The sequence below is a fragment of the Nonomuraea sp. NPDC050643 genome (assembly GCF_040654715.1).
GTDB lineage: Bacteria > Actinomycetota > Actinomycetes > Streptosporangiales > Streptosporangiaceae > Nonomuraea.
Window position 1 is genome coordinate 1 of the sequence record NZ_JBFAIM010000045.1, and the last position, 56,344, is coordinate 56,344.

57 protein-coding genes (1 of these 57 cut by a window edge) are annotated in these 56,344 nt (G+C 69.8%); 33 read left to right on the plus strand and 24 right to left on the minus strand.

All coding sequences use genetic code 11. The features are described from left to right. The 9 genes from AB0I15_RS42435 to AB0I15_RS42475 all read left to right on the plus strand — a co-directional run. The coding region (locus tag AB0I15_RS42435; RefSeq protein ID WP_358109312.1) for a thiamine pyrophosphate-dependent enzyme at nt 1–654 on the plus strand (654 nt) is incomplete at its 5' end. Beyond that, entirely contained in the window at nt 651–1,220 is a 570-nt protein-coding gene (locus tag AB0I15_RS42440) for an adenylyltransferase/cytidyltransferase family protein (RefSeq protein WP_358109315.1), read from the plus strand. The genes AB0I15_RS42435 and AB0I15_RS42440, both read left to right, overlap by 4 nt. Next, nucleotides 1,171–2,442, plus strand: a complete 1,272-nt coding sequence (locus AB0I15_RS42445; RefSeq protein WP_358109317.1) for a CMP-5'-phosphonoformate--3-phosphoglycerate phosphonoformyl transferase — start codon at nt 1,171–1,173, stop codon at nt 2,440–2,442. Before AB0I15_RS42440 ends, AB0I15_RS42445 begins: the two co-directional genes overlap by 50 nt. Next, entirely contained in the window at nt 2,439–3,662 is a 1,224-nt protein-coding gene (locus tag AB0I15_RS42450; RefSeq protein WP_358109319.1) for a hypothetical protein, read from the plus strand. The genes AB0I15_RS42445 and AB0I15_RS42450 overlap by 4 nt, the downstream gene beginning before the upstream one ends. Continuing rightward, nucleotides 3,632–4,525 (plus strand): carboxyvinyl-carboxyphosphonate phosphorylmutase, encoded by an 894-nt coding sequence (gene bcpA / locus AB0I15_RS42455; protein WP_358109320.1) that lies wholly within the window; start codon nt 3,632–3,634, stop codon nt 4,523–4,525. Before AB0I15_RS42450 ends, bcpA begins: the two co-directional genes overlap by 31 nt. Next, nucleotides 4,515–5,903: an aldehyde dehydrogenase family protein gene (locus AB0I15_RS42460; RefSeq protein ID WP_358109322.1), complete on the plus strand. Its 1,389-nt coding sequence runs from the start codon at nt 4,515–4,517 to the stop codon at nt 5,901–5,903. The genes bcpA and AB0I15_RS42460 overlap by 11 nt, the downstream gene beginning before the upstream one ends. A 110-nt stretch (nt 5,904–6,013) precedes the next feature. Continuing rightward, complete coding sequence (locus AB0I15_RS42465; protein WP_358109324.1) at nt 6,014–7,234, plus strand: MFS transporter; 1,221 nt, start codon at nt 6,014–6,016, stop codon at nt 7,232–7,234. 5 nt (nt 7,235–7,239) lie between these two features. Then, nucleotides 7,240–7,458 carry a DUF1778 domain-containing protein gene (locus AB0I15_RS42470; RefSeq protein WP_358109326.1) on the plus strand — a complete coding sequence of 73 codons (219 nt, stop codon included), beginning with the start codon at nt 7,240–7,242 and terminating at the stop codon, nt 7,456–7,458. A gap of 27 nt (nt 7,459–7,485) precedes the next feature. Beyond that, on the plus strand, nt 7,486–7,935 hold the full coding sequence (locus tag AB0I15_RS42475; protein ID WP_358109328.1) for a hypothetical protein: 450 nt from the start codon (nt 7,486–7,488) through the stop codon (nt 7,933–7,935). Nucleotides 7,936–7,954: 19 nt separating this feature from the next. Here the strand turns inward: AB0I15_RS42475 and AB0I15_RS42480 are convergent, their stop codons facing one another. Beyond that, entirely contained in the window at nt 7,955–9,325 is a 1,371-nt protein-coding gene (locus tag AB0I15_RS42480) for a Gfo/Idh/MocA family oxidoreductase (RefSeq protein WP_358109330.1), read from the minus strand. Nucleotides 9,326–9,676: 351 nt separating this feature from the next. Between AB0I15_RS42480 and AB0I15_RS42485 the strand changes: the two genes are divergently transcribed. Further along, nucleotides 9,677–9,856, plus strand: coding sequence for a hypothetical protein (locus AB0I15_RS42485; RefSeq protein ID WP_358109333.1), 180 nt, complete (start codon nt 9,677–9,679; stop codon nt 9,854–9,856). 152 nt (nt 9,857–10,008) lie between these two features. Here AB0I15_RS42485 and AB0I15_RS42490 read toward each other — a convergent pair whose 3' ends face one another. The 7 genes from AB0I15_RS42490 to AB0I15_RS42520 form a co-directional block, all read right to left on the minus strand. Next, nucleotides 10,009–11,409 (minus strand): glucose-6-phosphate dehydrogenase, encoded by a 1,401-nt coding sequence (locus tag AB0I15_RS42490; protein WP_358109335.1) that lies wholly within the window; start codon nt 11,407–11,409, stop codon nt 10,009–10,011. 310 nt (nt 11,410–11,719) lie between these two features. Beyond that, the gene (locus tag AB0I15_RS42495; RefSeq protein ID WP_358109337.1) at nt 11,720–12,529 is read right to left on the minus strand and encodes a family 1 encapsulin nanocompartment shell protein; all 810 of its coding nucleotides are present in this window, start codon (nt 12,527–12,529) and stop codon (nt 11,720–11,722) included. 5 nt (nt 12,530–12,534) lie between these two features. Beyond that, complete coding sequence (locus AB0I15_RS42500) at nt 12,535–13,572, minus strand: Dyp-type peroxidase (RefSeq protein ID WP_358109339.1); 1,038 nt, start codon at nt 13,570–13,572, stop codon at nt 12,535–12,537. Between the two features lie 71 nt (nt 13,573–13,643). Continuing rightward, nucleotides 13,644–14,363: a hypothetical protein gene (locus tag AB0I15_RS42505; protein WP_358109341.1), complete on the minus strand. Its 720-nt coding sequence runs from the start codon at nt 14,361–14,363 to the stop codon at nt 13,644–13,646. A gap of 136 nt (nt 14,364–14,499) precedes the next feature. Beyond that, entirely contained in the window at nt 14,500–16,500 is a 2,001-nt protein-coding gene (locus tag AB0I15_RS42510) for an FHA domain-containing protein (RefSeq protein ID WP_358109344.1), read from the minus strand. 222 nt (nt 16,501–16,722) lie between these two features. Further along, the gene (locus tag AB0I15_RS42515) at nt 16,723–17,472 is read right to left on the minus strand and encodes an SDR family oxidoreductase (RefSeq protein ID WP_358109347.1); all 750 of its coding nucleotides are present in this window, start codon (nt 17,470–17,472) and stop codon (nt 16,723–16,725) included. 132 nt (nt 17,473–17,604) lie between these two features. Continuing rightward, a complete protein-coding gene (locus AB0I15_RS42520; protein WP_358109350.1) occupies nt 17,605–18,246 on the minus strand; it encodes a DsbA family protein in 642 nt (213 codons plus the stop codon). Between the two features lie 118 nt (nt 18,247–18,364). Between AB0I15_RS42520 and AB0I15_RS42525 the strand changes: the two genes are divergently transcribed. Continuing rightward, nucleotides 18,365–19,174 carry a TetR/AcrR family transcriptional regulator gene (locus AB0I15_RS42525; RefSeq protein ID WP_358109353.1) on the plus strand — a complete coding sequence of 270 codons (810 nt, stop codon included), beginning with the start codon at nt 18,365–18,367 and terminating at the stop codon, nt 19,172–19,174. Nucleotides 19,175–19,190: 16 nt separating this feature from the next. After that, nucleotides 19,191–19,397, plus strand: coding sequence for a hypothetical protein (locus AB0I15_RS42530; protein WP_358109355.1), 207 nt, complete (start codon nt 19,191–19,193; stop codon nt 19,395–19,397). A 150-nt stretch (nt 19,398–19,547) separates the two neighbouring features. Here AB0I15_RS42530 and AB0I15_RS42535 read toward each other — a convergent pair whose 3' ends face one another. Next, entirely contained in the window at nt 19,548–19,841 is a 294-nt protein-coding gene (locus tag AB0I15_RS42535) for a hypothetical protein (RefSeq protein WP_358109357.1), read from the minus strand. Between the two features lie 283 nt (nt 19,842–20,124). Between AB0I15_RS42535 and AB0I15_RS42540 the strand changes: the two genes are divergently transcribed. Beyond that, nucleotides 20,125–20,298: a CsbD family protein gene (locus AB0I15_RS42540; protein ID WP_358109360.1), complete on the plus strand. Its 174-nt coding sequence runs from the start codon at nt 20,125–20,127 to the stop codon at nt 20,296–20,298. Between the two features lie 151 nt (nt 20,299–20,449). On the opposite strand, the gene AB0I15_RS42545 is transcribed toward AB0I15_RS42540, so the two are convergent. Continuing rightward, nucleotides 20,450–21,007 (minus strand): TetR/AcrR family transcriptional regulator, encoded by a 558-nt coding sequence (locus AB0I15_RS42545; protein WP_358109364.1) that lies wholly within the window; start codon nt 21,005–21,007, stop codon nt 20,450–20,452. A gap of 52 nt (nt 21,008–21,059) precedes the next feature. On the opposite strand from AB0I15_RS42545, the gene AB0I15_RS42550 reads away from it, so the two are divergent. Both AB0I15_RS42550 and AB0I15_RS42555 read left to right on the plus strand, forming a co-directional pair. After that, entirely contained in the window at nt 21,060–22,337 is a 1,278-nt protein-coding gene (locus tag AB0I15_RS42550; RefSeq protein ID WP_358109367.1) for a hypothetical protein, read from the plus strand. A gap of 118 nt (nt 22,338–22,455) precedes the next feature. Next, complete coding sequence (locus tag AB0I15_RS42555; protein ID WP_358109370.1) at nt 22,456–23,427, plus strand: LysR substrate-binding domain-containing protein; 972 nt, start codon at nt 22,456–22,458, stop codon at nt 23,425–23,427. A gap of 86 nt (nt 23,428–23,513) precedes the next feature. Here AB0I15_RS42555 and AB0I15_RS42560 read toward each other — a convergent pair whose 3' ends face one another. The 3 genes from AB0I15_RS42560 to AB0I15_RS42570 form a co-directional block, all read right to left on the minus strand. Continuing rightward, on the minus strand, nt 23,514–23,813 hold the full coding sequence (locus AB0I15_RS42560) for an STAS domain-containing protein (RefSeq protein WP_358109373.1): 300 nt from the start codon (nt 23,811–23,813) through the stop codon (nt 23,514–23,516). 119 nt (nt 23,814–23,932) lie between these two features. After that, nucleotides 23,933–24,517, minus strand: a complete 585-nt coding sequence (locus AB0I15_RS42565) for a DUF5994 family protein (protein WP_358109375.1) — start codon at nt 24,515–24,517, stop codon at nt 23,933–23,935. A gap of 120 nt (nt 24,518–24,637) precedes the next feature. Next, entirely contained in the window at nt 24,638–24,847 is a 210-nt protein-coding gene (locus AB0I15_RS42570) for a hypothetical protein (RefSeq protein WP_358109378.1), read from the minus strand. A 343-nt stretch (nt 24,848–25,190) separates the two neighbouring features. Here AB0I15_RS42570 and AB0I15_RS42575 point away from each other — a divergent pair, with 343 nt between their 5' ends. Further along, nucleotides 25,191–26,033 carry an alpha/beta fold hydrolase gene (locus AB0I15_RS42575; protein ID WP_358109381.1) on the plus strand — a complete coding sequence of 281 codons (843 nt, stop codon included), beginning with the start codon at nt 25,191–25,193 and terminating at the stop codon, nt 26,031–26,033. Between the two features lie 186 nt (nt 26,034–26,219). Here the strand turns inward: AB0I15_RS42575 and AB0I15_RS42580 are convergent, their stop codons facing one another. From AB0I15_RS42580 to AB0I15_RS42595, 4 genes are all read right to left on the minus strand, one after another. Next, nucleotides 26,220–27,038: a GAF and ANTAR domain-containing protein gene (locus AB0I15_RS42580; RefSeq protein ID WP_358109383.1), complete on the minus strand. Its 819-nt coding sequence runs from the start codon at nt 27,036–27,038 to the stop codon at nt 26,220–26,222. A gap of 130 nt (nt 27,039–27,168) precedes the next feature. Continuing rightward, nucleotides 27,169–27,459 (minus strand): STAS domain-containing protein, encoded by a 291-nt coding sequence (locus AB0I15_RS42585; RefSeq protein ID WP_358109385.1) that lies wholly within the window; start codon nt 27,457–27,459, stop codon nt 27,169–27,171. 322 nt (nt 27,460–27,781) lie between these two features. Then, entirely contained in the window at nt 27,782–28,021 is a 240-nt protein-coding gene (locus tag AB0I15_RS42590) for a hypothetical protein (protein WP_358109388.1), read from the minus strand. A gap of 131 nt (nt 28,022–28,152) precedes the next feature. Beyond that, nucleotides 28,153–29,178: a serine/threonine-protein kinase gene (locus tag AB0I15_RS42595; protein WP_358109391.1), complete on the minus strand. Its 1,026-nt coding sequence runs from the start codon at nt 29,176–29,178 to the stop codon at nt 28,153–28,155. Between the two features lie 455 nt (nt 29,179–29,633). On the opposite strand from AB0I15_RS42595, the gene AB0I15_RS42600 reads away from it, so the two are divergent. Beyond that, nucleotides 29,634–30,032: a hypothetical protein gene (locus AB0I15_RS42600; RefSeq protein ID WP_358109393.1), complete on the plus strand. Its 399-nt coding sequence runs from the start codon at nt 29,634–29,636 to the stop codon at nt 30,030–30,032. A 96-nt stretch (nt 30,033–30,128) separates the two neighbouring features. Here AB0I15_RS42600 and AB0I15_RS42605 read toward each other — a convergent pair whose 3' ends face one another. Together AB0I15_RS42605 and AB0I15_RS42610 are read right to left on the minus strand one after the other, a co-directional pair. Beyond that, nucleotides 30,129–32,156, minus strand: a complete 2,028-nt coding sequence (locus tag AB0I15_RS42605) for an alpha/beta fold hydrolase (RefSeq protein ID WP_358109395.1) — start codon at nt 32,154–32,156, stop codon at nt 30,129–30,131. Between the two features lie 321 nt (nt 32,157–32,477). Continuing rightward, nucleotides 32,478–33,176 carry a hypothetical protein gene (locus AB0I15_RS42610; RefSeq protein ID WP_358109398.1) on the minus strand — a complete coding sequence of 233 codons (699 nt, stop codon included), beginning with the start codon at nt 33,174–33,176 and terminating at the stop codon, nt 32,478–32,480. Nucleotides 33,177–33,595: 419 nt separating this feature from the next. Between AB0I15_RS42610 and AB0I15_RS42615 the strand changes: the two genes are divergently transcribed. The 6 genes from AB0I15_RS42615 (at nt 33,596) to AB0I15_RS42640 (ending at nt 40,263) form a co-directional block, all read left to right on the plus strand. Beyond that, nucleotides 33,596–33,856: a hypothetical protein gene (locus AB0I15_RS42615; RefSeq protein ID WP_358109400.1), complete on the plus strand. Its 261-nt coding sequence runs from the start codon at nt 33,596–33,598 to the stop codon at nt 33,854–33,856. Nucleotides 33,857–33,930: 74 nt separating this feature from the next. Then, a complete protein-coding gene (locus tag AB0I15_RS42620; RefSeq protein WP_358109402.1) occupies nt 33,931–35,184 on the plus strand; it encodes a PP2C family protein-serine/threonine phosphatase in 1,254 nt (417 codons plus the stop codon). Between the two features lie 295 nt (nt 35,185–35,479). After that, nucleotides 35,480–36,493, plus strand: a complete 1,014-nt coding sequence (locus tag AB0I15_RS42625) for a glycosyltransferase family 4 protein (RefSeq protein ID WP_358109405.1) — start codon at nt 35,480–35,482, stop codon at nt 36,491–36,493. 325 nt (nt 36,494–36,818) lie between these two features. After that, nucleotides 36,819–37,790 (plus strand): glycosyltransferase, encoded by a 972-nt coding sequence (locus AB0I15_RS42630; RefSeq protein WP_358109408.1) that lies wholly within the window; start codon nt 36,819–36,821, stop codon nt 37,788–37,790. Continuing rightward, nucleotides 37,787–38,791 carry a glycosyltransferase gene (locus AB0I15_RS42635; RefSeq protein ID WP_358109410.1) on the plus strand — a complete coding sequence of 335 codons (1,005 nt, stop codon included), beginning with the start codon at nt 37,787–37,789 and terminating at the stop codon, nt 38,789–38,791. Before AB0I15_RS42630 ends, AB0I15_RS42635 begins: the two co-directional genes overlap by 4 nt. Before the next feature lie 56 nt (nt 38,792–38,847). Beyond that, nucleotides 38,848–40,263 (plus strand): glycoside hydrolase family 130 protein, encoded by a 1,416-nt coding sequence (locus AB0I15_RS42640; RefSeq protein ID WP_358109413.1) that lies wholly within the window; start codon nt 38,848–38,850, stop codon nt 40,261–40,263. Here the strand turns inward: AB0I15_RS42640 and AB0I15_RS42645 are convergent. Further along, entirely contained in the window at nt 40,235–40,810 is a 576-nt protein-coding gene (locus tag AB0I15_RS42645) for a DUF5994 family protein (protein ID WP_358109416.1), read from the minus strand. The two genes, AB0I15_RS42640 and AB0I15_RS42645, sit on opposite strands and share 29 nt — an antisense overlap. Nucleotides 40,811–41,224: 414 nt before the next feature. Here AB0I15_RS42645 and AB0I15_RS42650 point away from each other — a divergent pair, with 414 nt between their 5' ends. From AB0I15_RS42650 to AB0I15_RS42685, 8 genes are all read left to right on the plus strand, one after another. Next, complete coding sequence (locus AB0I15_RS42650) at nt 41,225–42,076, plus strand: universal stress protein (protein WP_358109419.1); 852 nt, start codon at nt 41,225–41,227, stop codon at nt 42,074–42,076. Nucleotides 42,077–42,473: 397 nt separating this feature from the next. Continuing rightward, on the plus strand, nt 42,474–42,767 hold the full coding sequence (locus tag AB0I15_RS42655; RefSeq protein WP_358109422.1) for a GlsB/YeaQ/YmgE family stress response membrane protein: 294 nt from the start codon (nt 42,474–42,476) through the stop codon (nt 42,765–42,767). A 67-nt stretch (nt 42,768–42,834) separates the two neighbouring features. Beyond that, nucleotides 42,835–43,137, plus strand: coding sequence for a hypothetical protein (locus tag AB0I15_RS42660; RefSeq protein WP_358109425.1), 303 nt, complete (start codon nt 42,835–42,837; stop codon nt 43,135–43,137). 172 nt (nt 43,138–43,309) lie between these two features. Further along, nucleotides 43,310–43,909, plus strand: a complete 600-nt coding sequence (locus AB0I15_RS42665; protein WP_358109428.1) for a hypothetical protein — start codon at nt 43,310–43,312, stop codon at nt 43,907–43,909. A gap of 6 nt (nt 43,910–43,915) precedes the next feature. Beyond that, the gene (locus tag AB0I15_RS42670; protein ID WP_358109431.1) at nt 43,916–44,404 is read left to right on the plus strand and encodes a hypothetical protein; all 489 of its coding nucleotides are present in this window, start codon (nt 43,916–43,918) and stop codon (nt 44,402–44,404) included. 44 nt (nt 44,405–44,448) lie between these two features. Then, nucleotides 44,449–45,228 carry a SigB/SigF/SigG family RNA polymerase sigma factor gene (locus tag AB0I15_RS42675; protein WP_358109434.1) on the plus strand — a complete coding sequence of 260 codons (780 nt, stop codon included), beginning with the start codon at nt 44,449–44,451 and terminating at the stop codon, nt 45,226–45,228. A 281-nt stretch (nt 45,229–45,509) separates the two neighbouring features. Continuing rightward, nucleotides 45,510–45,944, plus strand: a complete 435-nt coding sequence (locus AB0I15_RS42680) for an STAS domain-containing protein (RefSeq protein ID WP_358109437.1) — start codon at nt 45,510–45,512, stop codon at nt 45,942–45,944. 477 nt (nt 45,945–46,421) lie between these two features. Next, nucleotides 46,422–46,904, plus strand: coding sequence for a hypothetical protein (locus AB0I15_RS42685; protein ID WP_358109440.1), 483 nt, complete (start codon nt 46,422–46,424; stop codon nt 46,902–46,904). Here the strand turns inward: AB0I15_RS42685 and AB0I15_RS42690 are convergent. Continuing rightward, entirely contained in the window at nt 46,894–49,731 is a 2,838-nt protein-coding gene (locus tag AB0I15_RS42690) for a hypothetical protein (RefSeq protein WP_358109443.1), read from the minus strand. The genes AB0I15_RS42685 and AB0I15_RS42690 overlap by 11 nt on opposite strands. A gap of 293 nt (nt 49,732–50,024) precedes the next feature. Between AB0I15_RS42690 and AB0I15_RS42695 the strand changes: the two genes are divergently transcribed. Both AB0I15_RS42695 and AB0I15_RS42700 read left to right on the plus strand, forming a co-directional pair. Continuing rightward, nucleotides 50,025–51,884, plus strand: a complete 1,860-nt coding sequence (locus AB0I15_RS42695) for a glycoside hydrolase family 76 protein (protein WP_358109446.1) — start codon at nt 50,025–50,027, stop codon at nt 51,882–51,884. A gap of 79 nt (nt 51,885–51,963) precedes the next feature. Beyond that, nucleotides 51,964–52,974 (plus strand): pentapeptide repeat-containing protein, encoded by a 1,011-nt coding sequence (locus AB0I15_RS42700; protein WP_358109449.1) that lies wholly within the window; start codon nt 51,964–51,966, stop codon nt 52,972–52,974. A 425-nt stretch (nt 52,975–53,399) separates the two neighbouring features. On the opposite strand, the gene AB0I15_RS42705 is transcribed toward AB0I15_RS42700, so the two are convergent. The 3 genes from AB0I15_RS42705 to AB0I15_RS42715 all read right to left on the minus strand — a co-directional run. Continuing rightward, nucleotides 53,400–54,251 carry an NAD(P)H-binding protein gene (locus AB0I15_RS42705; protein ID WP_358109452.1) on the minus strand — a complete coding sequence of 284 codons (852 nt, stop codon included), beginning with the start codon at nt 54,249–54,251 and terminating at the stop codon, nt 53,400–53,402. A 108-nt stretch (nt 54,252–54,359) separates the two neighbouring features. Continuing rightward, a complete protein-coding gene (locus tag AB0I15_RS42710; protein ID WP_358109455.1) occupies nt 54,360–54,920 on the minus strand; it encodes a hypothetical protein in 561 nt (186 codons plus the stop codon). A gap of 726 nt (nt 54,921–55,646) precedes the next feature. Then, a protein-coding gene (locus AB0I15_RS42715) for a DUF2306 domain-containing protein (RefSeq protein WP_358109595.1) crosses the window boundary here: on the minus strand, nt 55,647–56,344 show its 3' portion. It continues 22 nt past the right edge of the window; 698 of the gene's 720 nt are visible here — the last part of the coding sequence; its start codon lies off the right edge, out of view; it ends in the stop codon at nt 55,647–55,649.

Consider the following 56,344-nt stretch of genomic DNA (forward strand, 5'->3'; position numbering starts at 1 on the left):
CCGCTCCACGACAACCCCCCCCCCGCACCCGCGGTCCGGGCCGGGGCGCGGCCCGGCCGCCAGGCGGGGCGGGGCGGCGCGCCGCCTGCCCGGGCCGACGCGCTGGAGCGGCTGCTCGACGCGCTGCCCGGCACGGCGGCCGTCGTGTCGACCACCGGCAAGAGCAGCCGTGAGCTCTACACCATCGCCGACCGGCCCCAGCACTTCTACATGGTCGGCGCGATGGGATCGGCCGCCGCCGTCGGGCTCGGCGTGGCCAGGCACACCTTCCGGCCCGTGGTGGTGGTGGACGGGGACGGCGCGGCGCTGATGCGGCTGGGCACGATGGCCGCGGTCGGCGCGCACGCCTCGCCGAACCTCACCCACGTCCTGCTGGACAACGGCGTGCACGATTCCACCGGAGGCCAGCGCAGCCTGGCCTCGCAGGTGGACTTTCCCGCCGTGGCCGCCGCCTGCGGGTACGCCCGCGTGCACCGATGCGACGACCTGGCCGGATTCGAGGACGCGCTCAAGGCGGCGCTGGCGGAGCCCGGTCCGGCCTTCGTCCACCTGCGGGTCCGCCCGGGCTCGATGGCGCGGCTCGGGAGGCCGCGCGTCCACCCTTCGGAGGTGGCGCGACGCTTCAGGGACTTCGTGACGGGAACGCGCCCATGAGCGAAGTCGGCGTCATCCACGGACGCTTCCAGCCGCTGCATCTCGGCCACCTGGAATACCTGCTGGCCGGGGCGGAACGCTGCGACATCCTGGTCGTCGGCATCACCAACCCCGACCCCACGCTCACCGCGTTCGAGGACACCGATCCGGAGCGCGGCACCGCCGAGAGCAATCCCTGCACCTACTACGAGCGCTATCTGATGGTGGAGGGAGCGCTGGCCGAGGCCGGCGTGGCCGGAGAGCGGATCCGCATCGTGCCGTTCCCGCACAGCTTCCCGGAACGGCTGTCCTACTACGCGCCGTCGGAGGCCGTCTACTTCCTCACCGTCTACGACGAGTGGGGCGACACCAAGGTGGCCAGGTTCACCGCGCTCGGGCTGACGACCGACGTCATGTGGCGGCGTACCAGCAAGCCCATCAGCGGTGGCCGCGTCAGGCGGGCCATCGCCGCAGGAACCGACTGGCGGCCGCTCGTCCCCGCCGCCGTCGCCGCCGTGATCGAGGAGAGGGGGATCGATGAGCGGATCAGGCAAGCTCTATCTGATGGCGCTGTGCGGGGGAGCTGACCGGCCCATCCGGGCGCTGGGCGGCCGCACGCCGTTCCAGGCCGCCCCCACCCCGAACCTGGACCGGCTCGCCGCCGACGGTCGCACCGGCCTGCTGGAGGTCATCGCCCCGGGCATTCCGCCCGAGTCCGATTCGGGGGCGATGGCGCTGCTCGGCTACGACCCCGCCGTCCACTACACCGGCCGGGGCCCGCTGGAGGGATTCGGTAACCGCTACTGGGATCCCGAGGGCCACTCGGTGGCGTTCCGGATCAACTTCGCCAGCCTCGACACCGCCACGGGACGCCTGGACCGGCGCACCTCCCGCGACCTGTCCGATGAGGAGATGCACGAGCTGGTGGCCGAGATCCTCGACCGGGTCCGGCTGGAGCCCGGCATCGAGGTACGGCTCACCGGCTGGGGCCGCCACCGGGGCATCCTGGCCTTCACCAGCAAGACCAGGCACCTGTCCGGCGAGGTGTCCAACACCGATCCCGGTTTCGTCAAGCAGGGCCCGTTCGGCGTGCCGGCGCCCGAGCACGACAACCGGCCCCTGCCCGCCAGGCCGCTGACCGACGATCCGGGCGCCGCGCTGGTCGCCTCCCTGGTCAACTCCTTCGTCGAGCAGAGCGCCAAGGTGCTGGAGGCCAGCGCGGTCAACGCGCGCCGGCTCGCCGCCGGCCGCCGGGCGGCCAACCTCCTGCTGGTGCGCGACGGCGGGCACCTCCTGCCCGACCTCCCGCCCGCGCCCGCCCGGATCTCGATGTACGGACAGGTGCCCGCCGAACGCGGGTTCGCCAGGCTCATCGGCGCCGCCTTCACCACGGCCAAGGTCGCCGCCGGGCAGAGCGAGGCCGCCTTCTACGCCGACCTGCTGCCGAGCCTGCTCGCCGATCCCGCCGAGGTGGTGTTCGCGCACATCAAGGGGCCCGACGAGCCGGGCCACGACAACCAGCCTCCCGAGAAGGTACGCGCCATCGCCGACATCGACGCCCATCTCATCGGACCGCTGCGCGACGTGCTCGGCCCCGCCGACACCCTCGCCGTCACCTGCGACCACGCCACGCCCTGCGAGGTGGGCATCCACACCGACGACCGCGTGCCCATAGCCGTGGCGGGCCCCGGCATCAGGCCCGACGGGGTCGTCCGCTTCGACGAGGCCGCCCTGGCCCACGGCAGCCTGCCGATCTCCCGGGCCAGCGACCTGATGCCGTGGCTGGCCAAGGTGCGGGAGCGGTCGTGACGCGGATCACCGACGTGGCGTTGCGCGGCATCCTGGACTCGCGCGGTCACCCCACCCTGGAAGCGGACGTGTGGCTGGGGGAGGTACGGGGCAGAGGCTCCTGCCCGGTGGCCATCGCGCCCGGCAGGCTGGAGCGCCGCCGCCGGCTGCGCACCGGAGCGCTCGGCGCGCTGCGCGACAGCGAGACCGGACTCCTGCTGCGGAGCGAGCTGATCGGCCTGGAGAAGGGCCAGGAGGACCTGGACGCCAGGCTGCACGAGCTGGACGACCGGCACGGAGCGGGCGCCGACGTCACCCTCGCGGTGTCGCTGGCCCATGCCCGCGCCGCGGCCACCGTCGCGGGCGAGCCGTTCCACGCGTGGCTGGCCGGCCGCGCCGGACTCACCCCCGGCCTGCCGAGACTGCTGGTCAACGCCTTCTCCGGCGGCATCCACGGCACGACGGCGCCGGACTCCTTCCAGCAGGTCATGGTGATCCCGCACACCGGCTCCCCCCTGGACGACATGCGGACCGCGCTCGACGTGTACGCCGCGCTGGAGCGCACGATGTCGTCGGACGCCGGCGGCCCGCCGCCGATCTCCGCCTCCAGCGGGTTCCTCCCCGGTGCCCGCGACCTGGCCTGGCAGCTCGGCACGCTCCGGCAGGCGTGCACGGGCACGGAGACCACGCTCGGCGTGGACGTGGCCGCCGAGCATCTGCGGTCCGGGCGCGGCTACCGGTTCGAGGGCCGCGAGCTCGGCTCGGCGGACTTCGCCGCGCTGCTGCTGGAGCTGGCCCGCGCGCACGGGATCGAGTACGTCGAGGACCCCTTCGACCCCGCCGACACCGAGGCGTGGGAGGCGTTCCTGCCCGCCGCCAGGCAGGCCGGGGCGGTCGTGGTCGGCGACGACCTGTTCGCTTCCGACGCCGCCCGGGTCCGCCCCGGCCTGGCCGACGCCGTCCTGCTCAAGCCGAGCCAGGCCGGGACCGTCACCGCCACCCTGGCGGCCGCCCGCGCCGCCCGCGAACTCGGCCTGCGCCTGGCCGTCTCACATCGCTCGGGCGAGACGGAGGACACCGCCATGTGCGACCTCGCGGTGGCGGTCGGCGCCGAGTGGATCAAGATCGGCGGCCCGCGCAGGGGCGATCGCATCGCCAAGTACAACCAGCTCATCCGGCTCACCGAGACAGTCACACACGAAGGAGCAACATGTCACGTGCCAAGCAGTTCAAGGACCTGATGCTCGCCCCTGAGATCCTCGTGGTGCCCAGCGCCTATGACGCGCTGAGCGCGAAGGTGATCGAGCAGGCCGGCTTCCCCGCCGTCCACATGACGGGCTCGGGCACCTCGGCCGCCATGCTCGGGCTGCCCGACCTCGGGTTCGCCACGATCACCGAGATGGCCTGGAACGCCAAGAACATCTGCCTGGCGGTGGACCTTCCGGTGATCATGGACGTCGACGCCGGATACGGCAACGCCATGAACACCTGGCGATGCATCCGGGAGTTCGAGCGGGCCGGCATCGTCGGCGGCCACCTGGAGGACCAGGTGGTGCCGAAACGCTGCGGGCACCTGGAGGGCAAGCGGCTCATCTCCACCAAGGAGATGGTCGGCAAGATCGAGGCCGCGGTGGAGGCCCGTACCGACCCTGACTGGGTGCTCATCGCCAGGACCGACGCCCGGGAGAAGCTCGGCCTGGACGAGGCGATCAGCCGGGCGAAGGCGTACGTCCGGGCGGGCGCCGATTGCATCTTCCTGGAGGCCATGCTCAATGTGGACGAGATGAAGCGGGTCCGGGACGAGATCGACGCGCCGCTGCTGGCCAACATGGTCGAGGGCGGCAAGACGCCCTGGCTGACCACGCGCGAGCTGCAGGATCTCGGCTACAACCTGGCCATCTACCCGCTGTCCGGCTGGTACGCGGCCACGACGATCCTGCGCAAGGTGTTCGCCGCGTTGCGCGACGAGGGCACCACGCAGGACTTCTGGGCACGCAACGACCTGCGGATGACCTTCGACGAGCTGTTCGAGGTGTTCGACTACTCCCGGATCTCCGAACTGGAGGCCCGCTTCGTCGTCAAGGACGACGACCATGTTCAGTGACGGTGCCCTCCAGCCCGCCGCCGAGCAGTCGCCGGTGCGCAATCCGTGGACCGGTGAGACGGTCGGATCGGTGCCGGCCGACACGCCGCAGGAGCTGGATCGCGCGATCAGGCGCATCCGGCCGGCCTGGCGGCCGTTGAGTCCCCGCCGCCGGGCGGAGGTGCTGCACCGGGCCGCGGCCCTGCTGGGCGAGCGCGCCGCGGAGACGTCCAGGCTGATCACCAGTGAGTCCGGGGTGTGCGTCACCGAGACCCGCAAGGAGATCGAGCGGGCCCGCGCCAACCTCGTCGTCGCCGCGGAGGAGGCCGAGCGGCTGCGCGGCGAGAGCATCCCCATTCCCGGCCAGGACCGGCTGGCGGTGACCGTGCTCGAACCCGTCGGCGTCGTGGCCGCGCTCACCCCGTTCAACCGGCCGCTGAACCAGGTCGTGGTGAAGGTGGCGCCGGCCATCGCGGCCGGCTGCCCGATCGTGGTCAAACCATCGGAGAAGACGCCGCTGACCGCGCTGGCCTTCGCCGCCCTTCTCATGGAGGCCGGCCTGCCGCCCGAGCAGCTCGTGGTCACGACCGGGTCACCCGGACGGATCGGCCCGGCGCTGGCCGGCCACCCCGAGGTGGACATGGTGACCTTCACCGGCTCCGTACCCACCGGGCGGGCCGTCTCGGAGGCGGCCGTGGGCAAGAAGCTCCTGCTGGAGCTGGGCGGGAACGACCCGCTGATCGTGCTGCCCGACGCCGATCTGGAGCTCGCGGTACGGCTCGCCGCCGAGGGCGCCTTCGCCACGGCGGGCCAGTCCTGCCGCGGCGTCAAGCGGGTGATCGCGGCGGTGGAGATCGCCGACGAGCTGGTCGCCGGGCTGGTGGAGGCCGCCCACCGCAAGCGGGCGGGTGACCCGCTCGAACCGGCGACCGACGTGGGACCGCTCATCAGCCCGGAGGCGGCGGCCGAGGTGGAGCGGCGGATCCTGGACGCGGTCGCCGCCGGGGCGAAGCCGATGTGCGGCGGGGAGCGGCACGAATCCCTGATCACGCCCGCGGTGCTCGACCACGTGCCACGGGACGCGGAGCTGGTCATGGAGGAGACCTTCGGGCCCGTCGCCCCGGTCATCCGCGTGGCCGGCGTGGACGACGCGATCTCCGTGGCGAACGGCACCCGTTACGGCCTCCAGGCCGGCGTGGTCACCTCCGACACGGCGGCGTTCATGCGGATCGCGGCCGGACTGAAGGTCGGCGCCGTCAACCTGAACGCCGGGCCGCACTTCGACTCGCCGCACATTCCGTTCGGAGGGGTGAAGGACAGCGGGGTCGGGCGCGAAGGCATCCGCTACTCGATCAGGGAGATGAGCGTGACGAAGACCATCACGCTCCCGTTCCCGTGACAAGCCGCGCGAGCCGGCGGGTCGGTGGCGATCCGCCGGCCCGGCGGCGATCCGCGGGGCGACGGTGACCAGGCGCCCACGTTCACACCCGCAGAAGGGAGGCGAACCCTGTGGGACACAGGGGTGCCCGCCGTAGCCTGCTCATCCTCGCCGGATCACTGCTGCTGCTGAAGTCGACCTGGTTCTCCGCGACCGCGGTGATCCCCCAGATACGGCAGGAGTGGCAGCTCACCACCGACGTCGTGGCCTGGCTGACCATCGCCGTGCAGTGGGGGTTCGTGGCGGGCGCGGTGCTGTCGGCGGTGTTCGTCATCTCCGACGCGCTGCCGCCGACCCGGTTGATCTTCCTGAGCTCGCTGGGGACGGCCGCCGCCAACCTCATGCTCCTTTTCACCGACAACGCGCTGACGGGCAGCGTGGCCCGTTTCGCGACCGGCTTCTTCATCGCGGGCGTCTACCCGCCGTCGCTGAAGCTCATCTCCACCTGGTACCGCCACGGGCGCGGGGCGGCGATGGGGGCGATGGTGGGCGCGCTGACCGTGAGCGCGGGCGTACCGCACCTGATCAACGGCGTGGGCGGGCTGAACTGGCGCACCGTCATCGTGGTCACCTCGCTGCTGACCGTCGCCGGCGGCGTCATCACGCTGACCACCATCAAAGAGGGCCCCTTTCCGTTCCCCGCCGCGGTGCTGGACCCCCGCCAGGTCCGGCGGATCCTCAGCGACCGGGGCACACGACTCTCCATGATCGGCTACCTGTGCCACATGTGGGAGCTGTACGCCATGTGGACGTGGTTCCTGATGTTCTTCTCCGCGGCCCTGCGCGCTCAGGGGACGGAGGACTCCCTCCTGGCGGCCTACGTCACCTTCGCCGTCTTCGTCATCGGCGGGCTGGGCAACTACACCGGTGGCATGTTCGGCGACCGCTTCGGACGCGAGCGCACCGCCATCGCCATGATGGCGGTCTCGGCGACGTGCGCCGCCTCCATCGGCCTGCTGATGGAGGCGCCACTGTGGCTGCTGGTCGTCGTCAGCCTGGTGTGGGGATACAGCGTGGTGGGGGACTCGGTGCAGTTCTCCACGCTGGTGACCGAGCTGGCCGACCAGAGTTACGTCGGAACGGCGCTGACCCTGCAGATGGCCTTCGGGTTTCTGCTGACCGGGGCGACGATCTGGCTCGTCCCCCTGGCCGAGCGGGCCGTCGGCTGGCAGTGGGCGTTCGCCGTGCTCGCCGTGGGTCCCGTGACCGGCATCGTGGCGATGCTCCGGTTGCTGCGCTATGCCCGTTCCCGCACCGGGGCCGGGCGGCGCGGCGCGCGATCGTTAGGGTGATGTGGGTGAGCGAATTACGTCTGCACTTTCACGATCCGGCCCAGCGCGACGCGATCGCCGCCGCCGCCCGAGCCGAGGGGGTCGGCATCGAGGAGTTCATCCTCACCGCCGCCTACCAGCACGCGCTGCGTGTGCACGAGCGCGGCACGCCCTCCCCGCCCGAGGCCGAAGCGGACGAACCACGGTGGCTGCAGGGCACATACCGGGTGTCGCACCACTACTGACGTCTCTCACTCGGTGTGGGCGGCGAAATGGTCGGTGCCCAGCAGGCCCACCTCGTGGCGCTCCCACAGCCGGGCGAACTCGTCGCCGGCGCGCAGCAGGACGCCCGCCGCGCTGGAGCCGGGCCTGTCCCGGGTGACGGCGTCCGCAGCAGGGTCTCGCCCAGCGGGCCCATGACCTGCGCGGTGGTGCCGGCCAAGCCGTCCATGACCCGCATCGGCCCGGGGCTCACGTGCGGGGGGCCGCAGGTCACGGCGGGTGGCGCGGTAGCCGGCGAGCAGGAACAGGTGATCGCATTCGTCCGGCTTCCCTTCCTCACCGACGACCCGGAGCGCGGAGCACTCTCACTGCTCAACGCCGCGACCCAAGACGTCCCCGGCAACTCCTACGTCGGGCCGGGCAAGGCCGGCCTCGACCAGGCCATGGCCGGCCGGCTGTGGGAGGCCACCGCCGACCTCGTCGGGGCGGTGGCCCGATGAGTCACCGGGAGGGGCGCGCTCAGCGGCCCCTGAGCAACGGGTCGTCCGGCTGCGGACGGCCGAACGTGGGCCGTGCTTCCTTCCATCGGCCGCGGGTGAAGTCGGGCACCTTGACCGGGCGCAGCCCTTCGGTCTTCAGCGACTCGTGGCTGAGCGGGATCACCGAGCACCACGCCGCCGAGTCGTAGACGTCGATGTCGGGGGTCATGCCGAGCCGCATCAGCTGGACGAGGCGGAAGATGGAGACGAAGTCGCCGCCGCCGTGCCCGCCATACTGGTCGGCCAGCCTTTCCAGCAGGGGCCACAGCCAGTGGTCGTACTGCCGCAGGATGCCGGTGTACGTGCTGCCGGTCCGCCACGCATGGTCGTCGTGGCCGAGCGACTCGAGGTAGACCCGGGCGTTGTCGAGCTCGACCGACCCCCGGGTCCCGGTGAGCGTGGTCTCCCTGGTGTACGGGTGCGGCGAGTTCACGTCGTGCTCGACCCGGATGAACCGGCCGCCGGCGGTGGTGACGAAGCAGGTGTGCCGGTCACCCGAGATGTACGGCCTGTCCTGCCACGACGAGTGGTCCGGGCCCACCCGCGGATCCTCCTCCCGGAACAGAGCCAGCGCCTTGGGCGGCGACGCCACGGCCACCAGCTCGTCGAAGCGGTCGCCCCGGTTGATGCCCATGGCCGCCGACACCGGCCCCAGGCCGTGCATGGGGTAGTGCAGGGCGTTCATCCGCGTCTGCCAGCGCCGCCGCCAGTGCTCGGGGTGGTAGGCGCCGCCGAACAGGTACGGCCAGCGCAGATCGTGCACGTAGCCACCGGAGCCGTGCTGCAGGTCGCCGAAGAGCCCCGCCTGGACCATGTTGAACATCTGCAGTTCGGGCCGGAAGTAGTTGACGTTCTCCAGGAGCAGGCAGTGCTTGCGGGTCCGCTCGGAGGTACGGACCAGGCTCCAGATCTCGTCCAGGTGCGGGGAGATCGGAAGCTCGACGGCGACGTGCTTGCCGTGCTCCATGGCCGCCTTGGCCTGGGGGTAGTGCCACTCCCATGGGGTGGCGACGTAGACCAGGTCGATGTCGTCGCGCCGGACGAGGTTGAGGAAGTCCTCCTCGCCCGCGGAGTATCCGACCGGTTCGACGCCCTGGAAGCCTTGCTGCATGATCCGGGTGATGGTGCGGCTGACCCGTTCGGGCCGGATGTCGCACACGGCGGTGACCGTGGCGACGGCGCCGAACCGCACGTCCTGGCTGCCGCCGCGGTTGCCGAGGCCGATGAGCCCGACCCGGACCTTCTCGAAACCCTCGAACGGGACGTCGACCATGCTCCGCTCGCGGCGGTCGGGAGAGGGTTCCCAGGCGGTCGAGCCGGCGGCGGCAGGGGAGCCGGCGGTGCCTCCCATGCCTGTGGCGGCACCCAGCACGATGCCGGACCTGAGTAAATTGCGGCGTGAGGGAATCTCGTGATTCGGAGGGGCCACGGCGATCACTCCCTGGAGGGTGGACAGTGATGTGAGCACGGCGCTTTCCTCGACAGTCGATCGTTCTCCGCCAGAGGGCAAGAGATGACGACGAGTCCGGCGGCAGCACCAACGCCGACGTCTACCTCGGCGTCGCCGGCCGCGAATTCGCGCTCGACCTCCCCGGCCAGGACGACCTGCAGGTCGGCCAGGAGTTCCACTACATCTACGGAGCCGGAGGCAACACCACCTACGCCAAGTACAACGACGCTCAACAACGACGTCTACGTCCGCATGAACCCCAACACCGACTGGTGGCACGCCGAACGTGTTCACGTCACCGTCCACGGCGTCCTGGGCTCCCGCGTCTCCTACGTCGCGCTGGACGGCGGCGCATCCCAATGGCTCGGCACGCCGGTCGGCCTCGTCATCCATCTGAAGAGAACCGACCACCAGGCCGACGAGTCCGCATGATCCTGCCTCGAACGGCATGAACCGGTCGGCTGCACGCCGCCTGAACCGTCCGGCACGCGAGAGCCAAGCCTCCCGCGTGCCGGACGGCCACACTTGGGCCCAGCCACCCGCACTCCAAGCCGCCACCGAGGACAGAAGTGCTCCTTGATCGGCTAGGTGCGTGGTTCGGCCGGCCAGGGTGGCTGCCACGGCGGGTGGCCGGAGAGCAGTTCGTCGGCCTGGGGCGGCCCCCACGACCCGATCGGGTAGCGGTGCAGCGGCGGCGGGTAGTCCACCAGCGGCTGGACGATCCGCCAGCTCTCCTCCACCGCGTCTCGCCGGGCGAACAGCCGGTCGTCGCCGTTCAGCGCGTCGTACAGCAGCCGCTCGTAGGGCGCCTGAGGTTCGCCGAGCTCGTGGGCGAACGTCGTGTCCAGCCGTACCGGACGCCAGGCCCGGTGCTCGTCCAGGCCGGCCAGTTGCAGCCGCAGGCCGGGATCGGGGGTGATGCGCAGCACGATCTGGTTGGCCTCCACCCTGGCCGCGTCGGGGAGGAACCGCAGCCGCGGCATGTGCCGCAGCACCAGCCGGACCTCGGTGTCGCGCACCGGCAGTTGCTTGCCGGCGCGAATGAAGATCGGCACCCCGGCGAAGCGCGAGTTGTCGATGTCCAGCCGGAGCGCGACGAACGTCTCGGTGGTCGAGCCCGCGGCCACGCCGGGCAGCCGCAGGTAGCCGTCGTACTGGCCGCGTACGCAGTGCCGTACGTCCGCCGGCGGGATCGCCTTGAGCACCTCGACCTTCTTGTCCTGCAGTTCTTCGGCCGAGGCTCCGATCGGCGGATCCATCGCCACCAGCGCCAGCACCTGAAGCAGGTGGTTCTGCACCACATCCCGCAGCGAGCCCACCGCGTCGTAGAAGCCGCCGCGATCGTCCACCCCGAAGTCCTCCGCCATCGTGATCTGAATGACCTCGACGCTGCTGCGGCCCCACAAGTCGGCCATGGCAAGGTTCGCGAACCGCAGATACTCGATCTCGATCACCGGCTCCTTGCCCAGGAAGTGATCCACGAGCAGAAGCTGCCGCCCGTCGAGCACCTGGCGCAGGCGGGCGTCGAGTTCCCTGGCCGAGGCCAGGTCGTGCCCGAACGGCTTCTCCACCGCCACCCGCGCATCGCCGAGCAGTCCGGCGGCATCCAGCCGGTCCACGATCGGCGCGAACAACGACGGTGGCATCTCCAGGTAGTACAGGGTTCGCCGCGCCCCGGCCAGCTCCACCGCCAACGCCTTGTACAGTTGCGGATTCGTCACATCGCCTGCCAGGTAGGTCAACCGCCGGGCCAGCCGGGCGAACACCGCGTCCTCGACGGGCTCGCCGGACGTCTCGATCGCCTCGCGGGCACGCCCGATCAGCTCCTCCGTGGTGATCGGGGTCGACGCGACGCCGACCACCGGACACGTCAGCGCTCCGCGTCGTTCAAGCTGGTACAGCGCGCGAAAGGTCATCCTCCGGGCCAGGTCGCCGGTGATCCCGAAGATCACCAGCTTGTCCGCGGTCCACCCGAGCCCGGCCACCGTCAGGCCACCGTGCTCTCTGCCGTGAAGCGTCTGCCCGCCGCAGCCGCTGCTTCGCGTCCGTGGGCTTCGGGGCAGGCCGGGCGACGATGTCCGCACCGCCCGCCAGGGCAGGCGATTCCGGACGACCGGCGCGTCGTCCGGAACATCTCGGCAACTGACCTCATACACCGACTCCTGCCCCTCCGCGAGGCATGACAACACCGCCCAAGTTCGTCGGTACGTCAACGAACCGGCTGCTCAGCGTCTATGCGGACCTCCCCGGAGACAGCGGCGCGGGGTCTCCGCCCTCGTGGCCGGCCGGCGGGTTTCAGGCCTGGAGAGCGACGACGGCCTCGTCGGTGTAGGCGAGGAAGGTCAAGGTCTGGTGGAAGTACAGCTCGATGGTGGTGGCGTCGTGGCCGGTGTAGCCGATGGCCAGATCCTGGCCGAGGCGGAGCTCGAAGTCGCCGCCGCGGGTGGACAACACGAACGCGCCCTGGAGGGCCGGCGCCCAGATCGGCTCTCCGTCCAGGATCCTGGTCAGATGGGCGACGATGGGATAGCCGTGGTCGGAGGTCTCGCTGACCGCGGTGTACGCCTCGGCCCCGAGGAGGAGCGCGTACGGCCCGTCGACACCGGCCAGCCGCAGCGACGTCAGGGCCCGGCTGATCGTGTCCGGATAGTCGCGGGGTTCGGCCGGCAGGCTGACCACCGGGTTGGAGCTGCGTGCGCGCAGCCCGTCGATGCCCGCGGCGGCGTACCCGTCGAAGATGGTCCGGTCTTCGGCGTAGGCCATGGTGCGCGCCGCGTCCTTGACCGGCTGCCAGTCGGAGTTCTTCGATCCGCGTTCGACGTCGTCCACGGCCGCCCGGCTGACGGTGAACGGCACCCGCAACTCGACCAGCGGCCGCACGGTGCGCAGCCGCGCGGTGACGCCGGTCGCGGGCGGCTCGATCTCGGACAGATGCCCGGTGCCGACGGCGGCCAACTGCGCTCCCGCCGCAGGAGGGACGTCGACGACGCGGCGTCCCGCGACGTGCCGGCGGAACGTGCGGCGGGCTTCCTCCTCGATCTCGGCCCAGGCTTCCGGCGTGATCGGGGCGAGCTCGCGGTGCAGGTTGTTGACGGGTGCGGTCATGGCGTTCAGGCTCCCTTCAGACTGCCGATGCACAACGATCCGTCGGCGTCGGTCGCGTCGGTCGCGTCGGTCGCGTCGGTCGCGCCGGTCGTGTCGTCGGCCGACGTGTCGGTGGCCGGCCCGTCGAGGTCGTCGAGGTCGTCGAGGAAGTCGGCGCTCGGCACGAAGAACAGGCCGCCGGTGACGGCCGTGGAGAAGTCGAGGATACGGTCGGTGGTGCCTGGAGGGTTGCCGATGAACATGTTGCGCAGCATCTGCTCGATCACCGCCGGCGTGCGGGCGTAGCCGATGAAGTAGGTGCCGAACTCGCCGCGGCCGACGCTGCCGAACGGCATGTTGTCGCGTACGATCTTCCGCTCGACGCCGTCCTCGACGATGGTGTTGAGCGCGACGTGGGAATCGGCGGGCTTGACGCCGTCGGGGAGTTCGACGTTGGCCAGCTTCGTACGCCCGATGACACGCTCCTGTTCCTCGACGGTCAGCGACTGCCAGGCCGCCAGGTCGTGCAGGTACTTCTGCGCGACCACGTAACTGCCGCCGCGAAACCGCGGATCCTCCTCGCCGACGAACACGGCCTCGGCCGCGGTCTGGCCCTCCGGGTTCTCGCTGCCGTCGACGAAGCCGAGCAGGTCGCGCTCGTCGAAGTACTTGAAGCCGTGCACCTCGTCGACGACCGTCACGGCGGGGCACAGCTCGGTGATCAACCGGGCCAGCTCGAAGCAGAGATCCATGCGCCGGGCGCGCAGGTGGAACAGCAGGTCGCCCGGGGTGGCCGGCGCATGGTGGCGAGGGCCGTGCAGAGGTTGGAAGGGATGCAGGTCGCGGGGCGTAGGGCCATCGAGCAGGCGCTCCCAGCCCGCGGCGCTGAAGCCGACGACGCAGGTGAGGTCGTCGGCGGGCGCGCGGAAGGCCACCGACCGGATCAGACCCGGCAGATCCTGGAGCGCCGCGCGTACGGCCGCCTCGCCGCCGGGCGCCACGGTGGCCACGAGGAACACGGCTGCCCCGGCAGGTGGCCTGACAACGGACTGAGTCGCCACCATAGGGCTCCCAACGCCTTCGAGCAGGGACAAGGTCAGATTATCCGTCGTGGATCTCCCGAAACCCCACGGGGTCAGCCGGTGGACAGACCGAAGGGGTTGCCCTGTGGGTCCATGAGCCGCCCGCGCGAACCGTCTCGGCCGGCGTCGACGGTGGCGCCCAGGCTCCTGGCTCTTTCCACCGTGCCCCGCTCGTCCGCGACGCGGAACAGCGGCATGGCGTAGTCCTCGCCGTACAGGCCAAGGTCGGCCATGCCGCCGATCCACCGATGGTCAGGACCGAACACCTTGTAGTACGAGCCCGGCGCGCTCGGGTCCAGTTCGAAGGTCCAGCCGAAGCACTCGAAGTAGAACTCCTTCGTGGTGTCCACCACGGTGGTGCCGATCTCGAACCCGTCCAGCGCGCCCTCGACGATCTCGGGTGGCTGCTGCCGGTCGTCGGAGTAAAGGGTGAACGGGTTACGCAGCGGGTCGCGCAGTCTCGCGTAGACGATGCCCTGGCGCCCTGGCGCGCCCGCCTGCGTCGACGGTGTCACCACCGCGGCACCGGCCAGCTCGATCTTCCCCAGTTCCCCGGGCACATCGCGGGCGAGAATCGACAGGCTCAGCTCGTCGCCGGGGGTGAAGATCCCGCCCATCGGCCGCGTCCCGTCGCGTGCGACGATCTCGGTGTACTCCGGCGAACGCGACTCGAACGTCCAGCCGAACAGCCCGCCGTAGAATCGCGCGATGCTTTCGACGTCCGACGTGCCGATCTCAAACCATCCCACCATGCCCGGGGAAATGTCGCTCATGGTCCGTGCATCGCCTCATTCCGGCAATCGCTAACGACCACCCGGGTTAGCAGCCGGTCAAACCCGGCGCAGGCGGCGGAGCCACATGTGGTCGGATACGCGATCACGGCGTTCGACAGCGGCGCCGGGCCGGGATCTACCGGGGGGCCTGTGCCGTCGGCCGTGGCGATCGGCCTGTCGATCTGGAGATCAGCCTGGTGTGCTGTTCGCGCTCGCTGGCGAGTCGTGGAGCCCACACAGGTTCCTCACTCGGAGCGGCCGCGGGCTCCTCGCGGTAGAAGATGTCGATGTCGACCTCCTCGCCGCCCATGACCACCGTGTCCCACGCGTCGCTGATGACCAGGATGCGCAGGGTCTCAGCCGACAGCCGGCCGAGGTAGGCACGCAGGGCGGCGTCGTCGGGCAGGCCGGACACACGCTGTGACAGACGGCCCCGGATGAGCCCGAGCCGGTCCATCAGCGTGTCGATGTCCGCCGCGACCTGTTCGTCCGAGCTCGGAGCGGCCTGCGCCTCGGCGCAGCCCTTGGTGATGTTGTCCTTGATGGCACGGGTGACGCCGTTCTCGTCGGTGGTGACCATTGCCTGCCAGGCGCGGCTCTTGTGCCGGTACTGGAGCATCGCCATGGCCGCTTCGTGGCGGATGAAGTCCGCGTCGCGGAAGGCCCGCCCGCGCCAGGCCTGGTTGAGCGACCGGGCCAGAGAGATGGCCGAGGCCAGCCCGCTGTTGAGCCCGCGCCCCGGCCAGAAGTGGATGGCGTTGGCGGCGTCGCCGAGCAGGAAGCCGTACGTGCCCGGGGTGGTGGACGTCGGGGCGTGCAGGCGCGCGGTGAAGCGCGGCCGCTGCACCATGTCGAGCCGGAACGCGGTGACGGCGCTGAGGTTGGACTCGGCCACGCCGAACATCGTCAGCCCTTCCTGCACCCGCCGCCACAGGGCGGACCCCTTGATCAGGGCGGGCAGGAACAAGGTGCCGTGGGTGGAGCAGTGGAAGTCGCCGTCGCCGGTGCGGCCCATCATGCACGGGTTGGCGGCGACGCACTCCTCGAACACGCGACGGACGGGATCGATGCCGATGACCTCCTGGGCCTCCTCGTCGGTGAGTCGCATGTTGAGGAAACCCTCGCCGCCCAGGGCGTTGAGCAGGTAGCGGTTCTGGGCCACGGTCAGCAGGACCGACATGGCGTCAGGCAGGTCGGACTTGACGCGCAGGCCCAGCACGACATCTTGCAGGTGCCGGCCGTTCAGGGAGTAGATCGAACTGTCGGCGGTGCCGAACTTGCCGGTGAAATGCTCCCGCGTGCGCGAACGGCCACCCTCGCAGATGGCCAGCACATGATCCTGCTTCGCGCTGTCGCCGTGCTCGTCGGGATTGAAGCGCGTGGGGACGAGCCGGATGCGGTCGGGCTTCTCGTTGGCCAGCTCCAGCAGCGTGTCCTCGATGTAGGAGATGCGGAGGTTGCGTGGGGCGTGCCCCCGGATGGAGTCGGGGCCGGGCGGCCACATCTCGGAGTACGCCCCGGGCCTGAACAGCCGGGCCTGCACCGGGCCGGGGAGGTTCAGGTATTGGCGGCTCTGGACCGTGACGACCTGCTGGCGCCGTACATTGCCCTGATCTTGTCCCTTCCACGCGACCTGAGAACCATCCTGGGTCCAGCGGCCGTCGTAGACGGTGACGGCGACCCGTGAGTCCATGAGGTGCTCCAGGAGGAGCGCGAAGCTCAGCCCGACGGGCCCACCTCCGGAAACGGTCACCCGGAGTACCGGCCCCGGATCGACCGTCGGCACGGGTCCGCTCGCCTGCGACAGCGCGGATCCGCCGTAGACCGTCGCGTCGTCGTCGTTGTCGTCGGAGGGGAGGAAGCGGAACTGCTCGTCGCCGATCGTGATCAGGTCGCCCGGTTGGAGCACCTGTGAGGTGACGCGCTTGCCGTTGACCAGCGTTCCGTTGCGGCTTCCCAGGTCATGCAGGATGTAATGCCCTGCCTCGTGGCGTATCTCGGCGTGGCGGCGCGAAGCTCGTTCGCTGGAGAGCACCACGCCGCAGTCTTGCCTGCGGCCGAAGGTGGTCGGCGTGTCACCGAGCGGGAAGCGGCGGTCAGTGAGGGGGCCGTCGTGTCCGACGATGGCAGCGGGCATGATGCCTTCCTTATCGTGACAAGAGATCTAGTCATCGATGAGTCCATGTCCATCATGTGCGACCAAAAGCAGCTGCGTAAGTGGAAAGTACGCACATCGGTTCAGTTGGCGATGTGTGTCCCGATCGAGGGCCGGCGCATGGGCGAAGTGCCGGCCGGTCGCCACCGGAGGTGTCGTGATCGGACGCCTCCGGCGTTCCTGGCACGTCCCCGATTGTCCTTGCTACACGAGTGTCCCGCCGGAGACGTCCAGGTGGTGCCCGGTCATGTACCGGCTGTCGTCGGAGGCGAGGAAGGCCACCGTGTCGGCGATGTCCTCCGGTGTGCCCAGCCGGCCCAGTGGCGACAGGGATGACAGCCAGGCCAGGGCCTCGCCGACCAGGCGGCCCTGGTGCATGTCGGTGTCGATGACGCCGGGCGCCACGGTGTTGACGGTGATGCCGCGCGGCCCCAGTTGCTTGGCGAGGACCGAGGTGAGCACGTCCAGCGCCGCCTTGGACATGGCGTAGTCGATCGCCGAGGGCATGGCCATGCCGCGGGTGAGCATCGTACCGATCGTGATGATCCGCCCGCCGTCTCTCAGCCGCGGCAGAGCGAGCTGCGTGACGAAGAACGGAGCCGTGCTGTTGACCGCGAACAGCCGCTCGAAGCCCTCCCTGGTCACACCCGCGATCTCGGCCTGGCCGCCGAGGATTCCCGCGTTGTTGACCAGGATGTCCAGGCCGTCGGCGTGCGCGTCGAACGCGGCCCACAGTGTTTCGGCGTCTCCGGGCACGCCCAGCTCGGCCTGGACGGCGAAAGCCTGCCCGCCTGACGCTTCGATGTCCGAGACCGTGTCCTTGGCGGCCGTGTGGTTGCTGCCGTAGTGCACGGCTACGCGGGCGCCCTGTCGTGCCAGCCGGGTGGCGATGGCCCGGCCGATTCCCCTGCTCGCGCCGGTCACCAGCGCTGTCCTGCCGGTCAATGTCGTCATGCTGATCAGGCCTTTCTGCTGAACGGGGTAGGGGGTTCGGCGTCCTGCGGCACGTGCGCCCAGCACGTCACCTGTTCCAGGAGGCCCGTGCGGGTCGTTGGGCCGCCCATCGCTCGATGACGTCGGCCTGAGCTATCGGACATGGTGTTCTCCGTTCATCTGTGCGGCCCCTTTCATGGCCTCGAACAGCGTGTTCTCGCTCTGGGATCCGGTCAGCGGAGGCAGCCGCCCGATCAGGAAGACCGGTACGCCGGTGACGCCGAGTCGGCGTACCCGCTCGAGCCGGGCGTGCAGTTCGCCGGCCGGCACGCCGTCCATGACGACGCCGATCTCGGCGGCCAGCCGGGCCAGGGTGGCGGGATCGCCGATGTGCAGTCCGTCGGTGAAGTGCGCGCGGAAGAGGCGTTCCACCATCGGCTCGGTCTTGTGCTGGAGGGCGGCGCTCGCGATGAGCCGGTGCGCCTCGAAGGTGCCGGTGGCGATGGCCTTGCCGTACTCGAACCGCAGGCCCTCCAGCGCCGCGCGCGCGGCGAAGCTCGCCGTGCCGGCGGCGGTCTCAGGGCCGAAGGTCTGCTCCAGGACGGTGAGCAGCGGCCGCCCTTCGGCGGAGGCACCGGGGGCGAGTTCGAAGGGCAGGACCTCGACGGTCACCGCGACGTCCTGGGCCCGGAGCCGGTCTGCCGCGCGGATGAGGCGGCTGTGGCCGAGGTAGGAGTGCGCGCAGATGACGTCCAGGACGATCTTCACGTGCACGCTCTGTGCGCTGTTCCGCATGTGGGTCCTCATGGTGCTGCGATGGCTGGCGCCGAACATCGCTCTCCTTTCGCGTACCTCGTACTCGAAAGGAACCATAGCCATTCGGGTACCATGTACGCAAACAGAGGGGGTGCAGATGCCCGACGAGGAACCGACCAGCATCTGGATGCTCCCGGAACGCCAGGAGCGCTCCGGGCCTGGGCGACGGCCCGGCTACAGCCGCGAGCAGATCACCCGGAAGGCGGTCCAGATCGCCGACGCCGAAGGCGTGGAGGCCACCACCATGCGCCGGATCGCCGGCGAGCTGGGCACCGGCGCCATGTCGCTCTACCGGTACGTACCGAAGCGCGATGACCTGTTCGACCTCATGATCGACATGGTGATGGGCGAGATCGAGCTCCCGGGCGGCCCGTCCGGCGACTGGCGCTCCGACCTCTCACTGGTCGCCCACCGGGTCCGCGCCGCCGGCCTGCGCCACCCCTGGCTGATCGCGCTGCTCACCGGCCGTCCGACCCTGGGCCCACACCTGCTGCGCGTGCACGAGTTCGCGCTCGGCGCACTCGACCGGCGCGGCCTCGACATCGACGACATCACCGGCTTCGTCGGCATGCTCGACGACTACGTCCACGGCGCGATCCGCCGCGAGATCGGCTGGCTGGAGGAGGCCCGCCGTACCGGCATGGATCCCGAACGTTGGAAGCGGGACTACATCGGGCCGTACGTGCGACAGGTCGTCGAATCGGGTGCCTATCCGCTGTTCAGCCGCTCCCTGCTGGAATCCCGCACCGCCCACCTCCCTCCCGCGGAGCGTTTCCAGCACGGGCTGGATCGCGTGCTCGACGGGATCGGTGTGCACATCACCCACGACCTGGCGTGTCCTGGCCATTCCGCTGGGAAGGACGGTGGGGCAAAGCCCTCATGCCCGAAGCCCCGCGCCACCCCCTGAAGAAGGAAGGTCACCGATGAGCGTGACACAGTTTCCGCTGACCCTGCGCGTCACCGTGAGCGGAGCGACTCCGGACGAGATCAGAGAGAACGCCAGGGCTCAGGCCCTCAACTTCTTCGGTGCTACCGCCGAACTCGACGTCATCAGTGCCGAAGCCGAGTCGGACGGCGAGCACCACAACCGCTACCGCGCCACCGTCGTCTTCCGGCGGGTCGCGGGATGACCGTGGGCATCGTCGGGCAATCGAGTCGCGGCCTGGCGTTGAGCGGACGGCCGGCGCCGGCCGTTCTGGCACAAAAAAGCCCGCGCCATGACGCGAGAATATTCTCGCACGCCACAGCACAGGTCGATTCCTTCGCGAACTCGGCTGAGATCAGCTCTTGTCGCGAATCACATCGTAGTTGGCGAATTCGATCGGGCCCTCGCACAGCTTGGTCATTTGGGCGTTGAACCGGTCGGTTTCCGGCAGCTTGTTGTTGCGCTGGGCGTCTTCGTAGGAATTGAACTCCACGATGGCCATGTAGTGGTCGGGGCGGTCGTGATGCCTCGCTACGACCTCGCGTTTCACGGTGCGCGTGCTCTTGGTCTGCGTCCGCCACTCGTTCATGAGCGACTCGACTTCGCCGGCGCGTTTGGTGTCGAATTCCAGAATCTGTACGAAGCTCATAAGAGCCTCCCTCTTTTCTTGGCTTGCATTCCTCAGCTAATGCTCTTTTGGCGTAAATAGCAAGGAAATTTCGTGCGGATTATCGAATTCCACTCTCGGCATAAGGTGGTGAGCGGTTCGCGCCGGAGGCCGGAAGTTCCACGCTCATCGGTTTCGGTGATGACCAGACAGGTCCTTGCTCATTTCCGCACCGCAGGCCGGGGGCGGATGCTGGTACTCAGAGCAGTCGCCTGACCGCAGCCGGTATCCGCCGGTGCGAGGTCGGCGGTGAAGGGAAATCGCGATGAGTCTGCGGTGGGAGATCAAGAACAAGGTACAAGCCCTCAAGGGCTGGGCGAGGCAGCGCTTCGGCCGCGCCACCGGCAACCGGCGCCAGCAGGCCGAGGGCAAGACCGATCGGATCGCGGGCAATCTGAAGCAGGCCGGCGGGAAGGCCGGGGACGCCTTCAAGCGCTGATCCCCCTCTTCGGCGAGGCGGTCCACCGGGTCCAGGTCGCGAGCCGGGGTTCGCATCGCCTCGGCAGTGGTCATCCTGGGGCTGATCGCCTGGCCATGGGCCGGCGCAGCTCCTTCGGCACGAGCCTGAAGCCCGCCTGCCAGGTCGGTGGTCAGGTCTGCTGAGCCGGCCCGAGCGTGATCAGGGTGTGGATGCCGTTGAGGAGGCAGGCGAAGTCCGAGTCTCGTACGTCTGGGGAGTGGTGGTCGAAGCGGCCGGCGGCCTCGCTGGTGGCGAAGCCCAGGATGGCGGTGCTGATGAGGCGTTCGGCGCGGGCGGCCTGCTCGGCGTCGAGCCCGGCCTGACGCAGGGCGGCGCAGACGCTGTCGCGCACCTGGCGGGCTTGCCCGGTCGCCGCGGGCCGCTGCAGCAGGAGCGGGAAGACGGCGGGGTGGCGGGCGGCCGTGCTTCTGAGGGCGCCGGCCAGGTATTGCAGCCGCTCCTGCCACGGTAGTTCGGCGGCGGGCGGCGGCAGCTCGGTGAGCAGGACCTCCACCAGCCCGTCCAGCAGATCGTCCTTGCCTGCGACGTGCCGGTACAGGGCCATCGCGGTGACGTCGAGGCGGGCGGCGACGGCGGCCATGGTGACGCCGGTCAGGCCGTGTTCGTCGGCGATGGCCAGCGCGGCGTCCAAGATGGCGGGTCGGCTGATCTGTGCGCGGCGTCCCATGGAATAAGTATATGACATATGCTTACCTCATATACAAACCGAGAGGTAAGCCATGCGGATTCTGCTGTCGGACGGGTCGGGACTGACCTCGCGCCAGTGCGCCGCCCTCCTGTCACGCGCCGGGCATGTGGTCGAGGCGCTGTCTCCAGACCCTCTGTGCATCTGCGCGTTCACCCGGCACGTGCGCCGGGTTCACCGCGTGCCCGCCTTCGGCGACGACCCGTTCGGCTGGCTCGAAGCGGCCCTGGCCGCGTACACGACCGGTGACTTCGACGTGCTGCTGCCCACCCAAGAGCAGGTGGCGGTGCTGTCGCGGGCCGCGGATCGGCTGCAGGGACTGGGCGTCGCCACCGCGGTGCCGCCCTTCGCCGCGCTGGCGATGGTGCAGGACAAGGTCTCGGCCTTCGCCACGCTCGACAGGCTCGGGCTGCCCCAGCCGCCGTCGGCGATCATCACCAGCGCGCAGGAGTGGGCCGCATGGCATGATTTCCCCGCCTACCTCAAAACGCCGATCGGCACCGCGACCAGCGGTGTACGCCGCCTGGACGGGCCGGGCGACCTGAGCGACCCCGGCTGGCCGGCCGAGGACGGCCTGCTCGTACAGCGCGAGGTGCCCGGACCACTGGTGATGGTCCAGTCGGTGTTCGCAGCGGGCGAGCTGGTCGCCTTCCACACCTGTCTCCGGACCGGCCAAGGGGCGCGGGGCGGCGCCAGCCACAAGCGGGGCGTCGAGTTGCCCGCCGTCCGCGAGCACGTCCGGGAGCTGGGCGGCGCTCTCGGGTGGCACGGCGCGCTGTCGGCCGACGTCATCCTCGGCGAGCAGGGACCGGTCTTCATCGACATCAACCCGCGGTTGGTCGAACCGATGAACGCCCTGCTCTCCGGGGTGGACCTGGTCTCGCCGCTGCTGCACCTCGCACGCGGCCGCCCGCCCACCCCGCAGCCGCCGGGGACGCCTGGCGTGGCCACCCATCAACTGCTGCTGGCCGTCCTGGGCGCGGCCCAGCACTCCGAGCGGCGCAGCGCCGTACTGGGGGAGTTCGTGGCCGCGACCCTGCACCGGCGCGGCTACGCGCACAGCAAGGAGGAACTGACCGCCGGGTTCGATTCGCGCAGCGCACTGCTGTTGGCGCTCGCCCTGGGCGCCACACTCGCCCGCCCGGCCTCCTGGCGATGGTTCGCCTCGGGCAGCGTCGCCGCCTACGCCCTCAGCCCGGCAGGCTGGCGGCACATCCTGGAGCATCAGCCCGCCGGCCGGGACCGCGCGACGAGCCTGTGGCCCCTGGCCCCGGCGAAGGTCGGCGAGATCACGCCCGGGGTCCATGAGTGAGCCGCGCGGTGAAACTCCGGCCGACGAGCCTCTCCGTGCGTTCACGCCACCGCGTGGCGCTTAGAGTGGGGGGAGACGGCCCGGATGGGCGCCGCCCGGGTGGGAAGGGGTGGCGGGCATGGAGTTGCGTCAGTTGCGCTATTTCGTAACGTTGGCCGAAGAGTTACATTTCGGCCGGGCCGCCGCGCGCGAGCACATCGTGCAGTCCGGGCTGAGCCAGCAGATCCAGCGGCTGGAACGAGAGCTGGGCGTGCGGTTGCTGGACCGCAGCACTCACCACGTCGACCTGACCCCCGCGGGCGCGGCCTTCCTCGTCGAGGCCCGCCAGATCCTCGATCACGTGGGCCGAGCAGGGCAGGCAGCGCGCAACGCCGTCACGTCCGCACCCACGCTGAGGGTCGGCATCATCGACGCCGGCTACGATTCCATGCCGCAGATCCTGCGCGAACTCCAGCGCACCCATCCCGACGTCACGATCCATCAGGTCGAAGCGGGCACCCCCGAGCAGTACCGGCAACTGGCCGACGGCCGCCTGGACATCGCCATCGGACACGCCTCCCACGCCCCGGCCGAGGTCACCTCCAAGCTGATCAGGCTCGATCCGCTCGGCGTGCTGGTGCCCGACGACCACCGATTCGCCGAACTCGACGGTGTGCCTGTCGCCGCCCTGGTCGACGAACTCGTGCTGCTCGGCGAGGAGTCGCAGACCCCAGAGCTCAACCGGTTCGTCATCACGCTGTGCCGCTCGGCCGGGTTCGTGCCCGCCATCTACGAGGGCACCGTGCAGAGCAGCCGCGCCGCCGCCGACCTCGTCCTGCAGCACCGCTGTGTGCACTGCGTCCCCTCCTCCTTCCGTACCTCCAACCGGCCGGGCACCACCTGGCGGCCCCTGATCGAACCCGCCACGCACTACCCGTGGTCACTGCTGTGGCACGACGCCAACCCCTCGCCCCACATCGCCACCGTCATCGACAGCGCCCGGCACCTGGCCGAGCGGCTCGGCTGGCTGGAACCCATCAGCCCAGCCACCGGGCCTGTTCCGGGCGGAGAGACTCCGAGCATCACCAGCCCCAGCGATGAGCCCGTCTGAGACGCGAGCGTTGACGGCTGCGTGCGCCACGAAGCCTGGTGAGCGGGATCCTTCCGCGCGGCGAGATCGCGGGGGCCGGCGTGGCGTCAGATCATGATCAGGAAGTGGTGGTCCAAGCCAGTGATACGCAGCAGCCTGGCGATGCGTGGCGGAACGCCGGTCAGGGCGAGTGTGATGCCCCGGGCCTTCGCACGGTCCTGCACGCCGATCAGCACGCCCAGCCCGCCCGCGCCGCAGAAGGTGACCTGGGACAGGTCCAGGACGAGCAGGCCGGTGCTGCTGCCGAGGGCGTTGATCAGCTGCCGGCGTAGCCGCGCTGTGGTGAAGATGTCGATGTCCCCCGACAGATGTACGAGGGTCGGCGCGGCGGTGTTGATGACGGTCATGGGAGTTCCTCACTGGCGAAGCTGAAAGTACGAGATGCCTTGCCGGCCGGAGATCGGTCCGCCGCCAGAATGGGTGGTGCCCTGAACCTGCTCGATCCGGACGGCAGGCGGCACACGGGTCACGCCGGGGACGGTCCGCGGGGTGAGGTCGTGTCCTGGCCGATGACCGGCCGGCTCTCGTTCGCCTTTTCGGCAGGGCTGCCGGTGGTCGCCGCGCGGAAGGTGGGGTGGGGTGGCAGGCTCGCGAGGGTGAGGATGTCGTCGAGCGCCAGACCGGTGGTGTCCTGAGCGGTGAGCTTGAGCGTGGCTTCGGCGGCGCCGGCGGCGGTGCCCGGCGGGATGATCAGCAAGAGGACCGGCTCGCCGCCCGCGAAGCCGAGAGTGATCACGCGTCGGTCGGTGTGACGGAACCAACTGACGCGGACCTGCCGCCCGCGGGCCGGGATGCGGCGTGGGACGTGCTGCCACACGTCGCCGTGCAGGCCGATGTGGAGCGTGACTCGGTCAAGGAGCCGGTCGACGCCGGCGATGAGACCGGGCAGTTCGGCCGCCATGTCGGGGGAGTAGGGCCACCAGGCCCCGTTTACCGTGGCCTGCCGGTTCGGTACGGGGTGGAGACTGAGCCGCAGCGCGGAATCGACTCGCGGGATCGAGGATGAGGCGGGGCCGAGCGGTGCGGGTTGAGAAAGAAGCGTCGGCGTCATGGTCGCCTGACCTGTCCGGGCCCCTCAGCAGGGCCGGTGGGGTGGTTCGCCGTGGGCGACGCCGACTTGAGTGCCAACGCTCGAAAAGTCCTCGGTACTTTCATGGTACCTCGTGCCTGGTCATGAACACGTTTGTTCACTTTGTTCCGTCCGCACCGGCGCGACCTTCGCTGGGGCGGCATCCCGTACCATGCCGTCGCCGCCCAGCGCCTGGCTGGCCGCGGCGCCGAGCAACCGCGCGGCGTCGGCCACCTCGACGAGCTGATCAGGCGTCATCGCCGCCAGGCAGACGGCGAGCCGCTGCCGGTCGCCGTCGAGGGCCATGCTCATCGCGTTCCGAAGGGCGAGAGACCGCGAGGCTGAGACGATCGCCTCCAAGACACCGGTCAGGGCCTGGTCCACACCGTTGGCGGGATCCGCCCACTGCGGAGGTCGAGCATTCGACATCATTCACCTGCCGTCCGTGAGCTCCGAGCATGTCAGACCCGTCGGGCCGGCTGCTCGATCGGCCGGTCTCGGCACCCGAGGCTTCGGTTATCAGCTCAGGAGATGAGCTGCGCGTGAATTGCCCGTTTCCTCCGGCCGCATGCTCCTGTGCGCTGTAGGGGCCAACGCGGATCTCAGCCTCTACCGGCTGCCGGCAGCCTGGCCGATGACCTAGCGGGAGACGAGCATGACCGAGAGCACAGACACCAAGCCGCCCATCGTCCTCATCCATGGGCTGTGGCTGACCCCGCGCGCCTGGGAACACTGGATCGAGCGCTACACGGGGCTGGGCCACGAGGTGTTCGCCCCGGCCTGGCCGGGCATGGAGATCGAGGTCGAAGCCCTGCGCAAGAGCCCGGAAGTCATGAACGGCCTGGGCGTCACCGAAGTGGCCGACTTCTACGAGAAGATCGTCCGCGAGCAGGCTCGGCCGCCCCTCATCGTCGGCCACTCCTTCGGCGGCCTGATCACGCAGATCCTGCTCGACCGCGGTCTGGGCGTCGCCGGTGTCGCGATCCACCCCGCGCCGATCAAGGGCGTGCTGCGACTGCCGATCAGCAGCCTGCGTTCGGCCTTCCCCGTCCTGTCCAACCCCGGAAACCGTTCCAGGACCGTGGCCCTGAGCGCCGGCCAGTTTCATTACGCGTTCACCAACACCCTGACCGCGCAGGAATCGGAAGCGATCTACCAGCGTTACCACGTGCCCGCGCCTGGCCGGCCGCTGTTCCAGGCCGCCACCGCCAACCTGCGACGGCACGCCGCCACCAGAGTCGACGTGCACAACGACACCCGTGCCCCGCTGCTCCTGATCGCCGGTGGCGCCGACCACACCGTCCCCGTCACGCTGGTACGCGAGACCTACCAGCGCTACCGCAAGTCCCGTGCGGTCACCGACTACCAGGAGTTCGCCCGCATGCCGCACTTCGCCCTCGGCGCCCCCGAATGGGAGAAGGTCGCCGACCACGTCCTGCACTGGGCGCAGCGGCACATCACACGCCACGCCAGAAAGCACCGCGGAGACACGCCATAGGAGCGGCCACGTCGGTCGGACGGGCTTGTGCCGCTGCGAACGGGAGGGAGAGCACGCGTGGTTCGGCGTCGTGGCCGTGGCAGAGGTCCTCGCCACGTCGATCGGCTCGCAGTGGATCGGCAGGATCCCGTCAATCTTCACCGGATGCTCTTGTACGTCAGATGGCGACCACGGGCGGGCCGCCGGTCAGGACGTGGGCGGGTACTGCTCCGGTGGAGGGCCGGCGCCCTCGGTGGAACCCGGCGGCTGCACCTCGCTGGTGCGTGTCACCACTGACCGGGCCAGGTCGGTGAGGTGCTGGTGGTGGCTGCGGGCGTGGTGGCGCAGCAGGCTGAACGCCTCGTCCATGGGCAGGGTGTGGCGTTCGCTGAGCATGCCCTTGGCCTGTTCGATGATCACCCGGCTGGACAGGGCGTGCTGCAGTTGCTCCGACAACATCTGGCTCTCGCGGATGGCCCGTTCCTGCAGCAGGCCGATGGTGGCGATGTCGGCCATCGCCTGGGCCAGCGCGGCGGTGCCCGCGTCCAGCTCGCCCGGCTGCCGCTGGAACAGGTTCATCGCGCCGATGATCTGCTCGCGCAGCCGCATCGGCAGCGCGCTGACCGCGCCGAAGCCCGCCAGGCGGGCCTGCTCGGCGAACCGCGGCCAGGCGCCGGCCTGCGGGCCGCTCAGGTCGGCGCAGTGCACCGGCCGCCCGGAACGGAAGCAGACCAGACAGGGACCTTGGTCGTTCTGGAGCTGGAACAGCTCCAGCAGCCGGGTCTGCTCGCTGGAGGCGCCCATCAGTTGCAGCCGGCCGCGCTGGTCGGTGACCAGCAGGCCGACGGCGTCCACTCCGAGCAGGTCCATACATCGTTCGGCCAGGCCGTGCATGAAGTCGATGAGGTCGAACCCGGTCACCAGCGTGTCCGCCAGCGCGATGAACGCCTCGGCCACCTGCCGTTCCGGGCCCCGGGGCGGGGGAGTCTCCACGTTCGGCAGCCTACGCTCGCTCACCCCGCCCACGCAGAGAACCCGCTGACCCGGGAGAACCGGCCGGCCCGCATCCGAAGGACACCTCGCCCTCACCGTACGCTCTCCGCCCGGCGAAAGAACCAGACGAGCGGGCTCGGTCGCGGGGGTGGAATCGCGGAGGTCAGAGCAGGATGTGATCCAGCCCGGTCAGCCGCAGCAGCCGCGCCATGAGCAGCGGCACCGCCACCAGCCGCAGCCGCCCTCCCGCCCGCACGGTCATGAGATGGCTGACCACCAAGGCCGACAGTCCTTGCGCGTCGATGAACGACACCCCGCCCACATCCAGCACCACATCGGCCGGCCGCTCCCGCAGGGCCTGGCGCACCGCCGTGCACAGCGCCGGCTTGCCGATGACGTCCAGTTCCCCGCACACCACCAGCGTGCCCTGTTGCCGGCCGTTCTGAATCGTCACGCCACCCACCGCCGCTCCCGCCCTCTTCGTCAGGGGGCCGGCCGAGATGCCCCCTCCGGCGTCCCGGCTGGAGCATCGATGCCCTGCGGATCCGCCTCCGTCACCGTCCCCCTTGGTCTCCCCACCAGCGGGTACGGCTCTTTGCCTGAGGTGCGTGTCGCGGGGTCTGGGCGGCACGGGCAGCTACGTACGAACACGCACCACCACACGACCGAACTATCGCTCATAGTCATCGATCGCATACAAAGAGAAGTGTAACGCCGGTACCGCAAACGTGAAGCGCGTTTCCATCACTCCAGCGACGGTGAGCACACTCCTGCCGTCACGATGGGACCGCCGCGCAGGACCTGTCCCGCAGCGGCCGGCCGGATACCGGCTCGATCCGAGGCGTGGTCCACAGCCGCCGCAGGTCGTCGATGGCGGAGATGTCCGGCAGGTCCTTGGGACGGCGCGCGGACGCCTTCCACGCGAGGACGTCTCCCAGCCGCGTGGCCTCGATCCCGAACACTTTCACCTTGTCAGCGGTCGGAATGATCTCGTCGATAACGATGTCGCCGCTCATGCTCTCGGGGCTGACCCAGCATGCGTGTAGTCGGGGATGTTCCGTCACCCGCTGCAGGCCAGGTCCGTCCGTACGGCTCGAAGCCGGCGCCGGCCTCCGGAGAACGCCGTTCACCGTTTAGGCCGACCAGGTCACGCCTGCCGTGAGAGCCCGGACAGGCCGGCCAGCGCCGCCCCGATGGCCTTGCCGCTGCCCAGCCGGGATCCTTTCGCCGACGGCGCGGCTGTACCGGGCAGGAACGGTGAGGTCGCCGCCACGGGGATGCGCAGGGGGACGGTCGCCGTCGGCTTGTGCTTCGGCGGCCACAGATCTGCCACGTGCCGGAGTTGTTCACGCGCGCCGGCAGCGTCCAGCCGTGTGGCAGGGTTCTTGTCGAGCAGGCCGGCGAGCACGGCCGCCAGCGGTCCGGCCCTTTGGAAGGGGTCGGGTGGCTCGGCGAGCACAGCCACGAGCGTATGAATCGCCGTGTCACGGCAGAAGGGGGGCCGCCCTTCGACGGCCATGAAAAGGGTGGCGCCCAGCGACCACAGGTCCGACTGCCGGCAGGTATCGCCGGTGACCCGCTCAGGAGCAAGGAAGGCCATGGTGCCGGTCAGCGCTCCGGTCTGGGTGACGGGGGCCTCGCCGTCCATCGCGGCGATGCCGAAGTCGGTCAGGACCACGCGACCGTCATGGGCCAGCAGCACGTTGTCCGGCTTGACGTCCAGGTGCACGATCCCGGCCGCGTGAGCTGCGCACAACCCCTGCAGCACGTCCAGCCCGATGTTCGCCACCGCGCGCGGAGACAGCGGCCCGTCCTGGGCCACCCTTTGACCGAGCGTTCGAGAGCGCACCAGTTCCACCACGATCCAGGGTTGACCGGATACCTCGACGACGTCGTACACGCCCGCGACATTCGGGTGGCTGATGCGCGCCATGGCGCGTGCCTCCTGACGTGTGCGCTCGGCCAGGATCGTCCGTTCCGGCCCGGCGGGCAACGGCACCTCCTTGATCGCGACCTCGCGGGTCAGCAGCTCATCATGGCCGTGCCAGACCGTTCCCATGCCGCCTCGCCCGAGAGGTTGGAGCAGCCGGTAGCGATCGGCGAGAAGAGAGGGGTCCAACGGTGCGTCGAGTCCGCGATGTTCACCGGCCGCATCGACGCCAGTCCTCCCCATATTTACCTTCCTGTCCGCTGGCCGTCGCTGGGGCGCCGACGCTGACGCACGCCGCCCGAAGACAAGCCAGACAGCTTAAGCCAAAGCCGCTGACCAGCGGACGGCTACCGGCGTTTCGAGCAAAGCTCATCACCGCAGCCGATCACCGATCGGATCCCTTCGGCAGGCCGATCCGGGCCTGCGGTTCTCATCGCCCGTGCCGCCACCGGTGATCGGCTGGGGTGATGAACTCTTCTGGGATTGGCCGTGTCCGTACCGTGCGCGGGGATGTTGGCTCAAGGAGAACGAGTTCGCGCGGCTGTTCCGCATGACGGGCTGTCGACCACGGTGAACGCTCACTGGCCACCAGCACCGCGGCACTCGTCGAGGCCGGCGCCGAGAATCGCCCGCAACCGGCCGCCGATGCCCGTGACCGCCACCCGACCCTGCACGGCGACCTCGAGAGAGTTGATCGTATGGACGGCCGCAACGACGAAGAACGTCTCGACCACGCCACGGTGCCGGTCCCCACGTCTGACAAGCTCGTCTTCGACCCGGCGGCCGAACCCGCGCCGCCCCAACGCGGCTCGTTGCTCGGCAGCGACCCGAGCGGTGTGCTGGAGCGCTGGCACGATCTCCAAGCGTCCTTCGTGGACGACCCGCGCGAAGCCGTCCAGCGAGCCGACTCGCTCATGGACGAAGTGATGACCGCCATCCGCGAGACCCTGGAACGCCGCCTGGGTGAGCTCCGGGAGCCCTGGAAGAACACCGACCAGGACGACACGGAAACCGAGCGACTGAGGATGGCCCTGCGCGCCTACCGCAACGTCTTGCACAAGCTGATGCCGCTCGCCGACGACCACGCCACGCGGTGAGGTCCTGCGGCTGCGCGACACGCCCGCCACGACCGGCACGCCCGGACTGGACGCGGCGATGCCGGAGAGCACCACCGAGAAATCCAGGGCCCTCGCCTACGTCGCCGGCACGTTGTCGGGGCTGCGCGATCGGCCCATCCGGGCGCGCCGGTCATCGACGATGCCGAGGATGAGGAGAGCCAGGTTGGCGGTGATGGCCGCGCCCGTGATCGTGGTCATCGCTCCGGTGAGGCCCTCGGCGACGGAGAAGCCGGACCAGGCTCCCGCGAGTGCCCCGGCCAACGCCGCCGCCAAGCCCCGGTATCGGGCCCGAGGCGCCCAGTCGCGGTGGACCCAGGCCCAGTAGGCGCCGAGCCCGATGGCCGTGCCCATGGGCGGCACGGTCATGAGCAGGTCACCGAAGAACGCCGCCGGCCACAGGCTCGGCACGATCAGCACGGTCAGGAACCAGCCGCCGAGGCCGAGGAACACCGGGGTCAGGACGCGCAGCCAGATGCCGGCCCTGGGCCCGAAGCCGCCCCGGCGACGCACCCGGTACGCCATCCCGCCGAGCAGGGCCACGGCGATCGCCGCGAAGCCGGCCAGGATGCCCACGAGGATCTTGGCGATGGTGGACATGCTGAGCGCCCCGACCTCGAATGTGGCCTTGCGGGTGTCGTACCGGGAACCGTCGACCTGGCCACGGTCGAAGAAGGCGGTCAGCAACCGCCGGTTCGCCTCGGGCTGGTGGTGCCAGAAGTCGGCGCTGTGCCCGAGCTCGGCCAGGATCACCTGATGGCCGTTCGGCAGCGCCGGTAGCAGCTCGTCGGTGGCCAGCTCGACCGGTGTCGTGAAGTCGACGGTGCCGCCGATCAGGAGGGTTTCCACGTCGGACGGCCGCACCTCCTGGTACTCGAGGTTGTCGGGGCTGATCGGCCACGCCTTGGTGAGGCCGCCGCCGGCCCACAGCAGGTCGGCGCCGGCGTTGCCGAGGATTGAGCCCGGGTCGCCGCCCGCGGCGTAGTAGCGGTCGACCGGCCCCGCGTCGATCATGCCCGCCGAGGCGGACTCCCCCCAGACGAAGGACGTCGGAAAGGTCAGGTCGGCCAGCACCGAGACGGCCCAGAACCCGCTCGGGTCGCCGTCGGCCGCCGCCAGCCACGCGTCGAGCATCGCCGGCGCGTTGAGTGGTGCGGCCGCTTCCGTGGAGTTGACCAGCCCGAACAATGTCGTGGCGCGAACGTTGCCGTTCTTGATGGGCAGGAACCCCCAGCGGTCCGGCAGGTCGGCCGCGGTGGCCTTCATGGAGGCCGCGAGGTCGTCGGTGCGTGCGGCGCACCCGGCGTCCTGGGCGCACAGCTCGGAGTAGTGGGCGAGCTGGTTGTCGGTGATCCGGGGATCCCACAGGAAGTGACCCGGCGGGTTCGCGCCGAACATCGCCGACCGGAGGATCGACCCGGGATGGCGCCAGGCGTAGATCATCGCGATGCGGGTTCCCGCGCTCGTGCTGAACAGGTTGATCCGCCGGTAGCCCAGCGCCGTACGCGCTGTCTCCAGATCGTCGACGCGCTGGGGCAGGGAATAGCCGTTGAGGTCGACGCCGCCCTCGGTCAGCCGCCTGGAGCAGTCGGTGAACGCCTGGGACGCGTGGCGGAACGACTCCGGTCCGGCGAGGTCGGCCGAGTGTCGCAGCGCCGAGGTCACCTCGGGGCAGTCGAGGGCCACCGACCCGTCGATGCCCCGGTACCCGACCAGGACGACGTCGTGCCGATCGGTCAGGCGGCTCGCCTGCTTGAAGGACATGTTCGACTGGCCGGGCCCGCCGCCGAGCCGGAAGATCGGCTCGGCCGGGTTTCGGCCGGTGGCCCGGATGCGGGTCACCGGCAGCGCGATCAGGCGGGAGCCGGGAACGCGGTGGTTCTCCGGGACCACCAGCGTGCCACAGTCGGCGGGCAGGGCTCCGGCCTCGGTGGCGTACGTGCAGGGGCTCAGGGCCAGCGCACCGGCCCTGGCACCGGCAGGCACCACCGGCGTCGCCTTGCCTTGGACGCCCACGTAGCCGAGGGCGAGCGCCAGGATTGCGATCACCGCCAGGGCCACGATCCTGGCGCCGGTGAAACCTCGTAATCGCGGCCTCGGATCCATGTCGACCTCTCTGATGCGTACGGGTGCGGGGACGCCTTAGCCGCCCGCCCCTCGAAGACCGGCTGCTCGGTACCGAGTCTGGTAAGGGCGGGCCTCCGGCACATGGGGGCCTGCCGGTGTATCCGGGGGAGGGGCCACCCCCGTGCCGTCGCCAGATCGCGGTGCCCGCGCTCGCCGACAATGTCATCCGCCCAGGTCATGGTTCTGCGGGGGCCCGCGTGGCGTGCGCGATCCCCGGTTCCCAGTTGTGAGCTGTGGGTTTGTCGTGGCTTGCGCCTCAGGGTCGCCTTTTGGGACATTGGCGCCGTCGTTCGTCGGCCTTCATCGCCGCGGGTCGAGGACGCCCAGGTCGCAGGCGCGCGCCACGGCCTCCGAGAGAACGAGCTGGCCGGCGATCCCGGCGTTGGTCATGCCCAGGGCCAGCAGTCGTACGACCTCGCTCTGGCGTTCGGTCAACCCGGCCGGGTCAACCCGGATCGCGGGCGCCGGACCGCGCGCCGGCGCCGCGGCGGCCGGACCGACCCACTGGCACTCACGCAGGGATACCGCGATCCGCCACGCCCCACGCAACGTCTCCACCGCGCCGGGCTCGCCGCGGCGCAGCCGGGTACGGCCGATCAGGGTCAGCGCGGCGCATCGCACCGGCGGGGAGCTGTCGAGTGCGTACCCCGCGGCCGGTACGCCCTGGTCCCAGTCCGCAGTCGCGAAATGCAGTGCCCCCAACGCCACCTGGCGGTACCGGGAGAACATCACGAAATCCGAGCGCTCGACGAACTCGATGCTCTCGGGGAGGCGGCGCCTGGCATCGTCGAGATGAAGGAGTTCGAGGTCGTACCGGATGAGATTCACGTAGGCCCGGCAGGCGTGCTCCGGCTCGTCGGCGGTGAGGACGGCGATCGCCTCGTCGGCCGCCGCGTCCGCTCCGTCCGGATCCCCGGCCCACCAGCAGGCCAACGGGTTCGTATTCTGCTCGGGCGCGGATCGTCGTAGTGCCGCGCGCGCCCAGGCGACGACCGACATCGCCGTCATCGGGCCGCTGCGGGAACGCGCCGTACGCGAGACACACGTCCTGACCGAGCAGCTCGGCACACGTCGATCAGCCGCGTGGTCATCGGGCAGGTCAAGGGCACGCTTAGCGCCGCCGGCAGCCGGTCGGGCCTGGTACAAGATCGCGTTCACGATCTCTCACCTGTCGTAGCGGCCTTCGTGGCCGCTGACCGACGGGGGCCGGCCCCTCCTTGAGGTGATGACCGGCCGGATCAGCTCCCGCCACTCGTCGGACAGATCGCTGGGGCATGGCAGACGCTACCGAGAATCCCCCTCAACCGCAGGGAGCAAAGGCCCGTAACGTCACAGAACATCCTCTCGGCACCCCTGATGCCTACAGCGTCCGACGCTGGGCAGCTATCCCTTGCGGATTCTGGCGAAAGGAGCCGACCGTGCCTGACAATATCGCGCTGATCATTCGATTCCGTCCGGTGGGCGGTGAAGACGTCTCCGTGATGAGCGGCGACTTCGAGGGGGAGCCGGAGGCGGTGGCGGCGATCGCTCATGCTGTGGACGAGCGGCGCAGCCTGGTGTTGATGCGGGCGAGATACGACCGTGAGGACGACGTGCACGGCGTGGTCATCAACCTCGCCAACGTGGTCTCGGTGCGTGTGTCGAAGACAGACAGCGCCGAGGCGGGCCAGTATCTGTAGCTCGGCGGGCAGTCCCGGCGTTGACGCCGGCTACCGGCAGAGCGGAGATCTGGCACGGGGGGACCGAATCAGTCATGACGGGACGTGTGCCGGGGAGCCACAAGGTTGTGGTGGACCGGTCGGAAGGCTTCGGCGAGCGACTGCTGGGGCAGTTGCTGGACCGGGCTCACACCATGCCGCCACAGCTCATCGCTCCGCTGGTGGCGGAGGAGGTGCGCAGGATGGGTGGCTGGGAGGTGTCGATCCTCCTTCAGGATTATGACCAGGTGATGTTGGTGCCGCTGCCGGGCAGGGGGCTCACAGGCGGCGATCCCCTGCCCATCGACGGGTCATGGGCAGGGCAGGCGTTTGTCAGCGAGGCGAGAGTGGAGCGTCCGGTGGCCGACGGCATCCGGATGTTCCTGCCGCTCCTCGATGGCAGTGACGAGGTCGGGGTGATGGCACTGACCCTCAGCAGGGTCGACGACCATGACCGACGATTGCTGCGACGGCTGGCCGGCTTGGTCGCCGATATGCTCGTGACCAAGAACAGCTATACAGACCAGTTCCTCTTGGCGCGGCGTCGAAAGCCGATGAGCTTGTCCGCGGAGATCCAGTGGTCGCTGCTGCCCCCGTTGTCCATGGTCGTCCCACAGGTCGCGGTCGCCGGAATCATGGAGCCCGCCTATGACGTCGCGGGAGACAGCTTGGACTACGCCCTCAATGAGGAAGTCCTGCACCTGGCCGTCATCGACGCGATGGGCCACGGGATGAACGCCGCTGTGCTGGCGACCGTGGCCATTGGCGCCTACCGGCACGCCAGACGCGCCAACGTCGGGCTTGCCGGATTGTACGAATTCATGGATGCCGCCATCGATGAACAGTTCGGCCCCGACCAGTTCGTCACGGCACAGATGGCGCGTCTGGACATCGGGTCTGGTTGCCTGGAATGGGTCAACGCAGGGCACCCGGCGCCGTTGCTGATCCGCGGTAACCGCGTCATCGAGGTGTTGGAGGGCGCGGGCACCCTCCCGGTCGGCTTTGGCGGTGCCGCCCCACAGATCAACACGCGTCGGCTCGTGCGTCACGATCGGGTGTTGTTCTACACCGATGGTGTCGTCGAAGAGCACGAGACGGGCGGTGAACAGTTCGGCGAACAACGTCTGATCGACTCCATCGAGCACGTCGGGCCCATGACGAGCAACGTGCAGCAGATGGTACGGACCCTCTCTCACACCCTGATGCGCCAGAGGAAGGGTGCGACAAGTGATGACGCCACCCTCTTCCTGGTCGAATGGCACGGCGGGACCGCCGACTACCTTGCCGAGGACGACCTCGCAGCGTCCTGAACACGTTCCCGACCGTCTTTCGGCGCCGCCGGTCCTGCCCGGCACCGCTCCTACCGGCTTCTCGCCTGCCGTCACCTTGCGGGCCTCGGCGCTGCCCGGCTGGCATCGCGTGCTGGTCGTCCGCACGGCGCCTTCCTCCCCGGTGTACAGTCAGGGCCGACGAGCACACCAGGAGGCGCGCGATGAGCCGTACGGACGGCATCCGGGCCTTCCGGTTCGTGGAGCAGGCCGGTCGCGGCTTCGGCGTCGCGCATGACCATCGTGATCCCGCACCGCGTAGCGCAACCCCCGCTTCGTGAGGGTGGCCCTGCTGGGGCCGGTCGCCTGGCGGACGCCTCCGCGCCACTACGGCCCCTGGGAGCAGGTCACCAGCCTGCTCGCCGAGGGGCTCACCGCCCGCGGTGTCGATGTCACGCTGTTCGCCACGCTGGACTCCCTCACGTCCGCGACGCTGGATGGAGTGTGCCCGCGCGGTTATGCCGACGATCCGTCCCTTGACGGACGGGTGTGGGAGGCGATGCATGTCGCGCACGCGTTGAGCCGTTCGGGGGAGTTCGACCTCGTCCACAGCCATCTCGACTGGCTGCCGCTCGCCTTCGCCGATCACTGCCGGGCCCCGCTGCTCACGACGGTGCACGGGTTCTCCGGCGCGGGCATCCTGCCCGCCTACGCCCGCGCCCGGTCCGCCTACGTGTCGATCTCGGACGCCGATCGCGCCACAGAGCTGGACTACGTCGCCACCGTTCACCACGGCATCGATCTCGACGCGTTTCCCTTCGACGCCGTGGGCGGCCGAGGGCTGATCGTCTTCGGCCGCGTTCATCCCGACAAGGGAACCCACACGGCCATCGAGATCGCCCGGCGGGCCGGGATGCCGCTGACCATCTGCGGAATCGTTCAGGACGAGCGGTACTTCGAGGAGGAGATCGCTCCGAAGATCGACGGCGAGCACGTCACGTTCCTCGGCTCGGTCGGGCCCGAGCGGCGCGGCGAGATCCTGGGCGGCGGCACCGCCCTGCTGCATCCCATCGCGTTCGACGAGCCCTTCGGCCTGGCGGTGGTCGAGGCGATGGCCTGTGGTACGCCGGTCGTCGCCTACCGGCGCGGATCCATGCCAGAGGTCGTGGACGAGGGGGTGACGGGTTTCCTGGTGGATTCCCTCGACGAGGCGGTCACCGCGGTGGCGCGCATCGCGACGATCGACCGCGCGGGCTGCCGTGCCCAAGCCGAACGCAGATTCAGTGCGTACCAAATGGTGACAAATTACCTGAATATATATTCGGAAATGTTAAGGAAATTTAGCGCCTGATAGTGTAACTCTTGCGCAGACCCACCATCGGCTGAGGGGTCGCGACAGCCGGGCCCCCGTATGAGGGCGGGCCCCCGGTGAGAGGCTCAGGTTCTTAGGCGTCTTCACCGCGTGCCGCATCGGCGTCCATTCTGGTGCGTCCTCATTCTGGAAGGCATGAAAATTGCCCCGCACTTATGGCTTTCTCAGCACGCATCCGCCGACCGAGTGCGGACTTGCGACGTTCAATTCGGCCCTGGCCGCCCAGTTCACCAGAGGTGGCCCGTTCGGCGGGATCGTTCGTGTCACCGCGGACAATGACGGCGAACGGCCGCCGTCCGGGGTTGTGCACACCTGGACTCCTGGCGGACGCGGCGGCTGGAAGGCCGCCGCCGCCGCTCTCGAAGACTTCGACGTGGCCATCGTGCAGCATGAGTACGGCATCTACCCCGGCCCCGACGGCGAGGACGTCGTGCCGCTGCTGTGCACTCTCGCCGTGCCGAGCATCGTGGTGCTGCACACCGTCCTGGCCAGGCCCACGCCCCGGCAGAAGGCCCTGCTCGAGGAGATCGGGGATGCCGCCGGCGCGTTGGTGACCATGACCGGCACCGCCCGTGACCGGTTGACGACCGGCTACCGGGTCGATCCGGACAAGGTGTTCCTCATCCCGCACGGAGCCGCCGATCACCTGCGGGTTCCGGCTCGGCGCCACTCCCGTCCGCACCTGCTCACCTGGGGGCTCCTCGGCCCCGGCAAGGGCATCGAATGGGCGTTGCGCGCGCTCGCGCTCCTCGGAGACCTCGAACCGTCGCCCCTCTACACGATCGCCGGGAAGACCCACCCCAAAGTGCTGGAGCATCAGGGCGAGACCTACCGCGACGGGCTGTACGACCTCGCCGCCCGCATCGGCGTGTCCAAGGCCGTCCGGCACGACCCGGTCTACCGGGACCAGGAGTCGCTGAGCGGACTGGTGCGTTCGGCCGATGTCGTCGTGTTGCCCTACGACTCTGCCGAGCAGGTCACGTCCGGTGTCCTCATCGAGGCCGTGGCCGCGGGTGTGCCGGTCGTGGCCACCGCCTTCCCGCACGCCGTGGAACTGCTCACCGACGGTCCCGGCCTGATCGTCCCGCATGGAGACCCTGCCGGGCTCGCCGCCGCCATCCGCCGGATCCTCACCGACCCCCAGTCGGTCCGCGATCTCACCGGCCGTAGCCGAGCCCTGATCCCGACCCTGCTGTGGCCGGCGGTCGCGGCCCGGTACGACCGTCTCGCGCGGTCGCTCCTCGCCGCCGAGCGGCCGGTCGCGGTGCTGCCATGAGGGCTCCCACCCCCGGTTTCAAACACCTGCTGCGGCTGAGCGACGACACCGGCCTGTTCGAGCATGCCCGGCACGCCATCGTCCTGCGCCATCACGGGTACTGCACCGACGACGTCGCCCGTGGCCTCGTCGTCATCAGCCGCGAACCGAGCCCGGTCCACCGTCTCTCCCGGCTAGCCGACTGCTACGTGGCCTTCCTCACGCATGCCCAGGATCGCTCCGGCGCGTTCCGCAACCGGCTCTCCTTCGACCGGCGCTGGAGCGACGAACCGGGCGTCGGCGACTGGTGGGGAAGGGCGATGTGGGGCCTGGGCACCGCCGCGGCCCGCAACTCCACCCCCTGGATCCGGCAGGAGGCGCTCTACGCCTTCGGTCTCGGCGCGAGGCAGCGCTCTCCGCATCCGCGCGCCATGGCCTTCGCCGGGCTCGGCGCGGCCGAGGTCCTGCGCGTCACCCCGGACGACAGCGCGGCCGCGAGCCTGCTGACGGACGCCGCGGAGGCCGTCGGCACCCCCGCGGAGGATCCCTCCTGGCCGTGGCCGCAGCCGTACCTGACCTACGCCAACGCCGCGCTCGCCGAGGTGGTCATCGCCGCCGGGGACCTCAGCGACGACCGGCACCTGCTCACCAGCGGCCTGAACATGCTCACCTGGCTGTGCGACGTCCAGACGACGGACGGCCGGCTCTCGGTCGTGCCCGTCGCCGGCTGGCGGCCGGACGCGCCGCGATCCCGCTACGACCAGCAACCGATCGAGGTGGCCGCGCTCGCCGACGCCTGCGCCACCGCCGCCCGCGTGACCGGCGACGACACCTGGCAGGAGCCGGTACGACGGTCGGTGGCGTGGTTCCAGGGCGCCAACGACGCCGACACCGCGATGTGGAACCCCGCGACCGGCGGGGGTTACGACGGCCTGACCGAACATGGCCCCAATCTCAACCAGGGCGCCGAATCGACCCTCGCGCTGATCTCCACCATGCAGCACGACCGGCGCCGGCCATGACCGGCGGGGATCTTGCCACCCGCATCGGCCCGACGCTCACTCCTGACGCGCGAAGAGTGATCATCAAGCTCTTCGTGCCCGGCGAGGACGCCGCGCTCACCCGTACCCGCGCCGCCGCGCTGATCGACCGCATCATGCTCTTCGACGACGACGAGACAACCGAACTGCTCCAGGAGACGCTGCGGCGCTACAGCGGTCGTCACGACGACCTCGAGACGACCTTCGCCCATCACTACGACCTGGTCCGCCATCGCGTCCCGCGCGAGGCCGAGCCGTCCCTGCCGGCCCGCCTGCTCGTGGGCGCCTACTTCAGCCACGAATACGCCGTGGAGGGCGCGGCGCTGTGCAACCCGTCGATCATCCCCCATCCCGACCAGTCCGGCCTGCGCCCCGGACAGCTCCGCGCGGTGATCAGCCTGCGGCAGATCGGCGAGGGACATCTGTCGTCCATCGGCTTCGCCACGGCGGTGCTCGGCCCGCGCTCCGACCTGACCATCGCCGACCGCGACGGCCCCCTGTCCGCCGGACGCCGTCACGCGACCCACCACCGGCGCGACCTGCTGGCCGCCGGACTCTCCGACGACGCACGGGACACCGAGGTCTCGGCCACCATGCTGGGGTCCCTGCCGGAGCGATTCAGTGACGACGACTTCGAGCGCGCGATCGCGCGACTGCCCGCCGACCTGCTCACCCGTACCACCACGCAGCAAACCCTGGAGGAACTGCGCCGCGCGACACGCTCGGAGTACGCCGTGGCCTTTCCCCCCGACCTGCCCCTGCACCGGCGGGTGCTCTGGCCGGCGACCGAGGCCGAGCGCAACGGCATGGAGGACGCGCGCTTCGTCCGGATCGTCGACGAGGACGGCAGGCCGTCCTACCGCGCCACCTACACCGCCTACGACGGGCGGCACATCCGCTCTCACCTGATCACGAGCGACGACCTGCGCCATTTCGAGATCACCCCCATGCGCGGCCCGGCTTCGGCCAACAAGGGGATGGCACTGTTCCCCCGCCCGGTCGACGGACGCAGTCTGGCGCTGTGCCGCTCCGATGGCGAGACCATCGGTATCACCGTCCTCGACCGGCACAACCGCTGGCAGCGACCGGTCCCGCTGCACCTGCCCAGCCGCGGCTGGGAGCTCATCCAGGTGGGCAACTGCGGATCTCCCATGGAGACCAGGTTCGGCTGGCTCGTCCTCATCCATGGTGTCGGCCCCATGCGCGACTACGCCATCGGGGCCCTGCTGCTCGACCGCGACCAGCCGCACCGGGTGGTCGCCGTGCTCCCAGGCCCACTCCTCACGGCCGACGGCACCGAACGCGACGGCTACGTGCCCAACGTCGTGTACTCCTGCGGCGGCCTGCTCCACGACGACGCCGTGTGGCTCCCTTACGGGGCGAGCGACACCCGTATCGGATTCGCCCGCGTGCCGCTCACCACCCTCATCGAAGCGATGCGCCCACCGGATTGAGGCGAGCCATGGGGCTCGGATCGGTGACGCGGCCACCCTCGTTCTCCCAGGCGGCTGAGCCGTCGTAGCCGCCGGGTACGTCCTCGTCTGGGCCCGAGGGGCGAAGGAGGTCAGCGGGACGAACGCCGACCGTGCCTGCGGCGGCGAGCGCGAGGGCCGCCGTGGCCGGGGCGTTCGCGGTGCCCGGCGGGATGACCAGCAGAGTGAGGGGCGCGGCTCCCGCGACGCTCAGGGTGATCAGGTGTGGGTCGGAGCTGCGGAACCAGCCCACTCTGACCTGGCAGCCGTTGGCGGGGATGCGGCGTGGAATGTGATCCCACGCGTCCAGATACAGGCCGACACGCTGGACGGCCCTGTCGAGCCGCCGGCCGACGGCGGAGATGAGGGCGGGCAGTTCGGCGGCGGCGTCCCGGGTGCGGGGCCACCACGCTCCGTCGACCGTGCCTCTCCGGTCAAGGAGGGGATTCAGGCTGAGCCTGAGCGCGGACTGGGTCGTGGGTACGTCGGCCGTGCCGGGATTTGACGGTGAGAGGAGTGTTGTCGCCATCATCGTTGCCTGGCCCGTCAGGCCCTCATCGTGGGCCGGAATGGTATATCGCCGCGGGCGACGCCAACCTGAATGCCAACGCACGAAATGTCCTCGGTATGTTTATTATACCTCGTTTTGCGAGGCATTCAGTCGCCATCGGCGAATTCGATGCGGTTATCGATCGCGGTGATAACCAGGTCGGCGATTGCTTCTTTGCCGTTCTCGGCCGGAAGAGCACCCTTGGAACAGGTCGCGTCGCGACCGTGAACGCCGGTCGGGCACGGTGCCCCGGTGACGGCTGGAGCATGCTCTACTTCGGCCGCTCCACCGGAAACCAGCTCCTGAAGCCGAAGGCGCGGCCACCATCAACGGGCCGGGCAAATTCCAGCTTCGAATAATCAGGAAATTGCCGGTACGAAATCTGGAGGAGTCATGAATCGTGCCATTGTTGTCGGCGCCGACGGTTCGGACGCTGCGACTGCGGCCGTCGAATGGGCGGCCGACGACGCCACCCGCGCTGCGGCCTCACTCCACATCGTCCACGTCGTGGACCGCTCACCGTACGAGATCGCCAGGTTCTCCATCCCGGGCCAGGCTGATGCCATCGCGCTCAGCGCGCGGAACGTTCTGACCGACGCCGAGGCCGTCGCTCGCAAGCGACAGCCCGGCATCGATGTCACCAGCGAACTGATGGAGGGCGCCGCCGCGGCGGTGTTGCGCGGTCAAGCAGGCAACGCCGGCGCGATCGTGATCGGCGGCACAGGACTCGGCGGATTCCCCGGGGCCGTGCTGGGCTCGGTCAGCGCCCACGTAGCCGGGCACGCACACGGCCCCGTGGTCATCGTCCGCTCCGATCCCGGCATCACCCATGGGGAGATCGTCATCGGACTCGACGACTATCACGCCGGCGAGCCGGCCCTCGCCTACGCTTTCGAGCAGGCGATGCTCCGCGCGAGCATGCTGCGCGTCATCTACGCGTGGCAACCACCGGCGCACGCCCACATCGCCGAAAGCGTCCATGACCTGGACGAGATCCACGCCGCCCAATGCCGGATCGCGGCCCGCATCCTCCTGGGATGGCGGCAGCGATATCCGCAGGTTCGTGTGGTCGAGGACGTCCAGCAGAACCACCCCGTCCATGCCCTCACCAGCGCGTCCGAAAAGTCGGATCTGGTCATCGTGGGCTCCCAGGGCCGAGGGGCGATCGGCACCGTGATGCTTGGATCCGTCGCCCTTGGCGTCCTCCACCATGCGCGCAACTCCGTCGCGGTGGTGCGGGCATGAAGGCACCAGTCTCGCCCTGGCCGGGGTGGTGCAGCCCAGGCCAGTGGCCAAGGATCCGATCGTCAGGGTTTCGTGGTGCGCGCAACCTGCCCATCACCCCTTCAACGCTGACCTCGTCAGACAGCGACGAACACCGGATCCGGCAGGCCCCGGCCGGTCAGGCCGGCTGAGTCACGCGCTCTGACCGCTGTGAGCAGAGCGACGTCCTGGTGATCGATTCTGGAGATGGATCCTTCCCGAATCGCCTGTTTCCGCCCACCACGCGGGGGCGTTGGCTTGAGGCGAACAAGTGTGATCGTCGGCGCCGGCAATCGGCCGGTGGCCGGCCCTCTGCTTCGACCGGTCCGGAAGACCGATCCCGCGCAGACAACGATGCACCGCCACAGGGAGTTCGGCCATGGGCATCATCGCTTGGATCATCCTCGGACTGGTCGCCGGACTGGTGGCCAGAATGCTGGTCCCCGGCAAAGACCGGCAAGGTCTGATCATCACCCTCCTGCTCGGCATCGCCGGCGCGCTGCTGGGCGGCTTCGTGGCCACCCAGGTGTTCCACCTCCCGGGTGTCCAGGGGTTCTTCAATCTGTCCACCTGGGTCTGCGCGATCGTCGGTGCGGCAGTGCTGCTGCTCGCCCACAACCTGGTCACCCGGCGTTCGGGCCGGCGCACCGGCCGCTGGGCCGGCCGCCGATGACCCCGCCCATCTCACCCCGCAGTTCACTCCGGTGCTCACGAGCCTGGCGCGGCGGAGGTGATGGGTGATGCCCGTCGCCGTGGCCATCGTGGTCATCGTCGTCGGCGCCATCCTCACCTTCGCCTTGGCCGACGGCTCGGTGGGCGGCCTCGACCTGCGCATCGTGGGCGTCATCCTGATGCTCGGCGGCGCCGTCGCCCTGCTGCTGCCCCTGCTGCTGCGCACCAGGTCACGCTGGAGCCGGTCGGCCGTCCGCCGCCGCCAGGACGTCATCGACGACCGGCCGCCGCCCACCCTGGCCGATCCACCCGGCGGCGACCGCCGACAGGGTGGTACCCGTCGGGCCGGCGACGATCGTCGCCTCCGATAGGAGCGCCACGGTCGTACCGGTGACCGCTTCCCTTTTCGAAGCCGTGCGGTACGGCCACCGGTACCGGCGGCGGCCGGGCCGCCGCCACAGCCCCGATTGACAGTCTGGATCAGTCGGCACACCGATACATCGGCGTGCCGCTGCAGGCCGTCGACATTTCCAGGAGGCAGATATGTCCACGATGATTTGGCTGGCCGTCGCTGTGGCGGTGGGCCTGGCGCTGGCCGTCGGCTACGTCTTGCTGCGCCAGCGCCGGCATGGCCTGCGCCGGCGCTTCGGCCCCGAATACGAACGCACCCTGAACGAACGAGACGACCGCGGCGCGGCCGAGCAGGAGCTGCGCGCCCGGGAGAAACGCTTCGCCACCCTCGACATCACGCCGCTCACCCCGGCCTCCCGGCAGACCTACGCCCAGCAATGGACCAACCTCCAAGAGCGGTTCGTGGACGCCCCGGGTCCCGCCGTCACCGAGGCCGGCGAACTGGTCACCGCCGCCATGGCCGCGCGCGGATATCCCACCGACGGCTTCGAGCAGCAGCTGGCGGACCTGTCGGTGGTGCATGGACGTACCCTGCACCACTACCGCCAAGCCCGCGAGATCAGCACGCGCGCCACCTCCGGCGAGGCCTCCACCGAGGATCTGCGGCAGGCCATGGTGCACTACCGCGTCCTGTTCGAGGAACTCCTCGACGACGGCGATGAGCACCACCCTCAATCGGCCGAAACCCGCCACGAGCAACCAGCACTCACCGACGACTCCCAGCAAAGGTGACCCGACATGGACCTCCGCAACGACCCCGAACGCCTTGATGAGCGACTCGACGAATTCGCCGACGCACCGCGGCCCGGACCCGTCGGCACACGCGCCAACGACGACCACGGCAACGACGACGCCCATTCGGCGACCCCGTCTGACCAGGTCGTCTTCGACCAGACGGACCAGCCGCCCCCCGCATCCGTACCCGCATCGCCCGCTCCGGCGGTGTCCCTGCTCGGCAGCGACCCGGCCGATGTCCAGGACCGCTGGCGCGATCTTCAGGCGTGCTTCGTCGACGACCCTCGCGATGCGGTGCAACGCGCCGACTCGCTCCTGGAGGAGATGGCGGCCTCGGTCCACCAGGCGCTGGAAAGCCGCATCCGTGAGCTGCAGGACCTCTGGAAGGACACCGGCCACCACGACACCGAGCAGCTGAGACTGGCCCTGCGCTCCTACCGCGACGTCATGCACCGGCTGCTGCCACTCGCCGACGAGCAGACGAGCCACTGACTCCGCCCACGGCCGCACGGCACCGAAAGCGAAGGAAAGAACAGATGGCCGTCCTGGACATCCCCCTGGAACAGATGACCGCCGAAGAGCTCCTGACCGAAATGGCCCGGCCGCAGACGTCGCAGGCGCACAAGGCCCTGCTGCGCGAGCGGCTGGTGGAGACGCACGCCTGGATGGCCAAGTCCCTCGCGCGCCGCTACCGCAACCGCGGCGAACCCATGGAAGACCTCCTACAGGCCGCCTACGTCGGTATGGTCAAGGCCATCAACCGGTTCGACGCCGGCCTCGGCCACGACTTTCGCCGCTACGCGGCCGTCACCATGGCGGGTGAGGTCAAACGCCATTTCCGGGACCGCGCGTGGGCCATCCGGGTTCCCCGCGTCCACCAGGAACGCCGCTCGCGGCTGATCCGGCTGTCCGCCGACCTCACCCAGGCCCTGGGCCGCTCGCCGACCGTCGCCGAACTGGCGGCCGACATGGGTCTGTCGCAGGAAGACGTCCTGCTGACGATGGACGCCTCGGCCGCCTACAGCGCCCTGTCGTTGGACGCCCCCCTCGAGAACGGCGGCGGCCACGGGCCCAGCGTCAGCCTGGCCGATCTCCTGCCCTGTCACGATGAAGCACTGGACACCGTCGTCGGCCGCCAGTCCGTCAGGCCGCTCATCGACGCCCTTCCCGCGCGCGAGAAGCACATCCTGCTGCTGCGCTTCTACGGCAACCACACCCAAGCCGAGATCGCCGCCGAGTTCGGAATCTCCCAGATGCACGTCTCCCGCATCCTCCGTAACGTCCTGGGCCGGCTGCGAAGATCACTGACCGACTGACCGCTTCTGAGGGCTGTGATGACGGTGAAGAACGGGGCCAGGCCCATGGGTCGCCAGGGGGCCGGCACCTCAGGACCATTGCATGCCGTCGTCGCTTACCCCGGCGGGCTCATCGCCTTGTGGCTGGTCGCCATCGGTTTCGCCGAGCCGGCGTTGTGGCGGCTGGCCGAGGTAGCCTACGGGCAGGCGCCCCGCGCGAGCTGACACCTTCGCAACGTTGTCACGACCCCGCCTCGACCCGCGGCCCATTCGTCCCCCACTATCCCGTAGGAGGCCCCGGTATGAGCACCAAGGACGCCATCAGCGTCCCCGCTTTCGTGAGTGCTGCCGTGCTCGCCGCCCTGCTCGAACGACTCGTGATCGCGCTCACCGCCATCACGGCTACCGGCCAGGTCCTGCGCATCTGCCCGCTTGCCGATGGCGCGGGCCTGCGGGTCGAGGGCGAACTCGATCGCACCGCCCTGCCCGACCTGAGGCAGGCGCTGGGCTCGATGGCGAGCGGCGGCTTCTGCGTCGATCTGGGTGGCCTGGCGTTCATCGACCTCGGCGGACTGCGCGCCCTGGTCAGCGCCGGTGCCGCTCTGTACGGGGGTGACGGTGACCGCCACGTTCTCACGTTGCGGTCGGTGCCCCCGCACGTGCGGCGCCTGCTCGTACTCACCGGCTGGCACCAGGCACCCGGTCTCCACCTGCAGGCGCCGACACGGCCCGGTTGACCCCAGCGCCTGGTGTCGCCTGTCGGGCCCACGTGCCTGGGACAGTCGAATCGTTCGATAGCGGCGACGGGGCGCCTCACCCAGCGGATGGCCCAGCGGGCAGGTCGCCCACCCCGGCGGCTGGGCGCTGAGCGGCAGCCTGCTCACTGACGCCGACCGAATTCTGGCTCTCCTCGCCGACCGGCAGGGCACCCCTCCGGTGCCGGCCACGTGAGACACCAGCGGCCCCGGACTGAAGGAATGTGCCACGGATATGACGCTGGCCTGTGATGACATCCGGCGAGGGATGTGAGGACGGCCGATCACCGCCACCACGCTGGTCATGGGGGAGCGTTCAGAGAGTGGCCTGGCCGTGGGAAGGTTGCGTGCGGTCCCGTGGCGGATTCGGTTTTCTTGGCAAGGATGACCACCCTTTCGTCGGCATTGTGGTCCCGGTGTCCGACCAGTGCCCGCGCATAGGGGCATCCGGCGGCATACGTGTCGACTGCCGAAACCGCCGCCCCGGAAGACGTGACGTCACCTGCCACACAGTCCCGCGGCCGGCTCGCCGCTCTGGACGATGAGGCCCAGCGCCGGTCCGCCTCGATCGACGTGGGCGACATCCGGACTCGAACCCACGACATCATCCGGCGGATCGAGTCGGCCGGTCAGAACGCTGCGACGGCGCGGCTCCAAGCCGACGACATGGCCCGGCGGCTGACCGAGTTCCGATCCCGCCGGCTGCCTTCCGGCGCCCATGCCGCGCCTGCCGTCCAGGGCGCGCGGGCGATGGTCGCGGCGGAAAGGAACGGACATGCGGCCAGGCCCGCGTTCGAGATGGGCGACCCCGCCAGGGCCCATCGGCCGGGCCGGCTTCCGTCTCCTGGACCGGGGCCTGGACGTGCTGCCCCGGACCGGGTGATCCGGGGCAGCGCTCTCACACTCGCCCTTCCGTTCCGGCTGCGGGAGATCAGGGCGTGAGGAAGCAGCCCTTCCGTACGCCCGGCAGCGGATCGGTGCCGAATGCCGCCGTCGTACAGCCGGTGCCGCCGGTGAACGACCTGTACACGAACCGGCCCCGTGCGCCGTACGCGACGGTCTGCTGTCCGCCGAAGGCGCACGTCCCGGTTTCGTCCGAGCAGGCCGTGGCGTAGCCGGGCGGGCCGCCGGTGGCGGTGTAGCAGCCCTTCGACTCGCCGGGGATCGGGTCGCCGAACGTGGCGTCGGTGCAGGGGGTGTCGCCGGTGGCCGTGATCGTGGCGAACGCGCCGAAGGCGCCGTACATCACCGGCTGTCCCGCCGCGGCCGGGCACGTGCCGTTCTGGGGCGCGCACATGGTCCAGCCGCCGGGCGGACCTCCCGCGGACGGCAGGTAGCAGGACTTGGCGACTCCGTCGATGGGATCGCCGAAGTGGGCGTTGGTGCAGGGGACTGAGCCGTTGGTGACCTGGTGCGCGAAGTTGCCGTTGGCGCCGTAGGCGACGTCACGGTTGTAGCCGGGCACCGCACAGGTGCCGCCCTCGGCCGCGCAGACGTGGTATCCGGGCGGGCCGCCCGCGTCGGCGACGTAGCAGGACTTGACCAGATTCGACGCCGGGTCGCCGCCGAAGGAGGCGTTGGTACAGGTGGTGCCGCCGGTCGCCGTCTTGTACGTGTAGGACCCTGCCCCGTAGGCCACCGAGCGGATGCCGGCGAAGGCGCACGTGCCGCCCTCGCCCGCGCACCGGGTGTAGCCCGCGCGCAGGACGCCCGTACCCGGCTCGGGGGGCGGGGCGGGATTGCCCAGCCCGGTGGCGTTCACGGTGTAGCCGCCCGGAGCGACGCCGGTGAGGTAGACATAGGTGTCGTCCTGGCTCGCGCCGGTGATTCCCGCGGTGGGCGTGAAGGTCCCGTTGCTCCAGACGACGGCGCCGTTCACGGACACCGAGATGTTGCCGCCGAACTTCGGGACGCCGATACGGCCGGTGGTGCCGGCGGGGCTGGTGAGGCGCGCCGCGTACGTGCCGGCGGCGGGGACGCGAGACCAGGAGGCGTTGACGGCCCCCTGGGGCATGGTGATGCGGCCCTCGGCGCTGGTCAGGTCGCCGGGGTGCGGAACGAAGCGGTACGCGCCGGCCGCCGACTCCGGTGCGGTGCCGAGCACGTCGAAGGTGAGCGTGGAGGTGGGCGCGGTGGACCAGCCATGGGCCAGGCTCATGAACGAGCCCCCGTAGGCGTGGCCGCCGTCGGCCCTGATGCCCTCCCAGAAGGTGCTCTTGGTGCCGATGCCGCTGTTGAGCATGTGGCCCCAGGTGCGGCGGATCTGCGCCAGGGCGGTGTGGTCGTCGTTGGCGGCGAAGTGGGCGTTCAGCTCCATCCCGCCGGCGAAGGGCGAGACGTTGCCGCCCCACTCGGGGGTGGCGGGGCCGTAGATGCCCCAGCGGGTCGCGAGCCGGCCGACGATGGTCCGCGACTTCGCGGGGGAGTCGGTGAGCCCGTACCAGACCGCGAGCGAGTTGCCGTCCTGCGGGTACAGGCCGCTGGTCGGGTTGTCCCTGTACAGGCCCTGCGAGGCGTCCCACAGCCGGGAGTTGGCCGCGCTCTTGAGGGCGGTCGCCCTGGTGGTCCAGTTCGTGGCGAGCGCGCTCTCACCCTTGACCGAGGCCAGGGTGGCGCCGCTCCTGAGCGTGGCGTACAGCAGTGCGTTGGCGGAGATGTTCTCGCCGCCCTGGCCGACGCGGGCCCAGTCCTGGGTGCGGGTCACGTTGAGGAGACCGCTGCCGCCGATCTTGGCGATGATGAAGGCCATTCCCCGCTTGTAGCCGGCCCAGTGGGAGTCCAGCCAGGCCCGGTCGGCCGAGTACGTGTAGTACGTCGCCGTGCTCAGGAGTGTCCACAGGTGGTAGGTGTCCGAGCCGGTGAGGTTGAACGGCGGTCCGGACCAGGGGATCTCTCCCTCGGCGGACTGCACGCCGTACATCGTGCTGATCGCGTTGCGCGTCGAGGTGAGGTCACCCGAGTAGGCGTACTGCGTGGGCACGGCGATGCCCAGGTCGCCGGGCCACACCGTCCGGTCCCGTTTGGCCCCGTCGACCAGGACGGAGTCGCCCACGCCGACCGTGGCGGCGTTGTTCCACGCTGTGGCCGGTGGCGGCCAGGCGCGGCCCTGGTCGGAGGCGATCGTGTTGAGCTGCACCGTGTACGCCCCGGCGTACCAGATGCGGTTGAGCAGGTCGTCGCTGGAGCGGAAGTAGTTGGCGTAGTCGGCCGGGTTGGCCTTTCCCGGGGCCGCGGTGAAGGCGAGGCTGACGCCCTTGAGGTCCACCCAGCCCGAGGTGTCGAGGAAGACGGTGAGATAGCGGAAGCCGCCCCGCTGTTGGGCGGTGGGCATGGTGTAGGCGCCGTTGGCGGAGGCCGTGGCGTACAGCGCTCCGTCCTCGCCGTCGCGGCCGCTGCTCCGGTCGCTGTTGGTGCCCACGTACAGGGACGACTCGCTGAAGGCGAGGCCGACCCGCTGGCCGCCGCTGGTGTCGCCGAAGGACAACGTGGCCAGGCCGGCGACCTCTTTGCCGAAGTCGAGGGCGATGGCCGACCGCGCGCCGGAGATCCGCGCAGGTAGCCCGCTGAGGACGTTCTGCGGGTTCGCGACGCTGCCGGACGTGGAGTACACGGCGGTCGGCTTGAGGGTGCGGGAGGTCGGCGAGTAGCTCAAGGGGTCAACGGCCGCCGGGCCGATCTCCGTTGTGGGCGCCGCGGTGGCGGACGGCACCGGGCCTGCCGTCAGCAGAACGGCGAGCAGGGCGAGGCTGGGTAAGTGGTGCCGGGGCACGGAAACCTCCAGGGGCCGAGGGCGAGACTATTTGATCGTTTTAATGTGGGACCACGAAACCCGACGGCCAATCGGAAAGTTTGTTACAAGATGAGTTCCACCGAATGATGGACGTGTGCAAACAGCGTGTCAACCCGTCGTCGTCACTGCGGGCCTCTCTTAAAACGTTCCTTCGGTAGCTATTGACAAGGCTCGTCAAGCCGGTTTCACTGCGGTCGGAAACAGGTATCGACCAGTGCCCGATTCCCGCCCGCAGGGCGGCATCCCCCATCGTGAGATCGAGGCGAGCTTCGGTGTCTTCACGCAGCGCTGACAACGTTGTCAGGTCACTCCTCACCTTCCTGCTGACGGCCGCTCTCGCGTGTGCGGCACTGGTGCCGGCCGCGACGCCCGCGGCCGCCGCCACCCCGGTGTGCGTACTGGCCTGTGACACGCTGGACCCCTCGCTGGCCCGGCAGGAGAGCTTTCCGGTACCGACCAGGAACCTCAACGGCCGCAGCCTCCGACTGCACGTCTCCAACGCGGACGACATGGCGTGGGCCAGCATCGACGACGGCGTGACGGGCGACTCGGTATGGCTGGACCGCTCCTGGGACGGCGGCGCCACCTGGGAGGGGCTCCTGGGCAAGGCGAGCATCCCGGGAACCTGGACCGGCACCAGGACGCTGATGTACAACATCACCGATCCCCGCAACCACCGACGCGGACTGGTCCGGGCCTGCGGCGACGCCGCCGCCGTCGGCTGCACGGACTGGGCCCGCCCCGCCGTCTGCGACACGCTCTGCGACGGCACCAACGCCGGCCAGGCGGCCGGGGACGATCAGCCGGTGCCGGCCACGACCCTCTACGGCCGCACGATCCGGCTGCATGTGGACCAGAAGAACTCCATGGCCTGGGCGAGCATCGAATCCGGCGGTGTCGGCGACGAGATCTGGCTCGACCGCTCCTGGAACGGCGGTTCGACCTGGCCGGGCGGCTCATCGCTCGGCCGTACCGGCACCCCGGCCGGAGCCACCGGCACGCGTACCGCGATGTACGCCACCCGCGATCCGCGCGGCCTCCTCTACGGCGGCGCGGTCCGCGCCTGCGGCCGGGAGGCCTCCCACCAGGAGGGCAGTTGCACCGCCTGGGTCAGACCCGCGCCGACCAGGGCGCGCGCCGCGGCCGACGCGCTCATGTACTCCTACGACCCGTACAACGGCTGGTGGCCCAGCAGTTGGTGGAACTCCGCCGCCACCCTCAGCTCCCTCATCGGCTTCGCCCGGACCACCGGCACGCACGACTACGACTGGATCGTGGCGCGCACCTTCGAGCAGAACAAGGGCGTCTTCGCCGCCGGAGTGCGCAGCACGGACGCGCTCGAGGGCCACTTCATCAGCCGTTCCATCGACGACTCGGCCTGGTGGGCCATCGCCTGGATCGACGCGTACGACCACACCGGCGACGTCCGCTACCTCAATGAGGCCGTCATCATCGCCAACTACGTCCAGCAGTACTGGGACCCCGGTAGCTGCGGGGGCGGCGTGTGGTGGGACCGGGAACGCACCTACAAGAACGCCGTGACGAACGGGCAGTACCTCTGGCTGACCACGGCGCTGCACCAGCGCATCCCCGGCGACACCGGATGGCTCCAGCGGGCGAGGACGGCTGCCGGCTGGTACCGGTCAAGCGGGATGATCAACTCCTCGGGACTGGTGAACGACGGACTGAACTCCTCCTGCGCCAACAACGGCGGCACCGTGTGGAGTTACAACCAAGGACTGGCCATCGGCGGCTTCACCGAACTGTGGAAGACGACCGGGGACGGCTCGCTGCTGGCCACCGCGCGAGCCCTGGCCGACGCCGCCGTCAGCAGCACGGCGCTGACCCGGGCCGGAGTGCTCACCGAGTCCTGCGACATCGGCTCGGCCGCCTGCGACGACAACCAGAAACAGTTCAAGGGCATCTTCATGCGGCACTTCGCCGACCTCGCGAAGGCCACCGGTTCCAGCACCTACCGGAGCTACCTGCAAAAGCAGGCGGACACGCTGTGGGCGCAGGACCGCAGCTCACTCAACACCCTCGGCCAACGCTGGGCCGGCACCAGCCCCAACCAGACCGACTGGCGCACGCAGGCCAGCGCGCTCGGAGCACTCACCGCCGCCGCGGGCTGACGTCGGGAACCAGGAAGAGCAGAGCCCCCGAATCCAGGACGAAGGCCATGCATCGCAGCCGTCAAGGACTCTCCGGCGTGTGGGGCGCGAAACGATGATCGTTTCCCTGGCCGCGTCTTCGATCGCCGAGTACGATCCGGCGATGACGGTTTCGCGCACGGTCGTCCGTACCCGAAGGCTGGATCTGACGTTCTTGGCGGTTGCCGGCTTGATTTTGCTGGTGGGCTTGATGTGGTTGCTCGGGCCCGGGGCAGGCTGGGTCCTGGAGCACGTCGACGGTGTGACGGGATTATCGGGCAAAGAGCGTGCTGAGGCCCTGGACGCGATCCGGGGCCGGGGACTGGCAGTGTCGACGGGGGTGGTGGCGCTGGTGGCGGTGTTCTACACCGCTCGTAACGCCGACACCGCCCGGCGCACGTACGAGGTGGGCCAGCGGACTCTCGCTCTCAGTGAGCAGGGCCTGGTCACCGATCGATACACCAAGGCGATCGAGCAACTCGGCTCGGCGGAGCCGGCCGTCCGGCTGGGTGGCATCTACGCGCTGGAACGGATCGCTCGTGACTCGGCGCGCGATCATCCGGCCGTGATGGAGGTGCTTACCGCGTTCGTACGCGAGCCCTCCCGGCTGGCCCACGCCGGCACACCCGACCGTGAGGTGCACGGGCAGGACCAGAAGGCGACGGCATCGTTGCAAGGGCGGCCACGGCTGCGGGCGGACGTACAGGCGGCAGTGGCTGTGATAGGTCGCCGAAACGTCAGCCATGACGACCCCGGCCGCGGACGAGTTGATCTCGCTGAGGCGAACCTTGCGGGCGCGGATCTGGCGGGAGCCCGGCTCGGCGGGGTCGACCTTGCCCAAGCCGACCTCACCGACGCCGACCTGGCCGGAGCAGACCTCTCTCACGCGAACCTGTGGCGAGCCGACCTCACCCGCGCTTCGCTCACGACCGCGGATCTGACAGGAGCGATCCTCGATGGGGCCAGGCTCACTGATGCGCTGACCACGGGGGCGAACTTCGACGGCGCGAAACTGGACGGTGTGCTCGGCCTGCCGGACGCGGCAGGAGAGCAGCCACCTGGAGTCGGTTGACCGCGTACCAGGATCATCCTGTCCGCTGACATCACCGGGACAGCCAGGCCGTAACAGCGCACGTGCCGGAAAATGCGCAGATGGCGCGAGCCTGTGTGTTGGATCGAGCTCGGACCGGGTGCCCTGGCGGGATCTGCCAGAGAAGGCCTGCGGTGCATTCGTGGCGTTTGCGCCGACCGTTGGCCGCGAGGTGCTCACGGTGAAAGGCCAGAAAGATCGAACTTCGCAAAGATCGGGCGATCGAGGCTTCTCGTCGAGCGCAGCGGCGGCGCGTATCGGGCGTGCGGGCTGGTTGCGCCGGCGACCTGCTCGGCGAACGTCGCCGCCTTCGCACACGGTGCTCATGCACTTGAACCGGCGTATGACGGAAGCCTCCGGCCACAACCGCGCCCAACCGCACGGTCCCCGCACGGGCCCGGACATGCTCAGCGGAAGTCGGCGGCATGATCGGTCGCCCAATGAAGGAACGTATGTGCCGGCTTTCCGGTGATGTCCTCGACGGCGGACGTGATCGGGCCTGGCCACGTGACCATGTCGGCGTATGCGTTGAGGACGACATCGACGACCTCGGCGGGCTGCCACGCCAGCATCTCCTGCCGTGCTGCGGCCGATGAGATCTCCTCCCACCGTAACGGGCGACCGATCGCGTCGCCGATGATACGTGCCTGCTCGGCCTGGGTCAGGAGCTCCGGACCGGTGAGGACGTAGTCGCGCCCGCCATGGCCGTCCCGGGTCAGTGCACGTACCGCCACGGCCGCGATGTCCCGCTCGTGAAGGAGGGTCATCGCCGCGTCGCCATAGGCGCCACGCACGACGTCGCCGGAGCGGATCTGCGACAGCCATCGCCGGGTGTTGGTCGCGAAACCATGCGGTCGCAAGAACGTCCATTCCACTCCGGAATGCTTGATGGCCTGTTCCACATCGGCGTGTAGCTGAGCAATCGGTCCGATCTGCTCGATGAGATCGTCGCGAATCGCCCCTGAGGAGAGGAACACGACCCGTTGCGCGTACTTCTTGACCACCTCCATTGCCGCAGATGCGAGTTCGGCGGAGGGGAGAGGCCACATCATGAAAACCGCCTCGACATCGCGCATGCCGACCTCGAGGGTCTCGGGCGCGCTCAGGTCACCGCGTACGGCCTCGACGCCGTCGGGCAGGTGGGCCGACGCGAGATCGCGGGTCAACGCCCGAACGCGCACGCCGACGTCCAGGAGTTGGGACAAGACCTGCCTGCCGATGTTACCGGTGGCCCCTGTCACCAAAATCACGATATTCACCCCGTTGTTTCTGTCGGTAGCAAGAGAAGGGCCCGCCTGGTACGAGCCTGGGCCGCTGGGTTGCCCAGTGGGTTGCCCAGTGGGTTGCCCAGTGGGTTGTCCGCTGCCTCATCCATGCGCTGTCCGTCCCATCGGAGGCGAGCCGGCGGCGCTGCACAGCAGGCGGTACCTCTTGAATCCGCCGGACTTGACGCCCGGGAACTCCTGAACGGCGCGCCATTCGGGTGCGATCCCCACTGTGCCGCGCCCGGACCTCGCCAGGGCGTCGCGATGGGAGTCCTCATCGGTCCACTCGGCGTAGTTGAGGATCCGGACGCCGTCGGTGCTCAGGTGGAAGTGAGCGGAGATGCCGCCGGGGTGAGGGTCGGTCTCGGCCGCCATCGCGTCGAAAACGGTATCGACCCATCGCCGCTGCCGCTGTGTGTCCGGCCCGTCGAGTTCGATGCTCACCACCACGATGCACCCGGGAACCGGCCGGTCCGCTCGGCCGCCGCCGCGGTAGAGCCGATATTCGATCGGCTCGGCATCGGTGACTTCGGCGACGAACCGGCTGTCTGCCTCCCCGGCGCACTGCGTGTAGGTCAGGACCGCATCGCCGTCGGTGCTGGCCAGGACGTTGAACGAGATGATCTCCGGCGGCCACGGCAGGCGCTCCAGCCGGGCGAACATCTGCTCCACCTTGGCCTGCCGGCGCCCGGGAACGTCGGTGCTCCATTGGGTGACCAGAACGGCGCCTACATCATCTCTGGCGAGGTCGGGCAGCCGGTCGCGATCACTGATCATTTCTTCTCCTCACTTGCTTGCATGGGTGGATCAGGCCACGTACGGGTGGCTGGACCGGGCCGCTCGCAGCGCGCGGCCGCTTTCTTCGGAGAAGCCCAAGCAACGAGCGGACCGCACCTGATAGGAGCGCGCCGCCGGTCACCAGCACCGTGTTGCCGGTCAACGTCGTCATGCTGATCACGCCTCCCGCTATGCGTCGCAGGGGTGGTGGTCTTGGCGGCAGTGGCGGGCCTGTGCGGGTCCGTGGGCGGCCGTCGGGGCCGAAGGACTTCCGCGGGCGCCGTTAAGGCTCACCGTGTCCCCTGCGGTGACGGCGTGCAGTTTCGGCGAAGACCGTGCGCAGGTGCTCCACCGCACGGGTGTCACATTGATCGTGCCCGCGCCAGGACCCATGCTCCCTCCATTTTGCGTACCGCGTACTCGAAATGAATCATAATCATTCAGGTACCTTGTACGCAAATGGAGGAGGCAGGTACCCGAATCCTGGGGCATCGCGCTGCTCATCAGCCGGCCGAGGCTGGGCCTCTCCTGCTGTGCGTACGGTCACTGCTGGACTCGCGGACCACGCGCCTCGCTCTCGACGAGCGGTTCAGGAGCGCGTCCGCCCAGTTCCTACGGTGCCTGAGTGTCCCCGGTCGAGACCTTGGCCGAGGTCATCGCCGCTGGGGCGTCCATCGGCGGATCCGCCGGCCGGGAGGGCCGCCCCGTGTCGGCCCGGCGCCGGGCGCGACCGCGCTCCACCAGCCACCATTCCACGATCAGCAAGGGGACGGTCCAGCCGAGCCAGGTCGTCACCCCGGCGGACGCCTTGATCACCTCCTGCATGTCCCCGCCGTAGGTCGTCTCGAACTCGGGCAGGAAAATGAGGAACATCACCAGGCCCCAGACGCGGTTGGTGATGATCGAGGCGGTCAGCGCGAAGCTGCGCAGCATCCACCGACGGTGATCGGCGTACCTGCGCCGGCGGGCCATGCGAAATCCGGTGACGGTGAACAGGGTCCACAGCGTCGCGAGCAGCATGTTGCTGACCCGCGCGCCATCGCCGTACGGGGTGGCCGCGCCCACGACGAAGCCGGCGAGGCCGCCCGGGAGCACTCCGCCGAAGATGTAGACGCGCCCGACCGTGCGGTGCGCGACCGGGTGGCGTTCTCGAAACCACGGCCAGACCTGCAAGCCGCAGGTCAGTAACGCCACCGAGGAGAACAGCACATGCGCCGCCAGGAAGGGATAGTAGAGCGGAAAGCCCTCCGGCGGCGGCACGCGCGACAAGGCCGGATCGAGCGAGGTGTAGGGCGGAATGGAGAACGCGA

Coding starts and splice junctions, on each gene's coding strand:
- AB0I15_RS42440 (WP_358109315.1), top strand. CDS start 651: ATGAGCGAAGTCGGCGTCATCCACGGACGCTTCCAGCCGCTGCATCTC.
- AB0I15_RS42445 (WP_358109317.1), top strand. CDS start 1,171: ATGAGCGGATCAGGCAAGCTCTATCTGATGGCGCTGTGCGGGGGAGCT.
- bcpA (WP_358109320.1), top strand. CDS start 3,632: ATGTCACGTGCCAAGCAGTTCAAGGACCTGATGCTCGCCCCTGAGATC.
- AB0I15_RS42460 (WP_358109322.1), top strand. CDS start 4,515: ATGTTCAGTGACGGTGCCCTCCAGCCCGCCGCCGAGCAGTCGCCGGTG.
- AB0I15_RS42475 (WP_358109328.1), top strand. CDS start 7,486: ATGGTCGGTGCCCAGCAGGCCCACCTCGTGGCGCTCCCACAGCCGGGC.
- AB0I15_RS42480 (WP_358109330.1), bottom strand. CDS start 9,325: ATGGGAGGCACCGCCGGCTCCCCTGCCGCCGCCGGCTCGACCGCCTGG.
- AB0I15_RS42485 (WP_358109333.1), top strand. CDS start 9,677: ATGAACCCCAACACCGACTGGTGGCACGCCGAACGTGTTCACGTCACC.
- AB0I15_RS42495 (WP_358109337.1), bottom strand. CDS start 12,529: ATGACCGCACCCGTCAACAACCTGCACCGCGAGCTCGCCCCGATCACG.
- AB0I15_RS42500 (WP_358109339.1), bottom strand. CDS start 13,572: ATGGTGGCGACTCAGTCCGTTGTCAGGCCACCTGCCGGGGCAGCCGTG.
- AB0I15_RS42505 (WP_358109341.1), bottom strand. CDS start 14,363: ATGAGCGACATTTCCCCGGGCATGGTGGGATGGTTTGAGATCGGCACG.
- AB0I15_RS42510 (WP_358109344.1), bottom strand. CDS start 16,500: ATGCCCGCTGCCATCGTCGGACACGACGGCCCCCTCACTGACCGCCGC.
- AB0I15_RS42515 (WP_358109347.1), bottom strand. CDS start 17,472: ATGACGACATTGACCGGCAGGACAGCGCTGGTGACCGGCGCGAGCAGG.
- AB0I15_RS42520 (WP_358109350.1), bottom strand. CDS start 18,246: ATGCGGAACAGCGCACAGAGCGTGCACGTGAAGATCGTCCTGGACGTC.
- AB0I15_RS42525 (WP_358109353.1), top strand. CDS start 18,365: ATGCCCGACGAGGAACCGACCAGCATCTGGATGCTCCCGGAACGCCAG.
- AB0I15_RS42530 (WP_358109355.1), top strand. CDS start 19,191: ATGAGCGTGACACAGTTTCCGCTGACCCTGCGCGTCACCGTGAGCGGA.
- AB0I15_RS42535 (WP_358109357.1), bottom strand. CDS start 19,841: ATGAGCTTCGTACAGATTCTGGAATTCGACACCAAACGCGCCGGCGAA.
- AB0I15_RS42540 (WP_358109360.1), top strand. CDS start 20,125: ATGAGTCTGCGGTGGGAGATCAAGAACAAGGTACAAGCCCTCAAGGGC.
- AB0I15_RS42545 (WP_358109364.1), bottom strand. CDS start 21,007: ATGGGACGCCGCGCACAGATCAGCCGACCCGCCATCTTGGACGCCGCG.
- AB0I15_RS42550 (WP_358109367.1), top strand. CDS start 21,060: ATGCGGATTCTGCTGTCGGACGGGTCGGGACTGACCTCGCGCCAGTGC.
- AB0I15_RS42555 (WP_358109370.1), top strand. CDS start 22,456: ATGGAGTTGCGTCAGTTGCGCTATTTCGTAACGTTGGCCGAAGAGTTA.
- AB0I15_RS42560 (WP_358109373.1), bottom strand. CDS start 23,813: ATGACCGTCATCAACACCGCCGCGCCGACCCTCGTACATCTGTCGGGG.
- AB0I15_RS42565 (WP_358109375.1), bottom strand. CDS start 24,517: ATGACGCCGACGCTTCTTTCTCAACCCGCACCGCTCGGCCCCGCCTCA.
- AB0I15_RS42570 (WP_358109378.1), bottom strand. CDS start 24,847: ATGAGCATGGCCCTCGACGGCGACCGGCAGCGGCTCGCCGTCTGCCTG.
- AB0I15_RS42575 (WP_358109381.1), top strand. CDS start 25,191: ATGACCGAGAGCACAGACACCAAGCCGCCCATCGTCCTCATCCATGGG.
- AB0I15_RS42590 (WP_358109388.1), bottom strand. CDS start 28,021: ATGAGCGGCGACATCGTTATCGACGAGATCATTCCGACCGCTGACAAG.
- AB0I15_RS42595 (WP_358109391.1), bottom strand. CDS start 29,178: ATGGGGAGGACTGGCGTCGATGCGGCCGGTGAACATCGCGGACTCGAC.
- AB0I15_RS42600 (WP_358109393.1), top strand. CDS start 29,634: ATGGACGGCCGCAACGACGAAGAACGTCTCGACCACGCCACGGTGCCG.
- AB0I15_RS42605 (WP_358109395.1), bottom strand. CDS start 32,156: ATGGATCCGAGGCCGCGATTACGAGGTTTCACCGGCGCCAGGATCGTG.
- AB0I15_RS42610 (WP_358109398.1), bottom strand. CDS start 33,176: ATGTCGGTCGTCGCCTGGGCGCGCGCGGCACTACGACGATCCGCGCCC.
- AB0I15_RS42620 (WP_358109402.1), top strand. CDS start 33,931: ATGACGGGACGTGTGCCGGGGAGCCACAAGGTTGTGGTGGACCGGTCG.
- AB0I15_RS42635 (WP_358109410.1), top strand. CDS start 37,787: ATGAGGGCTCCCACCCCCGGTTTCAAACACCTGCTGCGGCTGAGCGAC.
- AB0I15_RS42645 (WP_358109416.1), bottom strand. CDS start 40,810: ATGGCGACAACACTCCTCTCACCGTCAAATCCCGGCACGGCCGACGTA.
- AB0I15_RS42650 (WP_358109419.1), top strand. CDS start 41,225: ATGAATCGTGCCATTGTTGTCGGCGCCGACGGTTCGGACGCTGCGACT.
- AB0I15_RS42655 (WP_358109422.1), top strand. CDS start 42,474: ATGGGCATCATCGCTTGGATCATCCTCGGACTGGTCGCCGGACTGGTG.
- AB0I15_RS42660 (WP_358109425.1), top strand. CDS start 42,835: ATGCCCGTCGCCGTGGCCATCGTGGTCATCGTCGTCGGCGCCATCCTC.
- AB0I15_RS42665 (WP_358109428.1), top strand. CDS start 43,310: ATGTCCACGATGATTTGGCTGGCCGTCGCTGTGGCGGTGGGCCTGGCG.
- AB0I15_RS42670 (WP_358109431.1), top strand. CDS start 43,916: ATGGACCTCCGCAACGACCCCGAACGCCTTGATGAGCGACTCGACGAA.
- AB0I15_RS42675 (WP_358109434.1), top strand. CDS start 44,449: ATGGCCGTCCTGGACATCCCCCTGGAACAGATGACCGCCGAAGAGCTC.
- AB0I15_RS42680 (WP_358109437.1), top strand. CDS start 45,510: ATGAGCACCAAGGACGCCATCAGCGTCCCCGCTTTCGTGAGTGCTGCC.
- AB0I15_RS42710 (WP_358109455.1), bottom strand. CDS start 54,920: ATGTTCGCCCGGCTGGAGCGCCTGCCGTGGCCGCCGGAGATCATCTCG.